The organism is Niastella vici, from assembly GCF_002077945.1.
GTDB lineage: Bacteria > Bacteroidota > Bacteroidia > Chitinophagales > Chitinophagaceae > Niastella > Niastella vici.
The window spans coordinates 1-49,792 of sequence record NZ_LVYD01000081.1 but is presented as its reverse complement, the minus strand read 5'-3'; the positions used below and the strand labels follow the sequence as shown (position 1 = coordinate 49,792).

Here is a 49,792-nt window from a genome sequence, read left to right as displayed (position 1 = left end):
TGAACCGCGCAGAATGTTGGCGCATTTGGTGCGTTGGTATTTACAGTAACAGTTACATCATCTGTGTTGCTGCAACCCGATGACGTATTGGTCTTTGTTACCGTATAGGTTGTTGTTGATGATGGATTGGCAGTTGGGTTGCTGGCGCTGGCATCACTTAAGCCGGTGGTTGGTGACCATGAATAAGTGAATCCGGCTGCTGATGCTTCTCCAATTTGTTTACCGCTTGCATTGGAGGTACAGGTTTTGGTAAAGTCGGCACCTGCATTAGCCACCACAGCCGCATTGTTCACCGTTACTGTTACATCATCCGTGTTACTGCAACCCGATGACGTATTGGTTTTGGTTACTGTATAAGTAGTGGTTGATGATGGATTGGCTGTTGGGTTGCTGGCGCTGGCATCACTTAAACCTGTGGTTGGCGACCATGAATAGGTGAACCCGGCTGCTGATGCTTCTCCAATTTGTTTACCATTGGGATTGGTAGTACAGGTTTTGGTAAAGTCGGCTCCGGCATTAGCTACCACAGCTGTATTATTCACCGTTACCGTTACATCATCCGTGTTGCTGCAACCCGATGACGTATTGGTCTTGGTTACTGTATAGGTAGTAGTAGATGATGGGTTGGCCGTAGGGTTGCTGGCGCTGGCGTCGCTTAAACCTGTAGTGGGCGACCATGAATAGGTGAACCCGGCTGCTGATGCTTCACCAATTTGTTTACCATTGGGATTGGTAGTACAGGTTTTGGTAAAGTCGGCTCCGGCATTGGCTACCACAGCTGTATTATTCACCGTTACCGTTACATCATCCGTGTTGCTGCAACCCGATGACGTATTGGTCTTGGTTACTGTATAGGTAGTAGTAGATGATGGGTTGGCCGTAGGGTTGCTGGCGCTGGCGTCGCTTAAACCTGTAGTGGGCGACCATGAATAGGTGAACCCGGCTGCTGATGCTTCACCAATTTGTTTACCATTGGGATTGGTAGTACAGGTTTTGGTAAAGTCGGCTCCGGCATTGGCTACCACAGCTGTATTATTCACCGTTACCGTTACATCATCCGTGTTGCTGCAACCCGATGACGTATTGGTCTTGGTTACTGTATAGGTAGTAGTAGATGATGGGTTGGCCGTAGGGTTGCTGGCAGTGGCATCACTTAAACCGGTGGTTGGCGACCATGAATACGTGAACGCGGCTGCTGCTGCTTCACCAATTTGTGCGCCGTTTGTATTGGAAGTACAGGTTTTAGTGAAGTCGGCTCCGGCATTAGCCACTACAGCCGTATTATTCACTGTTACCGTTACCTGATCGGTATTGCTGCAACCACTCGAGGTAAAGGTTTTTGTTACGGTATAGGTAGTAGTTGACGATGGATTGGCGGTGGGGTTGCTGGCAGTGGCATCACTTAAACCTGTGGTGGGCGACCATGAATAGGTGAACCCGGTTGCTGATGCTTCTCCAATTTGTTTGCCGTTTGGATTTAAAACACAGGTTTTCGTAAAATCATCTCCGGCGTTGGCTGTAACCGGTGCAGAAGCTGCTACGGCCGTAAACCTGGTTGATTGACAATTTAACGCATCAGTAATTGTTACGGTATAGGTTCCTGCCACTAAACCGGTAAGGTCCTGGTGGGTTGCCTGACCCGAGGGAATAACGCCACCATTGCTGGCCACCCAGGAATAAGTATAGGGCGATTTTCCGCCCAGTGGGGTCATATCAATAGAACCTGCTACAGAGCAGGTAGCGTTGGTGACACTAAAGCTGGCATCGAGGCCGGTATTAATTTGTATTGAATCGAGGGTGCCGCATTTGGGATTAATGGTAGCAGAATTGATCGGACAGGTGCTGCCAGGTGAAGCATCCGTCCAGGCCAAATGAAGATCTTTTATGGTTAACGACTGACCGCATTTGTACCCAATTTGGTTGAACAGCAAAGTGGTGGTCGTATTACTGGCTACAGGACCACCGCAGCCTGAAATGGCCCGGGTAGAAGAAAGGGTGCCATTGCTGTTCCGGATAACCAGGGTGCCCCAAAATGCAAAAGCAGTTCTTGTTGAACCTGTTTTGTTGTTTATGGTCAGGTTCAATGTCCTGTATATAGAATCCCCGGTTGTACATGCATTACAAAGACCTGTGCCAGGTAAGGCCGCACCTACAAGCAAAAGGTCCTTGGATGTACAGGAAGTAGGAAACGTTTGGGCAAATGCCTGCGAAGAAAACATACACACTGGAAGAAAAAGAACGAACAGGTGTTTAATGATCAATGCATACCAGGCATTTTGACGGCTATCATGGGGAGATAGATCCTGGGTTCGAATGGTAGAGGGATGGTTCATACCAAAATATTTTTAGGTTCAGAAAATAGGGATTATAGCTTCAACGTCGTACAGGCGGAAGCGAAAGCAATTTTGCTTAAAGCAGTGTATTAACAACTATGATAACTCAATATTGAAAAAAGATGCTATGGCGGTGTTGACATGCGCAGGCATTTGGCTTTCCCCTGCAGGATCAACAACCTGATTGCGCAGATTCGGCATTTATATAAAGGGCGTCTCATGGCCGGCAAATATTTTTGTTTTCAATCGTATTGATAAAAAAGTTATCGCGTTCGGTTGTTCACATAACGATCCTGTTACGCCGGTGCAACTACATGCAGGCGCACATGGTTATGCCATTCTTTTTGTGGATATTGCTCTGCATGAGTATATGAAATACCCATACTGGTTTCAATTTCAGTAAGCGCGAAAGATGTTTTGTTGAACAGCAGTGCGGATAAAAGGTAGTTCAGGGGATAGTAAAAACGGTTGGATTGGAAAGGATATTTAAACTTATTTGATACCACTTGCAAGAGAAAGGAATACAAATGATAAATAAATATATAAATTTTTTGACATTAGAATTACATTAGAAATTTATTTCAAGCAGAACTTGATCTGGATCACTGATGGACATCACTATTTCAGCCGATGGCACTTCCAAATGGCTGTTTTCTAGTTGTTTATCGTTCAAATATCTACCATTTAATGTAAGTTTAACATTTATACCCATATTTTTGAACGGTAACACACCCCCTAAATGAAACGATGTACTGTTTGCCATGCACTTATCTTATGCCTGCTCTGTATTTCACCTGTTGCCCAATCACAATTACAAAAGATCTACCTCCATCCCAAAGCGGCTGGCAGCGATAAGCAGTCGAATTTTGTAGATTCCATCCGGTTTATTCCGCTGGAAGTAAAAGCGGGAATTGAATTGAGCACCTATAACTATGTTGAGATAACGAAAAACTACTTCTATATCCCGGATTATTATCGTAAAGCCGTTCACCTGTATTCCAAAAACGGAAGGTTCTTTAAAACGATAAATTTTAAACAGCTCGGGGATGCTTTTTACCCTGTTTACGATGAGTATACAAATCGGATCGTGTTTGTTGAAAATAATAAAAATTACAGTCTTACTCCCAAAGACCGCATAAAAATAATGCTGGACTGGGATAAGCCCCGTAATAAAAAGTATTTCAAAAAATACGCTATCGACTTAAATGATACAACGTTCACCATCAGAAAAGATGTTCCTCAGCAAAACGACATTCTGCATGCATCATTCTTTTACAGTGATATTTACTATCAGGGAGAAATTATAACAAGCGGGCTTTTTAAAGACAGCCTCGATTATGAGTTCAAGACCTACCAAAACAACCGGTTTATCAAAGGTTTCTTCCCGTACAACCATGTTAATGAACCCAGGTTTTTATACACAAGAGAAAACATTAGTGTAAATAACACTGATACGCCAGCTGTCAACTTTATTGCCCGTCCTTATTGCGATACCATATACAAAACAACCGGTGATAGCCTGTATGCTGCCTACCAGCTGGTGCTGCCCCTTGAAAATAGCCTGCCGGCATCCTTTTTTACCAGGCCCTTTAAAAACAAAACCGAACGGGAAAATTTCAACCGGAACAATGGCTGGATGCTTCACCAGGTTTATACTTTCTATGAAACGCCGCGGTTTGTCTATTTCCTGGTAGGCTATCTCTCCAATTACGAAACTTACATTTACCAGAAGCAGACAAATACTACCTGCAAGGTCAAAAATATAAAGCCGGATAGCAGCCAGTACAATTTGCAGATCCTGGTTGACTTTGGCATCACGAGAAAGGGCAACCGGTTCTATAAACTGCAAAAGGCAGAAGACCTCCTGACGTTTTTTGAGAAAAATAAAAATGTGCCGGTGCCCAAAGAACTGGAAAGCTTTTTAAAAAGTAATCCTCCTGCAGCAACACCGGTGATCATTGAGTTCAAATTTAAAAACTAACGCTTGAAACCCTTATTCCTGATCTGTTCTTTATTGGGCTGGCATACGCTGGCCTTTTGTCAAACCGGCAAGGTAACAGGTTCCGTTATGGACGCCGAGACCAAAACTCCATTGGAACTGGCAACAGTAGCCATTCATGCACCCGATTCATCTGTTATAGCGTATCAGCTGTCTGATAAATACGGGCTTTTCTCCATAGGGAAATTGCCATTGAAAAAAAAGCTGTTGGTAAGTGTTAGTTATGCCGGATATATCAGTTACAACACCTTTATACAGCTGGATTCAGCCAGAACAGATACCCTGGCTGTTTTCCTGGCGCTGCAGAATAAGGACACGGTAGTGGTAACGGCTGCCATTCCCGTCAGAATGAATGGCGATACACTGGAGATCAATCCTGCCGCCTTTAAAATGAAAAGTGATGCAGTGGTAGAAGAACTATTGAACCAGGTCGCCGGTATTACCATCTGGTCCGACGGTACTATAACGGTGAACGGTAAAAAAGTGAAAAGCCTGCTGGTTGACGGAAAGCCCTTTATGGGATCAACTGATTCGCGTATTGCCACGCAAAACCTTCCCAAATCAGCAATTGATAAAATTCAGCTTTACCAGGAATACGACAGAAGCAAGATAGGTAAGGAAAACGCCAGGACAGGCCGGCCGCAGGATTCCCTGCTTACAATGAACATAAAGTTGAAAGAAGGCAGTAAAAAAGGCTACTTCGGCAAAACAGGGGCCGGCTATGGTACCATGGACCGGTTTGAAGGGGACCTTTCCCTGCAGCTATACAATAAGAAAACGAGTGCCGGTATAGGCGCAGGCCTGAATAATACAAATAAGAATATCGGCAACATTGAGGAGATGTTCCAGAATAATACATACAGGAATTACAATCCCAATTTATATAATGTGGGCCGGTTCGGCACTAATGGCATCAACAGGAATCATTCTATAGGTGGTGTGCTGGTGCATAATTTTATTGAATCAGAAAATAGCCGGCAAAACGATCGCATTTCCATTAATTACAACAAATCAGGGACGAACGCTTATGTCACCGATTTGAATATGGAGAACAGAACGGCACTCGATAATCCACTGTTCATTCGCGATGATGGGGTGGCAACCAGCCGGCAAAATAAACACGATGTTGGCATCAATTATATAAAGACCAATAGTTATAACGACAACTTTATTATAAACGGTACCGTAAATACGAACAATAAACGCAGTAATACTAACCATACCGTTGAAGTAAGGGATTCCGCAAACCGGCTGCAAAGTACAAACGCCACAACTACTGCGGAAAGCAGGAATTCGGATTACGAATCGCTGGAATTAAATTTTACCACATCAAATGCCGACGAGCCTGTAAAAGGCTTCAACACCAGAATGTTTGCCAGTCGCGACAGGAATGCATCAACAAGGGATGTAATAAGTGAATTCGGGTCTTTTACCAATTCAAGTAAAAATACATACAATAACCGGCGGTATGCCACAAACAATGAATCGCTGAACATAACCGGAAACCTTGAGTATACGGGCTTTAAAAGAATGCTGTTGCGCCGGTATAACTTATTTGGAATAAATCTCAGTCTTATGCAATGGTTCAATTATACCCGGTCAACGGAAAACGTCATGGTTAGCGATTATGACAGCACGGCCAAACGGTACTTTGTAAATAGTAATCTATCCAACGGGAATAAAAAGGAAATAATTGAATTTACCCCTATACTTAGTATGTCAAAGTCATTTGACAAATTCACTGGCGTATTCTACCGCGGCCTCTCTCTGCAGGTTAAATTGATGGATGATCTGAAAACGGATAAAAACACTTCCTCCATTGCCCAAAGGAACCTGAACCGCTCTTTCGCTTTTTTCAGGTATGAGGGAAATCTGGACTATCGATATACCAAAAGGGAAAAATACAGTTATAACGCGTCGGTTTCCTATGCGAAGTATTTAGAATATCCTGCAATTGACCGGCTCTATGCCCTTGTTGACGATATCAATGCCTATGATATCAGGATCGGTAATCCACACCTTAAAAACAGCATTAATCATTCAGTCAGTTTAAATGCAAACTTTAATACCGAAAACCCCAAATCCCTTTATACGATCAATGGCAATATCAACGGATCATATAAGCTTTTATTGGCCCCGGTAACAGACAGTATCATCAATGATTTTTCGGGCAAACGGATCTCCTGGTACATTAATTCAGATAGAACGAGTGCCCTGAACCTGAATTATTACTTCAATGTATCGAGAAAGCTCAACAGGAACAGCCTTCAATTGATGTACAATGGAGAACTCACCACCGGTAAAGTGCCTAACTATATTGATGGCATAAGTAACATCAGTGAAACCGGTAGGTTGCTGAACCAGTTTAACCTGCAATTCTTATTTAGCTCCAGGCTGGTGATCAGTGCAGGACAAACTTTAGAGTATAACAGAAGCAGGCCGTCGGCACCTGGGCTCAACGCGTTTAAAAACAGCAGTTATACTACAAGGCTGGGGATCGTTCTCAACTGGCCGGCTAATATAACCTTCAGCAGTACGGTTGACAAAATTACCAATTCAAACATAGATAAGCCGGTTGTTCTCTGGAATTCATTTGCGGCTTACAGGTTTATGAAAGGCCAGGGCGAGTTAAAAATATCGGCTATGGATCTATTAAAACAGTATCAAAATATCAGTAACAATGTAACGGAGTATGGCACCAGCACCAGGATCACAAATGGGCTGCAGCAATATTTCCTGGTAACGTTTTCTTATTATCCCCGCAAATTTGGCAAAAGAGAAATTAAAAGGCAATCAACGGAGCGCGAATGGTAGGCATACCGGCGAATCAGTAAATTTAAATGCCACCATTAAACGGATTTGTGTCTAAAATACAGTATTTTTCCTATTACAGCGGTTGATATTAAAAAATAATTAAAACAACGACCCTGCTATATGAACAATCACAAGAATCTCAGAAGGCAATTTTTAAAAGATTCAGTTAAAGCATCCGGCTTAATGATCATGGCTCCGTTGGCCGGTAAGGTTAAGTTCGCAGCATCAGCCCAAAAACAAAAGGAAATAGTTACAGCGCCCAATCGCATAAAATTTGCCGTGATCAATATTGATCATCCGCATATTTATGGAATGACGGACGCCATTAAAAGAGGAGGCGGTGAATTAGTGGCTCTGTATGCAGCACAACCAGATCTCACGGCTGCATTTTTGAAAGCCTATCCTGAGGCTAAACTGGCAAAAAGCGAAAATGAAATCCTGGAAGATCCTGCCATTCAGCTGGTATTAAGTTCAGGCATACCCGATGAACGGGCGCCCCTGGGTATTCGGGTAATGCAACACGGGAAAGATTATTTAACTGATAAGCCGGGCATTATCACTTTGGAACAACTGGCCGCGGTTAAAAAAGTGCAAAAGGAAACAAAACGGATCTACTCAATCATGTACAGTGAGCGTTTTGAAAATAAAGGCACAGAAAAAGCAAGCCAGTTAGTAAAAGCCGGCGCTATTGGCCAGGTAATTCAAACGGTAAACCTGGCGCCGCACAGGATCTTTAATAATATTGGAAAAACCGGGTTGGCAGTAAGGCCCGATTGGTTTTGGGATAAAAAAAGATACGGTGGCATTCTTACAGATATTGGTTCTCATCAATTCGATCAGTACTTACATTTTACCGGTTCCACCGAAGCGCAGGTATTAATGTCGCAGGTGGGAAATGTGCATCACACAGACAAACCCTTGTTCGAAGATTTTGGCGATGTGCTATTAAGTGGCAATGGCGGCGCCGGTTATATCAGGGTCGACTGGTTTACGCCCGATGGCCTCGATACCTGGGGTGATGGCAGGTTGACCGTATTGGGAACGGAAGGCTATATTGAGGTAAGAAAAAACACGGATATACTTTCAGGCAATAAAGGCGGTAACCATTTGTACATGGCCAATAAAAAGGAAATGATCCATCTTGACTGCAACAACGAAGTATTGCCATTCGGTCCTTTATTTGTTGATGATGTGCTGAACAGGACCGAAACGGCCATGACACAAACACATTGCTTTCTGGCAACCGAATTAGCATTGAAAGCACAAAAAAATGCCCGTACCATGGCATTGAAAAAATAAAAAATTCAGAACGATTGCTTTAAACCATATCTCAATGAAAAAAGGAAAAAGATCAACCATCAGTCGCAGAAAATTTTTAAGTAATACCGTTAAAGCTTCTGTGGGAACCGCTATTGCCACTAATTTACCAACCATCGTACCGGCGAGTGTATTGGGTAAGTATGCACCAAGCAACCTGATCAATGTAGCTTCTATTGGCTGCGGCAGGATCTCCATTACGCACGACATGACCTCAATAGCCAGATATGCCGGTGCAAGAATAAGAGCTGTTTGTGACATCGATAAGAACCGGGCGGCTGCCGGGCCTGCGGCCGTAAAAAGCAATTACGAAAGAGCCGCGCAGTTTAACGGTGGACTAAAAGGCGATTGGGAAATAAAAGTGTATCACGATTATAAAGAGTTGCTGGCAAATAAAGATATTGATGCCGTTCACATAAGCCTGCCCGACCATCAACATGCAGTAGTTGCAGTACATGCCGTTAATGCCCGTAAAGATGTGTATTTGCAAAAACCGGCCTCTCTCACCATTGAGGAAGGAAGAATTTTAAGTAATGCGGTGAAAAAGAGTGGAAGGATCTTTCAAATGGGGAGCCAGCAACGGTCCGTTGACCCCTGGCCACAGTTTAAAAAAGTATGTGAACTGGTGCGAAATGGAAGAATTGGAAAATTGATAACAGTTGAAGTTGGCCTGCCTGGCGACCCTGGCGGTGGCAATAAAGTTCAAATGCCCGTTCCTTCAAATTTAGATTACGATGCGTGGCTGGGAACAACCCCCGAAATTTATTATACGGAAGACAGAGTGCATACCCAGGATGCAGGCATAAAAGGAATTACAAGCCGGCCGGGCTGGTTGCGATGCGAACAGTTTGGCGCCGGTATGATCACGGGGTGGGGGGCGCATCATATTGACACGGCTCATTGGGGAATGGACACTGAATTGACCGGCCCCATTGAAATTTGGGGCAATGCACACTTCCCAACTGATGATCCTGATTATAAAGGGTTGTGGGATGTACATGGAATTTTCAGAACGGAAGCATTGTATGCAAACGGGGTGCATATGATCGTTTCGAACGAATTGCCTAACGGGGTGAAATTTATAGGAACCGAAGGCTGGCTTTGGGCCACCCGCGGAAATTACCGCGTAACCGATACCGATCCTGTTGCAGATAACACGGGCGTTAAACCTATTGATGCAAGCAATCCAAAAATATTACAATCGGTTATTGGTGCCAATGAAATTCATTTGTACGAAAGTGGGGAACAGCATGCCAATTGGTTAGATTGTATAAAAACAGGAAAAGAACCATCGGCTCCCGTTGAAGTAGGCCACCGGTCGTGCAGCGCCTGTTTGTTACATTATATTGCGATGAAATTGAAAAGAAAGATCTATTGGGACCCGGCAAAGGAAACTTTCACGAATAATGACAAAGCCGCCATTGCCATGCTATCGCGGCCCCGAAGAAAGAAATATGATTTTTAGGTTTTAGTTGTTGATATATATACAAACAGCCTCATACAACCTTCAGGATCAACCACCTGAAGGTTCTTTAATTTAATTTATAAAAATGTTGCAACAGTCGTTTTATTTAGGTTTATTTGTTGAAGCCATATAGCCAAAACATATCCTCAAAAGAAAGTACAATAATTCAGCGCACCCTTTACCTTAAGCTCAATGCACATTTTTGGTATGAAAAAGTTATTACTTTTTATTCTGTTGCCATATTCCTATGCGTTTGCCCAACCTGCCGTTTACACTACAGCCAACGCTCATTCACACAACGATTACCAGCAGGCATTTCCTTTTTATGCAGCCTATAACCTGAAGTACGGTTCCATTGAAGCAGATGTTTATTTGAATGTAAGTGACAATGAGCTGCTCGTAGCGCACAATGCGACCGATGCGCAACAACATCGCACACTGGAAGAGCTGTATATTAAACCATTGGCTGAAAATATTCAAAACAATAAAGGAAGTGTGTACGCCGATACTTCGCTCAAACTGATATTGATGCTGGATGTTAAAACGGAAGCTGTGCCGGCCATCAATAAATTGATCGATATTTTAATAAAATACCCGGCGCTTACCAGTTGCCCTTCACTGACCATAATGGTAACAGGCAGCAAGCCCAATTCAGCCACTTATGATGCTTATCCATCTTACATCTGGTTCGATGGCTTGCTAAGCGAAAACTATAATAAAGAGGTTCTTTCCCGCATAGCAGTGATGGGTGATAATTTTATCAATTATACAAAATGGGGGGGTAACGGCGAACTGCCGGCAAACGATTGGGAAAAATTAAAGAAAAGCGTTGCCAAGGGGCATTCATTAGGAAAAAAAGTAAGATTGTGGAATGTCCCGGATAACTTTGAGGGGTGGCAAAGGCTTATAGCACTCGGCGTCGATTATTTGAACACCGATAGCATCAAGGCGCTGGCTGAGTTCTTAAAAAAGAATGGCGCCAGAAATTTATAAAGTGTTGCCTTTGGCGAGCTGGCTCACCGGCTTGTTTGATTGTACTATATTTTTTACCCTGGCCACAATGGCTGCTGCGTCAATCCCGGCGTCCTTCAATAATTCATCCTGTTTACCTGATTGAGAGATCTTTGTGACAGCCATCTTTACTACATAATCTCCTTCAGTGGCAATAGCTGCAGCAATAAAATCACCCATGCCCCCATGTTCAAAATGATCTTCTACCGTAATAATGCATTTGAGCCGGGTAGCCTGTAAACAGTTCAGTAATGTTTGCTTATCAACAGGCTTTATGGAATAACAATCAACTATCCGGATGTTTATATTTTCCTGTTTCAATAGCTCAGCAGCCTGCAGGGCTTCAAATACCGTAATGCCGGTAGCCGCTACAGTAAGCACATCATCGGGGGATTGCCTGACTATTGTAGAACCGCCAATGGTAAACGCTTCTCCGGGCTTATACAATAATTTTGTTTTGGGGCGAAGGGTGCGCATATATACAATACCGCTGTGTTCAATCATCCGCGACACGAGGTTAACGGTGGAAACCGCATCGCAGGGTTGCAGTATAACGGTGTCGGGCAGGGCCCCGAAAAAGGCAATATCTTCCAATGCCATTTGCGACGGGCCATCTTCACCTATAGAAACACCTACGTGTGATCCCACAAATTTTATATTGGCTTCAGAAACCCTGGCCATTCGTATCTGGTCGGCAGCCCGCATAAAAAAAGCTCCGAAAGTAGCCATAACCGGTATTTTTCCGATCCTTGATAAGCCAACGCCAACTGATACCATATTTTGTTCTGCTATAAAACATTCTACAAATCGTTCAGGAGTGGTTTTTAAAGCGTCTTCAGTAAAGGTGGAGTTCTTTACATCGGCATCGAGCACATATATGCCAGGGGTATTTTGAGTGAGCTGCGATAATGCCTGTCCAAATATTTCGCGCGTTGCATATGTTTTGGAATTATCAAACTCAAGGCGTACGGCCGTATTGATTGGTGATGAAGCGGCAGGCGTTTGTGTTGGTTTCCGCAGATTAAAACGTATACTGTCATTTATATTCCCCAATTCATCCAGCGCCTTTTTCAGCTCTTCTTCTTTTAAGGCCTTACCATGCCAGCCATCTTTATTTTCAACAAAAGAAACGCCTTTTCCTTTAATGGTTTCAGCAATAATAGCTACCGGTTGCTGGCCTGCATGGTTATGTGCCTGTTCAAGAGCCTGGACTATTTGTTCATAGTTATGGCCATCAATGGTAAATACCCTGAAATTAAAAGCGCGGAACCGTTGTTCATATTCGTTCATGTGATGGCCGAACATGGTTTCACCACTTTGCGCCAGCCGGTTGATATCTAAAATGACAATTAGATTATTCAACCGGTGATAAGAGGCAAAGTTGGCGGCTTCCCATACCTGGCCTTCAGCCAGCTCGCCATCGCCACACAACACGTAGGTAGTATAAGGAAGTTTTTCTCTTTTGGCCACCAATGCCAGGCCTGCCCCTACAGAAAGCCCCTGTCCAAGAGAACCGGTAGCAGCTTCCGCAAATTTATATTTGGGTACAGGGTGCCCTTCAAAACGGCTGTTCAGTTGCCTTAAGGTTTTTAATTCGTTCAGATCATAGGCATTACACATGCCAAACAAGGTATACAGCAAGGGAGCCGCATGGCCTTTGGAGAGTACAAACCGGTCGTTGTTTATATTCAGCGGATTTGAAATATCGTAGGTGAAATATTTATCGAACAGAACGGCAGTAATATCTGCAGCCGATAAACAGGATGTTGGGTGTCCGGAACCCGCCGCAGTTGTTGAAACAAGACACCATTTGCGAATCAGTTTCGCTTCTTCTTGCCAGGTATTCAGCTCTTTCATTTTAAGGTATTCAGTGGTAAATATTGTAGAACGCGCAATTCAGGTGCCATTGCCTGTGAAAAGAAAATGGGGTAATGCCCGGGATGAACTGTAGAAAATATTAGCCAGGTGTTGTATTATAACCCCTTAACCGGTGCATAACAGGAAAAAGTTCTAAATTACCTTCCTCATCATATTTTAACCACCTGGAATTTTATGTCAAAATTGTTCACTCCGCTCCAGATCAAAACGGTGCAGTTGAAGAACCGTATTACGGTATCACCCATGTGTCAGTATTCGTCGGTAGATGGTTTTGCCAATGATTGGCATCTGGTGCATTTGGGAAGCAGGGCTGTAGGCGGAGCGGGCCTTATTATTACGGAAGCTACGGCAGTGTCACCGGAAGGCCGTATATCACCACAGGATCTTGGTATCTGGAAAGATGAACATTTGGAAAAACTAAAACAGATCACCTCATTTATGACTGCCCAGGGAACGGTGCCCGGCATACAATTAGCGCATGCCGGCCGTAAAGCCAGTACCAATGTACCCTGGGCGGGGCGGGGGAAAATTGCCATTGAAAATGGCGGTTGGGAGGTAGTGGCGCCTTCGGCCATTGCTTTTGCCGACAATTATCCTATGCCTGTAGCCCTGGACCAAAAAGGTATTCAAAAAATAATCAACGACTTTACAATGGCTGCCGGCCGTGCTTTACAGGCAGGGTTTAAAGTGATTGAAATACATGCGGCCCATGGCTACCTGATACATGAGTTTCTGTCACCGCTGAGTAACCAGCGAACCGATGCGTATGCAGGCTCCTTCAATAACCGGATCAGGTTATTACTGGAGATTATTGCCGGCGTTCAAACGGTTTGGCCAAATAACCTGCCGTTACTGGTGCGCATTTCGGCCACTGATTGGGCTGAAGGCGGGTGGGACCCTGAACAGTCGGTGGAACTTGCCCGCATCCTGCAACAAAAAGGAGTTGATTTGATCGATGTGTCATCGGGCGGACTGGTAAATTATCAGCAGATTGCTGTGGGGCCGGCCTATCAGTTACCCTTTGCCTCGCGCATCAGGAAAGAAACCGGTATACTCACCGGCACCGTGGGGATGATCACTACTGCAACCCAGGCAGAAACCATTCTGGTTAATGGCGATGCCGACCTCATCATTATGGCCCGGAAGGTCCTTCGTGAGCCTTATTTCCCCTTGCGCGCTGCACACGAGTTGCATGCCAATACCGACTGGCCCGTGCAATATGAAAGAGCTAAATGGTAGGCGGGTGGCGGTAGGCCCGCGGCATGAAGGCGCTTTTAAATTTCGTATCTTTGAGCGTTAAAAAAACGGATATGTCAATAACAAAAGAGGCTGAACTCACGGGGATGAAAAAGGCAAGTGAAGCCGTTGCGCTCACCCTGAAAGAAATGAGCAATTATGCACAACCCGGTATGACGACAAAGGAATTAGACGAATATGGGGCAAAGCTCCTCGCTGGCTTCGGGGCAAGATCGGCGCCCTACCTCACTTATGGTTTTCCGGGTTTTACCTGTATAAGCGTAAACAATGAATTTTGTCACGGTATTCCGTCTAACAAAACAGTACTGCAGGAAGGCGATTTGATCAATATCGACGTATCAGCCGAATTGAACGGCTTTTACTCAGACAATGGCAACTCGTTTGTGCTTGGGGAAGACATTAACCACCATCAAAAATTGGTAGACGCTTCAAAACAGATCCTGCATAAAGCGATCTATAATATAAAAGGGGGCGTTCGCATTTCAGATATAGGAAGTCTCATTGAAACGGAGGCTAAGAAACTTGGGTTCAAAGTAATTAAAAACTTAACGGGACATGGAGTAGGCAGAAGCCTGCACGAAGAACCCAGTGAAATAGCGAATTTCAGAGACCCATACAATCAAATGAGATTTAAAAAGAATTCTGTCGTTGCCATTGAAACTTTTATTTCAACAATCTCAACGTATGCTGAAACCGCGAGTGACGGTTGGACAATGGTTGGAGATAAAGGCGGCTTTATGGCACAGCACGAACATACTATAGTTGTTACGGGTGGCGAACCCATTATTTTGACAGAAATGAATGGGGTTTGGAATTGATATAAAACGAACTGAGCCTTCAATTGAAAGAGCCGCCACCGGCTCTTTTTTCATTTATCCGGAACGTATATATATACCGGCCGTAGCTAAAATATACAGTGGTTTACCGTTCATACAAAAAATCAACCAGCATATAACTTTTTTATCACTTTTGACTCTAATCTCTAAGGGCAATAGTTTTTTAATGCCCATGCTTGTTCCTCTTCTCCAGGTTGATCTTATTGTAATATTATTATTGTAAACTTCTGCTAAAAGCAGTAATAAAACTCATATGTACTTAATAAAAAAAGTAGTTGCATTTTTATGCGTATATGTTTTGATAACAAATTGTTTTGCTCAAGACACTTTATACCAGCTTCCGAAGATCTCCGCCGCCGCATTGAAGGCAGATTTCCTGTTGCTGCGAGATACCTTGCAAAAAATTCATCCGGGTATATACAGGTATAAAAGCAGCGCATTCATCAGCCATAGGTTCGATAGCTGCTACAACTCCATACAGGACAGTATGACCGTACCGGAATTTTTTATGCTTACCAACTTTGCCATTGCCGCTATGGAGGATGGGCATAGCAACTGCAGAATGGCCCGGCAATTCATGAAAGATTATATAAACAATACCAAAATTTTTCCTGCTATGGTTATGTTTATCCATAACCGTGCTTTTATCTATTGCTGCAATCAAAATAGTTCCCTGGCCGGGGCAGAGTTGACATCGATCAACGGCCACCCGATACAACAGATCGTACAGCGCACATTTGCATACATTCCGTCAGACGCGGACATACAATCACGTAAAAATTGGGAAGTAAACGAAAATTTTCCTTTTTTCTATACCCTTTTATATAATGAAGTTGATAAATTCAACATTACCTGCAAAAATGAAAAAGGAGCGATTATAAAAGCAGTATTGCAACCCGACATATTTAAAAATATAAATTGTCCGGCGCCTTTTAAGCGCCCTGAAAAATACCTGCAGTTAACTTATATGCCAGGTAATATTGCAGTACTTGGGATTAAAACTTTTTTGGACGATTTTTTACGGCAAACAGGTGAAAATTTCAACCACTTTTTAGACTCTGCTTTTACAGATATCCGCAATAAAAATGTTACAAAATTGTTGATCGATATACGGGGAAACCAGGGAGGCAATGATGGCAATGGAGCATTGCTGTACGCATACCTTACTCAACAACCGTTTATGTACTATGCAAGCCAGGAAACCGTCAGCGGTAAATTTGCAGCTGATGATAACCATCCTAATTTAAAATGGCAACAACCCAAACAAAACAGTTTTGCTGGCAAAGTTTATATCCTGGCAAACGGCCGAAGCTTTTCGGCCAGTGCAGAATTTTCAGCGATAGCCAGGAGCAACAAAAGGGCGTTGTTTATGGGGGAGGAAGTTGGTGGGGGATACTATGGCAATACATCCGGCGACGAAGTATTCCTTACCTTGCCCAATAGCCAGCTTAGTTGCAGGATACCGTTGGTAAAATATACAATGGCTGTTAAGAAAGATGCAAACGAAGGCAGGAGTATTTTGCCGGAATACCCTATTTATCCAACGATAAGTGATTTTATTAACCATACCGATAGCCAGTTAGACCGTGCGCTTGAAATTGTTCGGGAAAATTAGGAGCAGTTAAACTAAAGGATCTCCTGGATCTTTGCATTCACATAAGCAAATTTTCTTTCCCTGAGGATGTTTTTGTATGGAGGTGCACATTCATATTCTTTTCCAAAAATTACCTGGTCCTGAATGTGGTCGAGTGTATAACAAAAGTTAAATGCCGGAAAGGCACCTGTTACCTTCATGCGCGTTCCGGAGTTTAAATAGATCGCTGATTCATGACCAACGATGGCATTTCCACCATTCTTTGAAGTCATAACAAAAGAAACGATGCAATCTTCTTTACCATCCCCATTAATATCTCCCACTATGGCGATGGGGTTATCGACAACTGCATTGTTCTTTTTTTCAATAACAGGTTTATATTTATTGAAAAGCTTTAGCGCTTCAGTTTTGGCAGAGAAGTGATGTTGTGCCTGAACCACAGCGGGGATTGTGATAACTACAAGGAGAGCGGGTAATTTGAAAAATTTTGACATATAACTTAGGTTTAATGCACCAGCCATACGAGTAGTTCAAAAAAAATAATTAACAATAATTGTTTCCTGCTAAAAATGGTGTAATATAACGGAAATATAAAGATGCCAGGCATGAACCATAATGAAATTACATTGCGAAAGACAGAAATTACTGATTTAGACTCCTTCTTTATTTTTCAGCTTGATGATGAAGCCAACTATTTAGCTGCTTTCACCGTAAAAGACCCGGCAGATAAAGCTGCCTACCTTCAGAAATATTCAAAATTTTTGAACGAGCCCACTATTAATATGCAAACCATAATTGTGGACAACAGTATTGCCGGAAGTATCGCCGGGTTTGAAATAGAAGGCGAAGCAGAGATCACTTATTGGATCGACAAAAAACATTGGGGTAAAGGTATTGCGACAAAAGCGCTTACGGCGTTTCTAAAAACAGAAAACAGAAGACCCATTTTCGCCCGGACTGCATTTGATAATTTTGGTTCACAGAAAGTATTAGAAAAATGCAATTTTGTAAGGATCGGTTCCGACAAAGGTTTTGCAAATGCACGGCAGGCGGAGATAGAAGAGTTTATTTATAAACTGACTTAATCATTTCTTGTTGGGCGTATAGATCAGTTGCACCACTCCCGATTTGAATACTTTTGTGTCGGCCAGTACGAGGTTCAGTCTGCCAGATATATCAAACAAGGGTTTGCCGGCGCCTAATGCAGTTGGATGAACAGAGATCATATATTCATCCACCAGGCCGTTTTCAATAAACGTGGTGATCAGTTTGGCGCCTCCATAGAGCCAGATATCTTTTCCTGGTTGATTCCTGATCTTTTCTACCTGGGCTACTACATCGGTGCTAATGAAGGTGGCTTTACTATCTATTCTTGGCTGGCTGGAGAATACGAATTTTTCCTTTGACTGTATGGCTGAATAGAGCTGCTTTTCCATGTCAGATGCAGATACGTCAGGCTGGTAATTGCCCCATTGATCATAACTCACGCGACCGTAGAAGATGGTGTCAATAGATTCCAGAAAGCTGTCGAAATGCATATCTTCCTCCAGTATGCACCAATCTATCTCGCCATTGGTTCCTTCGATCAGGCCATCCAATGTTGTGGCTAAATTCAGTATTATCTTTCTCATAGGGCAAAGATAATAAAGCGGGGAAGGGCTGGTGTAAAAAATATTTTGTAAAAATTGTTTCCTGCTAAAAATAGCGTATAATAGCAGAAATACAAATTTGTAGCTATAGTATGACAACCCTTAAATTCATTCCCGTATTATTATTATTGATCGTTCTTTATTCCTGCGAACAAAGATCTGCCCCCAAAAAAGCTGATCCCGTTGCTTTTGAACTTCTTAAAAAAGCGCTGACATTAGAAGCATTTATTGATAATGCAGACAGCGCTAAAGAAGCAATTTCACTTCTTGACAAAGCCACCTCCATTGACAGCAATTATTATTGGGGACACTATAATAAATTAATGTTCTTTTATCAACTTAAGCAGTTTGATAGAGCTATTTTGACCGTTAAGAAATTAATTCAACTTCGGCCTGAGGCACACGACCTTTATTTGACAGAGGGGATTTTATATGAACGAATTGACGACAGCATATCTTCAAGACCATATTTCGAAAAATCATTGGCAATTTGCAATGCTGTTTTAGACACTATGAGCAAAACAAATAAAGAGTATGAATTAATTTTTGGTAATAAAGCCGTAAATCTTATTATGCTGGGGGAGGAAGCAAAGGCAAATGAACTTCTGAAAAAGTTATACGACAGCGCGCCTGACCAGGTACATAAGCTAAAAGTGTCATACCTGATGAATAAAAGCAAAAAAGAAGTAATTGCGAGAATGAAAGAAGAACACAGTCACTGACAATACCAATGAAAGCCATAGACCAATGAACTTAAATTTAAACCAGATCACCATATCAGTAAAAGACGTCGAAAAGTCAATTGAATTTTATCAAAAACTTGGGTTAAACCTCATTGTAAGATCACTTCCGAAATATGCAAGGTTTGAATGCCTGGCTGGTGAAGCAACTTTTTCGTTACATCAGTCAAACGAAAAAATAAACGGCTCAACCTGGATCTATTTTGAAACTGCCACTTTAGACGATGACGTTAAAAAATTGACAGACCTGGGAATTGAATTTGAAACCTTGCCAACCGACCAAACCTGGTTGTGGCGGGAAGCAAGACTAAAAGACCCCGACGGAAATCAACTTATACTCTATTACGCAGGTAAAAACAGAAAAGACCCGCCCTGGAAGGTCAAATAATAAAGCGGGTCAATTGGGGCTAACTTCGCCCTTTAATTGAGCGGTAAAGCCTGGGGCGCTTCATCGCCAAACTTTACTTTTACCGTCAGGTTAAAAGGAGCGTAATATTGTGCAATGATCTTGCAGATCCTGTCCTGGCTTTGCTTGCGGTAGGCATTGTTTTGTTCAACCTCCTGGCGGGAAGTAGTGTACAGCTTTTTTTGCACGTCGGTATACGTTTCATCGTCAGAGAACATGAACCAGCCTTTCTTGTTGGCAGTTTCCATTTGGTCGAGCCGCAGTTCGTAGCTCAGGAGTTGCGTTGCCGGTAAGGACACCAGCACGTCTTTTTTGCCCACCACCACATTAAAATTCTTATCATTAACATTCACCCCAAACTTGGCTGTGTACGGTACCGTTACCCATATAGTATTTTCAGCAAATACTTTGCGCAGGTTATCGGCCCAGCCGCCGTCGTTCGTGAGGTTGCTCCTTTTAATGGTGGCCGTTCCCTGTACTTCCAGACTGGCGAGCTCGGCAATTTCGCGTACAATAAGGCTGTTAGAGAGGGTTTGCTCATTTACGATCCGGGCGCCGGAGCGTTGGCCCAGCCAAAACACCAGCACCAGGGTCAATACCAATACGAGCCAGACGATCAGTTTTTTCATAGAATAATATTTTCGTTCTTTCAGGGCTTTTGTTCCCGTAGGCAAAAAATCGGCAATTTATGATCAAATTATGGTACCACAAAGCCTATAGATTAGATTGGAGAAATATGGAACTATTTAGTAAGGAATTGTTGGAATATCAACGGCTTACGTATATATTAGCAGGTTGTCATTTGGGCTTCATACTAATTAAACTAACTGACAATATTAAGAATGAAGAATATACTCCTGGTAATTTTCTCAGCAATTTCTATTAATTCTTTTGGACAGGCATGGACCGACTATAAGGTAGATTCAAATCTAACCTTAATGATACCCGGTAACTACAAGGCCCAGGATACATCGGGACAAAGAGTTATTAAAGCAGAAATTGACAATGGACTGATCTTGATTTCCATACTTGCAAACTCAGGAGAATTATCCATGAATGTCGAAAGCGAGGAGGAACTCCTGAAAGTGTACAAAGGATTTGAAAAAGGGTACGTTAACTCACAACATGGGCAGTTAATTAAAGATGAAATAATTGAAAACAGCGGACTGAAAATGATCAGATTTTCGTTCAGGGCAGCAATGAGCGGAGAAAAACAAATCAGGCACTGCACAGCAGTGTTTGTAAATGATAAAATGTATTCAATTAATTTTTTGGAAGTTGAATCCCTGACAAATGAAATGGCAGAACAGCGGGAAAAACTATTTTCCTCATTGAAATTTTCCCCAAATCTTGGACGAAAAAATCAAATGAGTTACAAACAGGAAAATGATAAGGCATACAATCAGGGCCTGCTGCTAGGTAAAATAACGATCGCACTAATTATTGGATTAGGTGTTTGGGTTTCAAGTAGAAGAAAGAAAAAAAAGGTATTTGCCAAACCTATAAGTAAACGAGATATTTAATTCAATTTTACAATGAGATACCTGACTACTGTAGCAATATTTTCTATCACTCTTTTTGCTTCCTGTAACAACGGAGCCGATAAATCATTAAATTATTCTTTAAGAGATAGTATAACAAAAAAACATTTGGAATCGTTTGGCTCTTCAATCTATTCAGATACTTCAGATATTAACTATAAAGTGCTGAAAGCATATGTAGTGAATGACACTTCTTTTTTCAAAAAGCTTAATGCCGAAATGGAAAAAGGACAAAAGGTTAAGCAGCAACTGGAAAATAATGACAGCTGCATTCATCAGCTATCTTTGCAAAACTTAGGCGCTGACGAAGCTTACAGGTTTGTTTTCAGTGAGGCATTTTGTCAATACAAATTGAATGTGACGATCAGCAGAACTGCTGATAATTCAAATATTCACTTTATTATACTACAAGACGTTTGGCTTCACGATACCTGTAAGGTGATAAATGAATATAACAGGAAAATTACAGCACAGGATTGGGACAATTTTTCACGGCTAATGGATGAGGCGGACTTTTGGGGGCTAAAGAGTAATAATGGCGTGATGGGGCTTGACGGAAGCGATTTAGTCACGACAGGTTTTAAACGCCATAGGACTTATGACAGGAAGCCAAAATTCAATTGTGTGTATCGTTGGGGCCCCTCAACATTGAGCATACCATTTCACTTTGTATTGAAACTATCCGGCAACACACAAGGGTGTGTTGTAGTCAGGTGACAGATGGATATCGATGCAAAACCCTGACTGTTTTTGTTTTTAAATTAGATAAGTTCATCAGCGAAACGTAACATATGAAATTAATCCTCCTTGTTGCCCTGATTATTTTTATTTCGGTAAAGAGTTATTGTCAAAAAAGCCTTGCATCGGTAGTAAACGCTAAGGAGACTTTTATCCCGAATAATATTTGAAAAGTAAAAAATAAAACGATTAATATATTGTTTTTAAATTAGATAAATTTCTCAGCGGTTTTTTTAAAAGCTGCGCTGCTTCTTTTTCTGCGGCTGCTTTTTGTTGGGCATTCAGCGCAATTTCAACTTTTTCAACAATTTCAATTGCTTTATCGCGCTCCCACATACCAGTCTGATCTTTAAATTCTTCATTGAACAATAAAAGCCATACATAGCTTTTGAAGAGATCCTGTTTGATGTTATCATCTTTATAGTACAAGGTTGCAAGCTTTAGCCTGGCGCTGGCAATGGTAGCACCGTGATCGCGATCGAACGATACTCGTGGTGATAATGCCTGTCGTTCGGTCCATATTAGCATGGAGTCGGGATTTTTTTCAACGCCCACACCGTCCATATAATAGACTGCCAGCGTTTGCATACACGGCGGGAAACCGGTTTCAGCACATTTTTTGGTCCACTCGAATGATTCTTTATGGTTGTCTGGCTTGTAAGCAGTCAGCATAGACATTTCCTCTTGTGCTTCCGGATATTGTTGACGGGCGGCCAGCAGGCACCAATGATATCGCAGGGAATCATTGGCGGCCACCCCAACCCCATTTTTATATAATTGCGACAAAATAAATTCAGCTTCAGGATCACCCTGGGTGGCGGCCTTTTCATATAAAACGAATGCCTCTTTATATTTAGCCTGTGAAATAAGGCGTTTAGCCTGGTCTTTATATTGTTTTATAGTTTGTTCGAAGGAATAAAGCCCGGCAGTTAAGCAAAAAATAAAAGGGATAATTTTTTTCATGAGATCGAAATGAGGCGAAAGATAGAAAAAAATGAGGAGGTATGGAAATGACTGCTATGCGTCCAGATTAGCCAGGAGACCAGATAATATAATTTTCAATGCCATCGTCGGTATGTTCATCTTCCAGTTTCCAATTGACAAAAGCTGCTATTTTAATAAAAATGCGTTTGAGTCGTTCAAAGTTTTCCAGATTATCTTTCGTACAAACTATGGCTATAAGGTTCGTCTTTGATTGGTCTGTATCGTTATCATTCCAACTATTTAAGTGGCGTGTATATAGAAGAATAAGATCAATAGCGATCGAAAATTGGGAACTGTTGGAAAATGTAAAGTTGCCGGTTTGTTTCAGCTCCGGGATTGTTTTTAAAAAATCAATAAGTTCCGTTGTGTTGTGATGAACGCTTAATTCTTCATCATGGAAGATGTTTAAATAATATAGACTATCAGACCACATAAGTTATGTTTAAGGGTATGTTATGTCGGGAAATTTTTCAATAAGTCTCTTTAAGAAATCCTGGAAGTTATTAAAATTTTCTATTTGTTCGTTCTGGTAGTTGCTTTCATCAAACACATCGTTTCCTGCAAAGTGATAGCTGTGTAGGGAAAAAACTCCATTCTTGAATGTTAAGTGAATGGTATAATTAAGGGAGTCAGATTGCTGTAATAATTCTATCAGATTTCCATTTTTGAGTTGTTTAAAAAGTTTTTTTGTATTCATTACGTTTTTCACATTTACATTCTTAAACGCATAGCCCTGATAACGGTTGTGGGAAATGGAAGATATCAAAAATCTTGCTGCTATTCATTTTTTTAAATCTTTTGCCTTCGCCAGGGAATGTAAAAGACGTTTAATAACAGTAACCACTAATTCCGGGTCTTGCGTGTGAATGCTGTGGGAGTAGTGGGGAAGGAGCATGACAAAGCTATTATGATTGTTCCTGATCAGCTCCGTGAAATTCTCCATATAAAAATGCTCCCCTGCACGAAGTCTTGCTACCACACCTGCATTAGTTGAAGAAGAATCTACAGGCTTATGATAGGCTGCCAAAACACCTACTGGGATATCGGGAAGTGGCGGGAGGGAGCAATACAGTTTCCAAAAATCGCCATTGCGAAAAAAGTTAGCCAGGCGGTCAGAGCGGTGACGAATTCGAGGGGAAAGCGTGGTGTCGCGAGCCTGGGCATCCATAGCGGGTACCACCCACGCTTTCGACCCCTGACCAGTTTTTGACAAAATTTTTATTTGTTCATCCTGCTGGTCTGTCAGCATAAAATCGGCTGCATCGATAAACAGCAGGCCAGCCACTTCGTTAGGATACATAGATGTGAACAATCGTATATACGCCCCACCCATTGAATGACCAACAAGCAGGTAAGGGGGAGGAACATGAACTTTTTTCAGCAAAAGATGAAGCCGTAGTACGATGTCGTTATCGGTTACAATGGTTGAGTCTTCGTCGGATTCGCCTTCTCCGTTACGATCATATCCTATGCCGGCCGCTGAATTCGACAATCCTGGATAGAGGCGGGTAAAATCCAGCGCTCCGGTCACGCCAAACCCGGCTTCAAAAACAACAACTGGTTCGCCAGAACGTCGATTGGCGAGGCCAAAGCTTGTAAATGACATCTTTTTTCCGGCTACTGAAATATACTGCCGCGTATAATGGGATTGTGCTTTATGCTTTAGGGGTAAGCCAAGGATCAATGCAGATACTGCCAGAAAAGGGTTTAGTGAACGAAAAACCGGAATGAAAAAGCGCATGCGTTGAAGTGTTATGTTAAAAATTCGAAGATGCGGAACTAAAAGTATTCCATAAATAACTGGTGACAGATTTATAGTGCTCCATTACCTTGCAGCCATTTCTTTAATGACTTTCTCCCGGTGCTGTTTACCCCAGGTGCCCATTTCATCCATAAGCGGTTTAAGTGACCGGGCATACTCGGTAAGTTCATACTCAACCGTAACCGGCCTCGTTTGCAGCACCGACCTGGTGATCAGGCCGTTTAATTCCAGCCTGTTCAGTTCTTTCGAAAGCATTTTGGGTCCTATACCTTCCACTATGCGCTGCAATTCAAGATATCGTTTTTTACCTGATGCCAGACAAGCTATGATCAATACGCTCCATTTACCATTCAAAATGTACAGCGTGTCGTTTATCGCTTTAAAGTGGCGCTTACAGTCATCAGATAGCTTTCCATTTTCCAGTTTGTCACCCATTTCCCAAATTTAAATATTTTCTTCCAGGGAAGTACTTCCCTGCAGGGAAGTCACTTCTATTACAAAGCGGTGCTCAATAGCTTTGTGCCAGTACTAGTAACTACAAACAAAGTTAATTCAATGAACAACAGTAAACAAAGCGGCATCGTCCTTATAGAACAACCGGGACCGCCGAACGTATTAAAGTTTCATAATAGAACGCTTCCGCAGCCAGGCCCCAATGAAGTGCTGATTGTCCAAAAAGCCATTGGCGTAAATTTTTTGGATATCTTTTTCAGAAATGGAACTTTTCCGGTGAACCAATATCCTGCGCCCATTGGCCTGGAAGCTTCAGGTATCATTGAAGCCGTTGGAACCGGCGTCAACAATTTCACAATAGGCGACCGCGTAGCCTATTACGCATCGGCAGGGGCCTATGCCGAAAAAAGGATCATCAATGCCAATGAAATATTTAAACTGCCGGCGGATATCTCCTTTGATCAGGCTGCCGCTGTTATGATAAAAGGGCTTACCGCTCACATGTTGATAAAGCAAAGCCATGCCGTTAAACCCGGCGAGGTTGTTTTGATCCATGCCATGACAGGCGGGGTGGGAACTTTGCTGAGCCAATGGGTGAGGGCGTTGGGAGCTACAGTCATCGGAACTGTAGGACGTGCAGCGAAAAAGAATGTAGCCTTAAACCGCGGTTTCAATCAGGTTATTGATCTGGGGTCTGAGGATCTTATTAGTGCCGTTAACCAGTTCACCGGTGGCAATGGTGTTGATGTCGTGTACGATGGCACCGGCAAGGCCACTTTTGAGCCATCGTTAACAGTAGTTAAAGATGGCGGAAGCGCCGTATTATATGGATGGCCTTCAGGTATGCCTGAGATAAACAAAGACCTGCTGGCGCAACGAAAGATCAAATTTGCATTTGATGCGCTCAATGACTACCCGCTGTATCAGGACAAAAGCGGAAAGGGGATGCCCGAGCTATTCAACTTGTTAAGGAATGGCATAGTTGAACCAGAACAGTCATCTGTTTATTCATTAACACAGGCGGCTGCAGCTCATACGGATCTGGAATCACGGAAAACAACAGGCAGTATCATTCTGAAACCTGAACTCCCGGTTTTTTCATAAGACTGCTCTAATGCATTAACAGGGGCAGCGTTGAGCTGCCTTCTTCAATACTTTGCAATTAAAAAAAAAAGTCAATTTTTTTTTGGAAGAAATATTTTCCCTGCATTAAATTAGCCTGCCTTTTTTTGAGGCGCTTTTATTCTATTAATAAATCTAATCTATTTGTTAATCTTATGTTAGCGCAACATCGTCAACCCCAGCGAATTGATGGCCGTGGACTTTTTACCCCTCTTTTTGTTCTTTTTTCTTTATCAATCACTTTATTACCTTTTCAATCGGTTATCGCACGACCAGGACCAATAAAAACGTCCAGCTTTTCAGCCCGTCTTATGAATCTGGAAGCTACTGCGAAGGAGACTTTCCGCTACAATGCTTCGCTTTTCAATGGTCAGAACCGGTCGGTCATTTATGAATTACAAACCACCGTACCACCAGGGTGGAGTAACAGCTTTCGAATAGATGGGATGCAGGTTACCTCTTTTAAATTGGACTCAAACAAAACACAGGACATTTCTATTGAGCTAACACCATCACCTGTTGTAAAACCCGGTAAATACGCGATTCCCGTTAAGGCAATCTCTGATCAGGGTACGCTGGAACTGAACCTGGAAGCGGTAGTGAAAGGTTCTTACTCTCTCGAACTAACAACGCCCTCCGGCCTGTTAAGTGATGAGGTAACAGAAGGCAGGCGGAAACCTATTTATCTTTCTTTAAAAAACCAGGGAACATTGCCGCTCGACAACCTGGATTTATCTGCACAAACGCCTTCAAAATGGAATGTTACTTTCGAACCTTCCAAAATTGATCATTTAGAACCCGGTAGTGCTGTTGCTGTAACTGCAAATTTAAATGTGCCTGACAAAACCATTGCAGGCGACTACCTTACAACCTTCACGGCCAACAATGCCAACACTACTTCAAGCGTCTCTTATAGATTGACCGTAACAACTTCCTGGCTGGCAGGCTGGCTCGGTGTGCTGATTATTTTAACAGCCATTGGAATAGTGTATATGCTCATTCGAAAATATGGTAGAAGATAACATACTGTCATTATGAAAAATCCTGTCATTGAATTAATAGGGTTGACTAAACTTTATGGTTCTTTGAAGGCGGTAGATAATCTGAACCTGGAAATTACCAAAGGAGAGATTTATGGCCTTCTTGGACCAAACGGAGCCGGCAAAACAACTACCATTCTTATGATGTTGGGGCTTACTGAGCCTACTGCAGGAACGGTTTCCGTTTGTGGCTATAATGCAACCAGCAATCCCGTTGCAGTGAAACAAAAGGTTGGTTACATGCCAGATAACATGGGGTTTTATGACGGCATGAATGCTCTTGACAATCTGATTTACATGGGCAGGTTGAATGGCATTCCCGAATCCATGGTTAAAGAAAGGGCTGTTGAACTGATGGAACTGGTAGGTTTATCAAAAGCTATGGATAAAAAGGCCGGAACCTATTCCAGGGGAATGAAGCAACGTTTGGGGCTTGCCGAGGTACTTATTAAACAACCAGATGTTATCATCCTTGACGAACCTACCCTGGGAATTGATCCTGCCGGAGTAAAAGAGTTTTTAACGCTTATAAAGGAACTCAGCAAACAGCAGAATATCACGGTTTTATTATCTAGTCACCACCTTAACCAGGTTCAGCAGGTATGTGACCGGGTAGGTATTTTTGTGGAAGGCCGGTTGCTGGCCAGTGACCATATTGATAAACTGTCGACTCATTTATTTTCCCGCGAGGCACACGTGGTTATAATCACGTTAGCTCATCCATTGCATAATATAGAGGAGTATAACCAGCAACTACTAAAGGTTGAAGGAGTAAATGCGATAGAAGTGCATGGCAATACCATTGAAATATCCTGTACAAGAAATGCCACCCCGGAATTTGTACGTTTTTTTGTTGAGAAAGACCAGGATATAATGGGTGTTCAGCGGAAAGAATATGGCCTTGAAGAAATTTATCAACGATATTTTGAAAATACGCTAACTGAAAATCAAACTAATGGAAAATCCGGTAGTATATTTCAAAGGTCTTTTTTCAAAAAAATTAAAAAGTAATGCGCTAACTGTTGCAGGTGCCGGTAATACAATGACACACAGGCAGCAAATTTCACCCTTTGCAGTTATCGTTAGAAAAGAAATTGGCGATCACGTAAGGAGCTGGCGTTTTATAGTTTTGTTGGTGTTGATAGTACTCACATTTTTGGGTTCTATGTATGTGTCGTTGACGAATCTCACAAACCCCGCTGCCAGTCCCGCGGTACCAGACAATGGCCTGTTGTATTTAAAAATATTGACCACTACTGATGGTTCCCTTCCTTCGTTCCACATCTTTATGAGTTTCCTGGGTGCCATATTGGGAATTGGTCTTGGGTTTGATGCCGTAAATTCGGAACAACAAAACGGTACATTGATCAGGCTGCTGGCCCAGCCGATATACCGTGATAATTTTTTGTTGGCCAAATTTATAAGCCCGCTTATAGTTATTTCTGCATTATTCCTGTCACTGGGTTTGTTGATGATTGGTGGTGGAATGGTCATTACTGGGGTTTCAATCGAAATGGTGGAAGTGCTACGCATACTGACATTTATTATCCTTACGGTACTTTACGTTGGTTTCTGGCTAAGTTTATCCATTTTACTTTCTGTAAAATTTAAGCAAGCCACTACTTCGGCACTAACAGCAATAGGCATTTGGCTGTTTTTTACGATCTTTTATAAGATTGTGGTCAATATGGTGGTAAAGGCTTTTTTACCAGACCCGGCTTTTCTTTCACAAACAGACATTCTTGATTACAATAATTTAATCCTGGGTTTTCTTCGTTTTTCACCAGGTCAGCTTTACACTGATGCTACAACCGTACTATTAATGCCCGCTATCAGAAGCCTGGGACCGCTTACAATGGAACAAATGGCAGGCGCTATTCCGGCTCCCTTATCATTCAGGGAAAGTGTATTGATTGTTTGGCCACAAATGACCGGTTTAATTGCGGCAACTGTAATGTGTTTTGCCATTTCATATTACTGGTTTATGCGAAGAGAGGTCAGATCATAAACGCTTTTAAAGATCTGGGTGATACGCAAAAAGCGGCGGCCGCTACCTGGAACAATTACCTGTCGGCCATTTTGGTGTCGGGGAAGTAGGGGCAGTGGGCAATCTTATTGAGTATTTTGATGTGCAGGTGATTGTTGAAATATCTCTGTCATCAGATTATACAATTCGGGATGTATTTGTTTGAACTTTTCAGGCTCTTCGAAAAAGTATTCAGATGCAACCGCAAAAAACTCAGCTTCATTTTTTGAGCCATAAATATTAATATCTGAATTGCCGGCTTTGATTGCTGAAATATTTTTTGCAATCAATTGAAGCCAGGGTATAGTGAATTGCCTTTTCAGCAATGCTTCCGGTAATCCATCAACAGCGCCGTCTTCTTTATCGAGTAAATGAACAAATTCATGAATGCCGGTGTTTCCTTGTCCCGGTACATTTGCAAAACCATTCCGTAATGCGGGTTTAGACAAGATCATGATCCGTTGCATTGCTCCATCTCCAACCATTCCTAATACATGACGATCGGTATCTCCCGATAAAAAACTAATTTCATTAAAAGGACCAGGATAAAGAAGCACTTCACGCAGGTTATAATACCGCCATTCGGGAAAGCCAAATATTGGAATTACTCCACTGGATGCAACTAATAACTTATCAACGTCTTCTACATTTGTATTAACCCCTGTAATACGGATATATCCAAGGAATTCTTTTATTTTTTCTTCAAAACGAATTTTTCCTTTATCATCGAGTGCACGGTAAAAAGCAACATGCTCAGATAATATATTTTTATAGTTGGCTGGCAGGTCAGCCTTTTTTATAGGACGTTTATACCACGCAAAAACAACCACAACCAGGGCAATTATTATTAATACGAAGATCGGTGTCATAATTCATCTGTTCATTACAGCATATAAATTTAGAACAATTACATCTATCCCTGGCACCAAAATAAAAATCACGTCACGCATCCCGCCGGAGTTCAAAAGATTATTATTTCGACCTGCAACGACCATCACTCCAACATGACAGATCAATGGCTGCATTCAAAAACGAAATAAATTATCATTGAATTTCAATATTATACAAAAAAGAAATACATTCGAACAATATGCAAATACAAACAATCATTTCTAAGATTAAATGAATATACTATTCGTATGCAGTAGAAATAATTGGCGAAGCCCAACGGCCGAGTCAATTTATAAAGGGCGGCAAGATCACCAGTTTAAATCAGCAGGGACAGAGCCTTCTGCAAAGATCAGAGTGTCGGCCAAGGACATTTTATGGGCTGATCTGATATTTGCAATGGAGAAAAAACATAAGCAAAGGCTGTTAGATAAATTCCCTGCCGAAACTGAGCAGAAGGAAATAATAATTCTTGACATTGAGGACGAGTATACCTATATGGACAAAGAACTTATTGAAATGATTAAACTTTCGGTTGATGCATATTTATAAATTCTCAACTTCTTTAATTTTTTGTTTGACGTTTGTTGGGAGCTTTAATGACCCGAATTCTACAAATTAGACTTGCGCGCCTGAAGGTGATCTGGAGTGGGATAGTGCCAACAAAGAATACATTGTATCTGGCTTATGACCAAACAAAGGTTACATCGGATCAGGTGAAGTTAATGAAGCAATGCCCAGGGCGGCGAACCTGCTGGTTGATGATCTTATTCATCCTGACAACTGTTAAGTAAATAACCTGTTATTGAGCATTTTTAATATAGTTTGGTGATTCGCATTCCTGCCAATACTCTACAATCTTTACAATAATCTTTTTTAGTTTATCATAATTATTTGGTTTAATAAAAAAACCTTGAATAGATCTCGAATAGGCGTCGATCACATGTCTTTGTTCGCCACTCGTGGAAAAGAAGAGATAAGGAATGGATTTTAATCTCAAATCTTCATTATTGTGAATTTTTTCTCTTAATTCCATTCCATTTAATTTGGGCATATTGATGTCAGAAAGGACAAGAAAGGGTTCAATATCCGTGTCGGTCAGATATGCCAATGCCTTTACGCTGTCGGAAAAGAAAATAAGTTCATTGTTATAATTGAGTTCTTTAAAGATTTCAGACAAAATATCCTGATCATCGATATCATCTTCAATAATGATAATTGGCCCTTTTTTATTCATTGTGCCATATTTAGATTTGTAAGTTACACATGTTTCACAAGTAATCGGTACTTTTTGATGGCATTGCAAATATCTTAAAGCCCAGCGTAATTGCAGGAACAAGAATGGGGAGGGGTAATACATCAAAATCTGATTGGCGATGCTGTGCTATTCTACATTTTTATTTCACTGATTTGTCCTTTTCTTCAAATCAATTTTCACTTCAATTCGCTTAATATTTGCAATGAGTTTTTCAGGTGGGTACTAATATCCAGTTTTGAAATGGCGGCATCTGCCCCTTTTATATGGTAAGCTTTTCGGGATTCAAAGTCCAATGAAAATACAATGATTTTAATGGTTGGCCAGGTCCTTTTCAATATATCTATAGTTTCATGCCCATTTAAAAGAGGCATGTTAATGTCTGTAATACAAATAGCTGGCATGTTCTCCTGTGAAATTTGGTTTAAGAAGTCATATATACTGGCCGCTAGAATGATTACATCATACCCCCAAACAGACAGGCAATTAAAAAGACAATCCCGCATTAAGGGATGATCATCTATAATTGCCACTTTAACTTTCGTGGTATTGATATTCATATTTTTCGATTTTAGGATTTAGCTTATTGGTTAATCAAATGATAGTCGGTGATGATAAAGCCATGGTTGTAAATGGGATTAAGCAAAATCAGTGCAACAGCAACTTTTTTTTGAAGACAATTGTAGTTGCAGAATTAAGTTTCTTACATGCTGAAATAAGAAAGCCGGAATTTGCTCTATTGGTATTTTAATACTCGGAAATTTCAATAGCAATCCTATTCATTTTAAGTTTAAAATGAAACACAATTATTGTCTGATTACTTCATTTCGTAGAAGCATTTCAATTGGAAAGCAAAGTGATATGCGAATCCCCTAAAAGCACAAAGGCTGTGATTTGTCAGTTGGCTTTTCAAGTATACAAATTCAGGAAATATGCAAATGACCCGGATATGAATTTATCTTATAAAACAAAATGAAAGCAAAACCGCAACTAACCAGGCATTAAAGATATTGTTTAAATTATATATTTAAGGCAAGCCCTCAAAAAACTGTGTTTTAATTTATAAGCAGTTAAATATTTTCCATTATGTTGTCTGTTATAATAAGCGCCCGGTTTCATTATATCATACCGGGATGGCATTTGTTTGGTCCTATTAGCGCTAGTTATGACAGCAATCATTGTGTGTATATTACTAATCTCCGTACTTTGCAAAATTTCCGGCCAGTTACATCTGTCCACAACCCGTGATAAAAACGTTTCTGTTTCCCACCAATGCTGTAATAATATCTTTTTTGGACTGTTCATAATTTTCTCACCTTAAAAGTCTTAGTTATGAAAAGTAATTCTTACTTCCTGGTAACTCTTGTCGACAGGATTTATTTCAGGATTTTATGCGCATGTCTGTTTATTTCAGCGACGGGTATTATTCAGCAAAGCCATGCGCAAAATTTTGTTATCGGAGGGGTTAGCTATGTTCCCTGTTCGCCTTCCGAGACCGTGGTGGCGCCCTTCACTACAACAGCAGGTGGTGTGACTACCAAACCTTATTCGGGGTTGGTTTTGATAAAGGTGTCAGGAATGGGCCAGTCGGCCGGTGCATCTCTAAATGATGCATTTTATTTTAACATTCCGCAAAATCCGACCCACGAACCAAATTTCTTTCAACTGGCCACAACCACAGGAGCATCTGTTTTTGAATTCCCCGTTAACCCAAACACTGCATACCGCCACATTGTATATGATGTGGATGCCGGCCTCGCTGTAATGCCGCCCTATGTACCGCCGTTCAGATCAGACAGTACCTACACCTTCATTATAAACATGAATACGCTGGCGCCCGCACCCTCTGGTCCTGCGATCCTTCGGCTTGGTGTCAGCGATGGTTTTACTATTGATAACAGCGGAGCTTATACCGTTAAGGTTACCCAGCTATGCGAAGGATGTGGCAAAAATGGTGACAAAGTCCTTATCTGTCATAATGGAAAAGAAATTTGTATTAGCCAAAGTGCTGTAAAGAACCATATCGATCATGGGGATGTTTTTGGTCACTGCCCGGTAGCGTCCAAAGAAAGTGATATTGAAGCAAGAAGGGAGACTTTAATAAGTGGGAGTGTGTTGCCAGGGAAATTGCAGGTGTCCGTATCTCCAAATCCCGCAACAACTTCAACCAAAATTTTTTATGAACTCCCATTTGAATGCCATGTTGTTATAAAGGTTTATGATCTTTTGGGTAAAGAAATTGCAACGCTTGTAAATGCAGACAGCAAGGCGGGGCATTACAGTAAGGAGTTCAATGTATCTGCGTTTCAGAAAGGCCTGTATTTTTTTCGCACTACTGTGAAAACAAAAGGCGGCGTATGGGAAAAAACCGGAAAGATCAATGTCGTAAAATAATTCCCGGTTAGCATTATGTTCTTTGTGTAAGGAAAAGAACCACCAAGCGGTAATAATTTTTGAACACCCGGGCTTTTTATCGGATCATGCCCCGGCCCGGGTGTTCTTATTGGTTATTAATCCCTGCTCATATACATCAATCGCATTGAGGTCCAGATCATCAAAAATTCTTTGATAAGCTGTTGAAGCCAGCTATTGCCGGAATAAAGAGGGAATTGTATCCGGCATTAAGGACTTCGAAACAAATAAGGGCTATAAGATAGGGGGGATTTGGGGTATTGGGTACGGGGAAAACACCTGAACTTTGGATCTTTCGATTTTAGAAATTATTCTTTTTCGGTGTATATTGCTTTTTGTCTTTCAAACTCAATCGCAATGTTGCCTTATCAATTCAATGAAATTATAGAAGAGTGTCCGGTATACTACAATCAATCGCTGGTAAATATTGAGTCGGCTGATGAAGTAACACCAGCTGATTTAAGGTTTACTTTGCCGGCCTCTGGATAAGTCGATAACTAACTTTAAAGTTATATAATGAAAAAAACAAGATTTGAAGCTTTTAGCGATGGGGTACTGGCCATCATTATTACTATTATGGTGCTGGAAATAAAAGTGCCCCATGGTGAACGGTTTTCCGATCTGAAAGGGCTTATCCCCATTTTTCTCAGCTATGCATTAAGCTTCATTTACATTGGCATTTACTGGAACAATCATCATCATATGGTGTCTACTGTTAACAAGGTTACCGGTGGCATACTCTGGGCAAATCTGCATCTCTTGTTTTGGTTGTCATTGATCCCCTTTGCAACCGGATGGATAGGGGAGAACCATTTTGCTGCAGCTCCTATGGCCCTGTATGGTGCTGTTCTCTTAATGGCGGGCGTGGCCTATTACATTTTACAAAGCCTCATTATTAAGAATGAGGGCAGGGATTCTCTGCTGGCAAAAGCTATTGGTAAAGATCTAAAAGGTAAGATCTCACCTTTCCTGTATGCCACCGCCATTGCCGTATCCTGGTTGAATTCTATAGTTTCAGGTATAATTTACGTCATTGCTGCTTTAATATGGCTAATACCCGATAAACGCATTGAAAGTGCCACCCGGCAAAATAAGGAAGCCGGCGATGATTAGCAGGATAATTATATTGCGCCTGGAGTGGCTGCCCGCACGGGTCTGTGAAGGAGCGGGGAGAGGCTACGAACCGCTCTAAGAAATTCAGCTACTTATACATATATTAAATGCCAATCTTCATCACTACAATCATAAAAATAAATAACCTTATGTTTGCAGGATCAGCATATTTGTTATCGTTAGCAAAGCTACAAACCTAAAAAAAACCTTTTCTATTATGAGCCTTCAGGATAAAAACAAAGAAACGCTTTACGACCACGCAGGTGGTTGGGATGCAATATATAAACACGTTGAAATATTTTATCGATCATGTCTGGCAGATCCCATCCTGCAACCATTATTCGGGCATGAGGAGCAACCGGGGCATGTAGAAAAATTTACCGCTTTCACTGCTGAAACATTCGGTGGGCCGAACAGATTTACAAAAGAAATGGGGGGATTCATGCATTTGATAGCTGTACACAGGGGATTCAAAATTACAGAGGAGCAGCGACAGCGTTTTGTAGATCTATATATGGAGGCCGCTGATAAAGCAGGACTACCTGCAGACAAACCTTTTCGTGACGCACTTAGGTCCCATGTTGACTTTGGCTCACATGTCGCAAAACAAAACTCAAATGCGAACGCTGACTCAGAATTGCACCCATTAAGAGAAGTTCCAAAATGGGATTGGTATCCTGATGACAAACAATAGATAACCTGACTTCATTCTTCATTATTATTTTTTGTTCTTTTGCGCATATACCGTATATTTATATACGCACTTATACCTTCTTTCCCCTCTGCAAACCGTACCTCCTTTTCGATGGATTTAGCATAGTTCTCCACCTTAAAGACTGCGAACCGACCATCCGCATCCTATCACTGTGTGGAACCTATTCCATCATATAAAACCAAATTCACATGAGAACAAACAAACAGGTATCTTTCTATGCAGTTGCATGCATAGGTCTGCTCATTTTCGCCGCCGGCTGCCGTAAAAATGGTGCTGCCCCTGCCGAAGCAACTCCCGCTGATGACGCCGCTGCTTTGCCCGATGGCAGTGTATTAACCCCGGTTGGTTATATGGACAAATCGAAAGTGCATTACATAGCGCCGGGTTTTCAACTTAGTATGAACCACGGGCATTTACAGAAAGTGGAAGCAGCAACCGGCAAACTAATAGAAGATTTTGGCGAGGTAAAACCACTGGAGCCAAAGTATAACCTTGCCTTACGTACCACGACAGGTACCTCACCCCTTGCCCGCGGTGGCGCTGTAGTGCCTTATGTTCAGGGATGGATCGCTTATTCGTACTGGACGAACCCCAATACCAGTAATCCAATCACCAATTTTACTACCGACTGGGTGGTGCCTTCTGTTCCCGCTACCAAAGGCAGCCAAACCGTTTTTCTTTTTAATGGTATGCAGAATGGAACAACATCTGCTTCCTACATCATTCAACCTGTGCTGCAATGGGGTCCATCAGCCGCCGGCGGTGGCAAATACTGGTCTATTACCAACTGGTATGTATCGGCCAGCTCGGCCTTTTATGGCACACTGTCAAATGTCAGCGCCGGAACATCACTGCATGGCATTCTGAAGCAAACGGCCGTATTGGGTAGTAATTACAGTTACAATTCATCTTTCTCTGGTTATCCTGCTTCCAATGCTCTTCAGATCAATAATGTACCACAGGCTTACTGGGCTTCAGAAACCCTGGAATCATATGGTGTTTCAAACCCGTCTGGCATGTATCCGCCAAACAGCTTTGTGGCCATGAAATCAATTGTAATGCAGCAGGGGAGTGCTTATGCTTCGTTGAGCTGGAGCACAGTGCAGGCCACACCAGGCTCAGCACAAAAAGCGGTGGTAATAAGTAACAGCGCATCGAACGGAGAGGTAGATATTTATTTCCGTTAGTACAGTTCTTTAATAATTTATAGCCTTGCTCCTTTAAATCAGGAGTGGGGCTTTTTATTATTAGTCTATTATACCATTTTCTTTTAAGTGATCAAAAATTAGTATATCTACTGCCGAAATTTTGTCTTTATCGGCAGATGTAAGCCATATAATTTCTTCAATTTCTGATTGCGCTTTAAGTTGTCCCACATATGCTGCCGTGTAACAGGTCATTTTAACCATAGTCCCTTCAGGATGGCCATGGGCCTGCGCCACAAAAACGCCTACTTTTTTCAGCGTGCCTTTGTCAAGATCTACATCTAATTCTTCTTTTATTTCACGAAGCAATGCCTGCTCGTCAGTTTCACCGGCTTCTCTTTTACCACCAGGAATATAGTATTTGTCTTTCCCGTACGATCTGGTTGAAAGAATGGATTTATCTTTCACTTCTATCCAGGCAAGTTTGTCAATGGTTTTCATTTGTATATAATTTATTCCCAAAGGTTGGCAACTGCCTCATTTTTGTATCAATCCTGCAATAATGTTTATGATGAGGGCAACAAAAGTGGTATTAAATATGAAGGCAATTAGAGAATGCAATAGCGTTAGACGTCTTATGATGCCCGACGTTACCTGAACATCCGATACCTGAAAGGTCATGCCTAACCCAAAGGAAAAATAGGCAAAATCAAGATAATCGGGCGTTTTATCATTAGGGAATTCCAGCCCGCCTCTGCATTCTTTATCAATGGCTTCCTCCTCTTTACAGGTATAATAAAGATGTGCATAGCGGAATGCAAAAATGGTATGGATCAAAAACCAGGAGCAGGTAACCGAGGCAATGGAAAGTACTATATGATAATAATATCCCCATTGACCTGGGTTGGGCAATTCCCGTAACAATAATACAATAGCTACCAAACTTACAAAGGATGCCAGCAGTATTACAAAAAAGATAAGTATTTTGCTGGAGTCCTGTTTCCGTGCAATGCGGACTATTTCCCTGGGGTGGGCTGTAAACATGATGACCCAAAAAAAGATCAGATTCACCAACGAAAAGCCGATCCAGGACGACATAAATTGCACCGGAATAGTTCTTCCTCGCAGAATAAAAAGGATAATAATAGCCGAGGCCAATGCCGTAAAAAATCTAATGAGCGCAGGCAATTTATGAAAACGGGTTATGGGTTTGATCTTCTTCATGTAACAAAAATACAGATTCGAGCATGACAAGCAATTCATGAGCAACTAATATACAATAGCATCAATTTGATCACAACAATATTTGCCGATAACCTGGCTTTGAAGTATATACAAAATATGACATAAAAAAAGCAGCTCTGAAAAGAGCTGCTTAAATTAAGTCCCGGCCAATGGCATTAAGGGAACTTATACCCCCTACTGCACCAATATTGTTTGAATAAATTGTTGCGTTCCTTTGATCCATACAATTTTATACAAACCCGGCGCTACATCACTTATGTTCACTGTAGCCTGAGTGGTATTCCTATTCAGCTTTATTACTTTTACAGTTTGTCCCACCATGTTAATCCATTTGAGGATTGTGTTTTTGGGCTCTGATGGATATTCAACGATCACCTTTTCCCTTGCAGGGTTTGGATATACAACCAACCCGCCCGAACTACTGCTGGGATCAATTACTGCAGTTACAACCCTGTAAACAAAACCACTGAGCGTAGCAGTTCCACCCGGAGTTACCACCTGCACATCGCCCGATGCGCCGCCAGCCACCACGGCCGTAATTTGAGTACCTGAATTAACAGTAAAAGAAGCAGCCGGCACCTGTCCGAAAGTAACGGCGGTAGCGCCTGTGAGGCCAGTGCCTGTAATAATTATTGTATCGCCCTGTTTACCACTGCCCGGTGTAAATGAAGTAATGGTGGGCGCAGGAATAAAAGTAAAGCCGGCCAATGCAGCGCTGCCCCCATTGGTAGTAACTTTCACATCGCCCGAAGCGCATGCTCCTACAACGACGACAATGGTGGTATCGGTGCTGCTTTGCACCGATTGCACGGGCACGCCGCCTATAGTAACAGCCGTATATTTTTTAAGGTTAGTGCCTTTAATGGTAACCGTTGTACCGGCCACACCGCTGGTGGGTGAAAAAGAAGTAATAGTGGGCGGATACAGCACGGTAAATTGTACGGGTCCGTAAGCTATGCCGTATGGCGTTATTACCTGTACAGTACCACTGGCGCCGGTGCCAACCACAGCAGTAATTTGTTGTGCTGAATTTACCGTGTACGACGCAGCATTTACGCCGTTGAAGGTCACAGCCGTAGCGCCTGCTAAGTGATAACCGGTTATTGTTACTGTGGTGCCCGGCAAGCCGGAGTAAGGGGTGAATGATAATATAGTGGGTGCGCTATGAATGAATGTAAACCCGTCTTTAACTGCTGTTCCACCGGGTGTTGTTACACTCACCTTACCGGTAGCGCCGGTATCTACGATAGCGTCTATACTGGTAGATGAGTTTACCTGGAACCATTGGGCATTTATTCCGCCAAAGCTTACGTTTTTTACCCCAACAAAGTTGGTTCCGGTAATATTTACAAAGGAACCTTCCGATTGACTGGTTGGGTTAAAGGCCGTAATGGTAGGAGGGGCGGCAAATTCAAATCCATTCATAGCAGCTGTACCATATGGGGTCGTAACCTGAACCGTACCCGAAGCGCCATTGGCAACTACAGCCGTTATGGTGGTAGGGGATTGTACCGTGAAAGAAGTAGCCGCCACGCCACCAAAATTAACTGCCGTGGCGCCTGTAAAATGATAACCGGTTATTGTTATGGTATCGCCTGCGGCGCCAATACGAGGATTAAAGGTTGTGATACCGGGCTCGCTCATCTGGTTCCTGTATACGGCCACCATGTACTGGTTGGGCAGCGCTGTTGCCACATCTGGTTTGCCATCGAGGTCAAAGTCGTTCATCGAAACAGACCATGCGGAACCGGATGAATAGCTCGCTTCAGCAGCCAAAGCAATAGCGCCTGCAGAACTTGTATTTTTAAAGATCCCCAGCGATCCATAATTTACAAACTCCTTACCAATCAAAAGATCCGGCAACCCATCTCCATCTGCATCACCTATGTTAATATCATGTAATAATAAACCTGAAACCGGGTAGTCGGCTCTTGCTGCCAGTGAAATACTTCCGGCAGCGCTTATGTTTTTAAATATTCCTATTGAAGTGCCATAAACAGCTATTACATCGGCTTTATCATCTCCATCCAGATCGGCAATACGTACATTACTACTATTTTGTCCGGTTGTATATTCCACTTTCGGGGCAAATGAAATAGCTCCTTTGGTACAGGTGTTTTTTAAAATGGCTATTGTACTATAGTTGAAACCATTTGCTACCGCCAGGTCGGGTTTACCATCGCCATCGAGGTCGCCTACCGCTATATCGCCCGCTGTGCCTCCGGTTGCATATTCTGTTTTAGCAGCAAAAGAGATCGTACCCGGCACAGAGGTGTTTCGGTAAACCGAAACAGACAGGTTGCCGTAATTGGGAGCTATCAGTTCGGGTTTGCCGTCGCCATCCAGATCGGCAATAACAGTACCGGTGCCGGTACCCGTTGTAATGGTAGCAAAGGAAAGATTTCCCGGGGTGCTTGTATTTCTCAATATAGTGGCGGCGCCCGCTATATCGGGTTTTCCATCGCCATCGAGGTCGCCTACACAAACACTATTGGTGTTATACCCGGTAAGTTCATAGGGCGCAGCAAATGAAATGCTTCGAGGTGAACTGGTATTCCTTAAGATCGCCACATTGGCCGATGTTTTAGCCGCAACAATATCGGGCTTTCCGTCGCCGTCGATATCTATAACTTCTGTTTGACCTGGATACGTATAAGCACCTGTATACAATGCAATACCGGCTGAATAAGCATGTTCATCCAGAATGCCGCCTGTAAATGTTACGGTAAATGGTTTTGCCGAATAACCGGTAAGATGCGTTGTGCTGTTCAGCACACTAATAGGTGCGTAGGATACACCAGCAGGAACTGTTACAGTTAAAGATGTAACAGCTGCTGCTGTTACCGTTGCCCGCACAGCGCCAAAATACACCACATTACCATCGGGGGTGGTATTGAAACCAGTACCTGTAATAGTAACCGTAGTACCGGCAGCGCCCGAAGCAGGCGCAAAGGTGGTGATCACCGGCGCTGCAGGTGATAAAAATATAAACCCTGCAAGCGTGCCGCTGCCATTTGGGGTAACAACCTGCACCGTACCACTTGATCCGCCCGGCACCAACGCTTTTATAACAGATGAAGAGGGAATCGCAAATGAAATGGCGGGCGTACCCCCGAACGAAACAGTGGTTGCACCGGTAAAGTTAGTACCTGAAATGGTGACCGTATCTCCACTCCCCGCTGCAAGCGGTGTAAACGAAGTGATCGCCGGAGCGAGGTGTGTAAACCCGGCCAATGCTCCGGTTCCGTAAGCTGTTGTTACACTTACATTGCCCGAGGCGCCATCACCAACTATCGCAGTGATGCTGGTGTCGTTTACAACAGTAAATGAAGTGACCGGTATACCGCCAAAAGAAACAGCAGTTGTTTTACCAAGCTGCGTACCGGTAATGGTAACGGTTGTTCCCGCTTTACCACTTGTTGGGGTAAACGAAGTAATTACGGGCGGCCCCGCCAGTTTAAAACCACTCAGGGAGCCTGTACCATAAATACCGGTTACCAAAATATCACCTGATGCGCCGGCGCCCACCACGGCGGTGATCGTATTGGCATTTACTACCGTAAATGAAGTGGCCGCAACCCCGCCAAAGCTAACAGCAGTGGCATTGGTAAAATTATAACCTGTAATGGTAACGGTTTCACCGGGGCCGGCTGTTGCAGGCAAAAAGCCGGTAATAGTGGGTTCATTTACCCTGTTTCTTAAAACAACTGCCTGGTCGGTAGTTAAACTCGTGGCTACAACATCTGTTTTACCATCGAGATCAAAATCACAGCCCGCAATATGAAACGGGTTCATTTTCGATCCCTGTACACCTGTTGCAAAAGAAATGGTACCTGAAGAGCTGTTGTTTTTAAATATAGAATAGTACCCTAAAAACAACGAAACGGCCACATCGGCTTTACCATCACCATCCAGGTCACTGATGGCAAGGTGTTGCGGGCCGCTGGTTGTTGAATAATCAATATGGCTGGCAAATGAAATAGCACCACCGGAACTTGTATTTCGCAACACGGAAAAAGTATAACTAATGGTGGTGGGACTGGATAAACTGTTCGACACGGCAAGGTCAGGTTTTCCATCACCATCCAGATCGCCGATAGCAACCCCGGTTGGCTCGGTGCCGGTTGTTTCGGTATACCCTAAAGAAAAAGCCAGCGATCCTGTGCTGCTTTCATTTTTCAATACCCGAATGCCATTGGAATATTGACAAGCCACTGCTATATCGGGTTTACCATCCTGGTTAAGATCTCCAACAGCGAGGTAAGCCGGCGCAAGATTCACCATCACATCTGTTTTCGCCGCAAAGGAAATGTTACCTGCTGTTGACGTATTTCTTAATAACGACACCGTGTTGTTTAACCGGTTGGCTGTTGCCAGGTCGGCCCGGCCATCACCGTCGAGATCATAGATCGCCACCTGCTCTGGCGTACGGCCCGTACTTACAATGAGCGCCGGTGCAAATGAAATTACGCCGCCGCTGCTGGTATTTTTATATACGGATACGCTGCTGTCTAAATAATTGGTAATTGCAATATCGGGTTTGCCGTCTCCGTCTACATCACCGGCAGCAATACCAAAAGGCGCATTGCCCGAAGCAAAATCAAGTTTACTTTCAAATGAAACCTGCCCGGGCGTACCTGTATTTTTCAGTATCGAAAATGTTTTATCGAGGTAATTGACAGTGGCAATATCAGGTTTGCCATCATCATTCAAGTCGGCAACTGCCATACCATAAGGCGCATCACCAGTAAGCGAATCGGCGCCGCCGCCAAAAGAAGCAGCCGTAAAACCATTGCCTCCTCCCGTAAAGGTTACCATAAATGGTTTATTCGACCATGCCGTGAGGTTGTTTACTGTAACTGTAATGGGCTCATAAGTAGCCCCGGCAGGCACCGTAACGGTAAGGGAGCCCGAAGCAGCAGATGAAACGGCGGCCTTCACCGCACCAAAATAAACGATATTATTAGCCGGTACCGGACTGAAATTGGTACCGCTAATTGTTACCGTTGTTCCAACGGTACCCGACGAAGGCGAAAAGGAACTAATAGTGGGTTGAGCCAGCAATTTGCCGGTAAATAAAAAAAATACAAAAAGGGGAAGGTAACTGTTCTTCAAAAAGCTATACAAACAGGTACGTACGGCCCGGGAACCAGGGGAATCATTTTTCATCGAAAGCAGGTTGCCAAAAGTTTTAAATATTGCGTTTATACTAAAACGCTGTTTCAGCCTGAAAGATAGTGCAAGATTTGCGGTTTTTATAGGCTGCTGCTATCACATTAGTTATCAATTGTATATATTCAGCTGAGAGCAAAACTGGCGAAATAGTAAGGAGATAAACATATAGAATATTGTTATAGGGATAAGCTGTTTACCTAAACTATTAGTTAGTACATTTATAAAAAGCCGGAGCGAACCTGTGTCCAGTATCGACCTTATTGTATGTTGCTTCGGATATATGTTCGTTCCTGATAAGCCAAAAGCATTTGCTGAAGCGTATCGCGTTTTAAAGCCGGGAGGCGTGAAAAGAACAATCATTTGATACGCCCCGCTTCAAAGAACCTGCATTTGACCGTCTCCGTACTTGTTATCATACCCATCGCGCTGGCTTATGGTTTATGCCCGCAAATGATTCTGCCGTTGCTGTTTGATTTTAAAGTAGACACTATCAACCTGGCAAATATTTTCAGGGCTATGATGGGTTTATACCTGGGCATGTCCGTGATTTGGATCATGGGCATTATTAAACCCAGATTATGGGTCACCGCAACTATTACCAATATTACTTTTATGGGCGGGTTGACGCTTGGCAGATTAGTAAGTCTGACTTTAGACGGGGTTCCGGGTATTTATTTTTTAATTGGATTGGTGTTAGAGTCGGTTCTTGCTATATGGGGGGTAAAAAACTTAAAGAAATATGGAAGCGGGTGGAATATTTACCTGTAACAATCCTGGATAATAAAGAGAGAGCGCTTGCTCTGTATTATATCCTAAGCCCTGTTGACCCAATAGACTGTTTGGATGTAAAAGCTTCAAATGTAAAACCAAGCCCCGTAGATAAAGACTATGTACATAATATTGATTCTATTGTTTTATTTGCCTTAGGAAGGCAACACAAGACTACAAATAAAGTATATTTTACTTAACACAAATATTAAACGCAAACAAAGGTGTACCATTCATGCAATGTTTGAGAATAGTTTAATGTAGACTTGAAAAATAAAAATGAATATTGTTGAATACGATGTCTGACCTGGTTTGGGAGTCAATACTACATAGTTTGATGCCACATTCTTGATATGTAATATGAAGAAAATCAATCCACGGGATGACGGCAATCATAACTGCACATTGCATAAATGTATACATTCATGCAATTAAGACCTTTACGTTTCAGAATTAAAATAACGTTGGCAGATAAATAATTAAGGATAAATCACTTTTAAAACTATCCATATGAGCCAAACACACTTACATTTAATAGTTACTCACCTTCCTGTTTTTGGGTCCATATTAGGAGTACTTGTGTTGGGCTATGGCCTTTGGGTTAAAAGTAATCAAACTAAAAGTGCAGCATACTTCCTTTTTATTATTTCCGCCATTGGTGCATCAATCTCTTACCTGACAGGAGAAGGTGCAGAAGATACTGTTGAAAAGCTACAGGGAGTTTCGAAGACTATGATTGAGCGTCATGAAGACTCTGCTATATATGTGTTGATAAGCTTTATTGTTTTAGGGGTAATATCAATGACAGCACTTGTTGCAAATCGGTATAAACCTTCATTGATACGGCCTACGTCGATAATCATACTTGTTCTTTCGCTTCTCAGTTTTGGACTGGCCACCAGAACAGGCTACCTGGGTGGTCGGATAAGACATACTGAAATTTCTACTGGTGCGGTACAGAACAACACTGGAGGTGAAGGAAAACAAACAGATGATTAATACAGGGGTGCCATAATATTCAACCATTTTTTCAATTTAAAATACCAGTTAAATAATGGCCATTCCTTCAAATAAAAACCTTCAAATTGAAGTAGACGCCTGCTATTTATATAACAAGTTGGCAGAAGCCGAATCTGACGCTACGGTTGCCAACGTATTCAGGCAAATGAGTGATATAGAAAAAGGCCATGCAGAAGCTTTATTGAGAAAAATGAATTTGGATTCTTCTAATGCATTTCCGCCAGCATCTTTCAGGGCGAAAACACTTAATACAATTGGTAAAGTTTTCGGGTACGACTATGTGCTGGGTGTATTGATGGACACAGAAAAAGGTATTTCCACTGCGGTTATTAATGCCAAAAATAAAAATAAGCTACCTATTACGGGAAGCGAAACTAACCATGTCAGGATACTAAGGTCGCTTTTAGAAAATGAACCTAAAGTGACAGGAAGTAATGTCGCGAAATTTGAAAGCAGGCACCGCTCTGTTGGGGGTAATGCTTTAAGAGCAGCAGTACTTGGAGGTAATGATGGGTTAGTTTCTAATTTTAGTTTAGTGATGGGGATCGCAGGGGCAACTGCAGGCGGTTCAGAAGTTTTGTTAGCTGGGATAGCAGGGTTATTAGCAGGCGCATTATCAATGGCCCTGGGCGAATGGATTTCGGTTAAGAGTTCACAGGAATTGCATGAGAATCAAATGCAGTTGGAAATGGAAGAACTGGAAACTAATCCTGAGGGTGAGAAAAAAGAGCTGGCATTAATTTATATGGCCAAAGGCATCCCGGAAGATCAGGCACATGACATGGCAGCTGAAATTATGATGGATAAAAATAAAGCGCATGAAGTATTGGTGAAAGAAGAATTGGGTATAAATATAGAAGAACTGAAAGGCTCAGCCAGGGAAGCCGCCGTTTATTCATTTATACTTTTTGCAGTTGGGGCAGTAATACCTGTTATTCCATTTATGTTTACCCATGGCTTAACGGCAATTGCTATTAGTGTTATTGGGAGTGCCGCAGGTTTATTTTTAATTGGTTCTGCCATTACATTATTCACAGGTAAAAGTATTTGGTTCTCAGGTTTCAGGCAGGTAATATTTGGTTTAATTGCAGCAGCTATCACTTTTGGGATTGGGAAATTGATTGGTGTTTCTTTGGCAGGATAATCCCAGTCTAATAAGAATGTCTGACGAGTACTTTAATAGGCCTGCAATAAAGTCGGACATTCGAGGGGAAACATCTTCTATCTTGCTAATAAAGATGATAAAATAAACAAAGCAGCATTTCTGCCGCCTTGTTTATTTTCGTTGGGACAACTGGACAAATTTCTATCGCGTTGATTCACGATTTAAAGGCATTAGAGGAATTTTAAACCTCATTGGAGGATTGAGGTGGGCGTAAACTGTTAAGCGGAATTTACCCGACTACTGTGGCCTCTAATTCAATTTTTAACGTTTCGAAAAGGCATTTCCTTCAATCAGGGTAGTAACCTGCTTTGTACCATACTTAGCTACCATATGCTATCCTTTTACTGTATAAGTTTGACCCGTTTGTGCACCTAACGCACTTCTTACATAAGCCTGGGCAACCTGGTGCATAGTGGCTGGGATATGACCTGGAAAATAAGGGAAATAAGCGGGTGACGCTTCCACAACACCTGGTGCTACGGAATTAATGCGTATACCATTTTCTAATTCTATAGCTGCGCCACGAACAAAACCATCTATAGCAGCATTAACCGCACTTAAAGACGTTGCAAATGGTACAGGATCATTGGCTAAGCTTCCAGATGTAAGGGTGAAAGAGCCTTTTGGTGTGATATATTTCTGACCAGCCAAAACCAGGTTTACCTGTGACATCAGTTTCCCGTCAATACTAACCCTGAAATTGGCGTCCGTCATACTTGAAAGTGGGCCAAAGTATCCATCGCCGGCAGCACATATTAATGCATCAAAGGCGCTGATTTTTTTATACATTTCTTCTATAGACGCCGGGTCATTGATATTGGTTTGAATATCGCCACTTTTATAGCCAACTTTAATGATCTGGTGATCTTTTTCCAGTGCACTAACAATGGAAGAACCAATGGTGCCGCTGGCACCGATAACAATAATTTTCATGCAATGATTAATTTTAAAATGCAAACCTATATCAATACTGTACCTTTGTCAAGTAGTTACCTTTTTGTTCAGTAGTTACCTGGAGGTTGTAATTGAAGCCAGATATACATTATGGAAAAGAAAAAAAATGAAATAATAAAACATGGAGCCAATGAATGCCCCATAACCGCAACTATTGATGTTATTGGAGGAAAATGGAAACCGCCGATTATATGGCTGTTGTTAAAAGGGCCCATGCGCTTTGGTGCTTTGAGTAAAACAATGCCTGATATAGCATTAAAAGTACTTTCCAAACAATTAAAGGAATTAGAATCGGATGGTATTATTACAAGGAAAGCGTACCCGGAAGTGCCACCACGGGTAGAGTATTCCCTAACGGAAAAGGGCGCCTCCTTACGCTCAGCACTAACCTTGTTGTCGGAATGGAGTGAAACCCATCTTTTGGCTAACAAATAAAAATTAAAATTTACCTGACTACTGTGGCTCTAATTCAATTTTTAACGTTTCGAAAAGGCTTTTTACCTTTTTATAAAAAACAGCGCAATAGCTCCCACTACAATAAACGCTGCGGTAAAAAAAGCCCATACGTTTGCTTTTTTAGATGACGCTTCTATCGTATAATCTCCATCCAGCAGCCGGTAAGTATCTATTTTCCAGTTCAACGCGTCATGAGACAGTATGCCATTCGATTCAATAATATCACCTGGCATCACCAGTTTGTAATCAAAATAAACATCAAAATAAGTTGACAGGTGCTCAAAAGCTTCCGGTTTATTTATTTGCTCCAGCAGGCTATCGTTACCGGCTTTGGCAAAGTCACCAAACACTTGTGTTTTAAATGACTTATCCAATATTGGCATCAAATCTAATTTAGTTTGCTCTTTTACATACTCGGCATAATACAAGGCAAAGACACTATCCTTTTTTGTATTCATGATGGCTTTGGAAGGATGATTGGTAATTAATTCCAGATGCCTGAGTAATTCGCTGTATTGCATTTCAAATAAATTACGTAGTAACCATTTCCCCGCCTTTTCCTCTATGTTGTTCAATATTTCTTTAGCCTCCACTCCATTCATTCCTTTCAAAATATCAGGCTTGCCAACCAGCCAATAGCCCGCCTCCTCAGCACTTAGATACTTACCCACCGGCACGGCCAGTGTTATTGGTAGTTTGGAAAATGACTCTTTATAGTTGTAATAAGTATAAAAGAAACGAAATCTTTTTTCCAATACTGGTTTTATCGTTATGCCGCTCCAGGCATGCGATGACTTTATTCTGAAAGCGTGTGCCATTTGCTGTACAGAGTTAAAATGTCTATGGGCTATTACTGATATCACTTCAGCGCTATCCTCCTTTTCCTTCTTAAAGTTTTTTACCGGCCAGTCGGTTCTTATTCTACTGTCTTTATATTTCCATTGTATATCCCAGCCGGTAAGGTTCATCAAAAACGGATGCTGGGCTGTATCACCTTGTATAAATTTTTCGTCTACATTGGCCACCAGCACTCTGTCGCAACTGCCGTTACTGTTCAGTACAGTAGTGACATCAATTTTATCATTGCAGGCTGCCAGCAATGCACAGGTCCCTATTACTACCAGCTTAATTGTTGTATTCATTGCATTGTTATTTTTTAGCCATAGGATTGTATTGCTCTCTTAAAAGGGTTAAAGCGTTTTTTCCCTTTTTATACTGTCTGTAATAATCCAGCAGCACGCTTATGGAGTTCGTTTGGGGTAAACAGCCGTAATTCCGTATTGTTTCTTTATAATAAGAATTATATACGATACCCGATTGATGATTACCGGGATGATCAACCGCATTCTGGTATAAAAACATAGATACCAGTAAGACTGCAGCTGCTGCCATAAGGCTTTTGGCAATACTTAGCAGACTACCGTTGGCGTTGGTTAACTGCTTTTTATTTGTAATGCCAGCTAAAATGGAGCTGGTTAGTTTAGCCGCAGCTTCTTCTTTCAAAGCAGGCTGGCTCTCCTGTAATGCTGCCAGTATTTGCTCCAATATTCTATCGTTTTTCATGGATCTTCATTTTGAGTAATACTTCCTTCATGTTTTTCTTAGCCAGGTAAAGGTTACTTTTCACTTTTTCAGCACTCAGTTTTGTGATCATTGTTATTTCTTCTGTCTCGAGACCTTCAAGGTATTTTAGCGTAAATACCAGTTTCTGTTTGGGTGTAAGGGTATGCGTAAGCCGGCCAATGATGGTTGCTATATTTTTATTCGATAGTTCCTGCTCCAGGTTGGAATTGGTTAGCTGGTCGCAAAGTAATATCATATTTTCTTCTGCATATATGGTTATTTTTTTATTTGTATGTAGGTAGTCGTGGCTACAGTTAGTAGCGATAGTATACAACCAGGTGCTAAACCGAAACCTGGATTGATAGGTTTTACAATAAGTCCAGGCCCTTAAAAAGGTTTCCTGCACCACATCCTTTGCATCATGCTCGTTGCCAATTAGCCTGAATACGTAGGCAAATATTTGCGACTGATAGAAAGCAACGATCTGCCCAAATGCAACCGCATCGCCTTGTTGGCTTTTTGCTATCCATTCGCTAAGGCTATGCTCGTGCATGAAGTACTTGTTTGTATTAATTATACTGCAGAATAAAGAGAAAGTCGAAAAAAATAAGAAATAATTGTAGTCCTTTTAAACCCAAAGAAATTGTTAGATACATACATATTTTCTTATATATCTATTTTCTGTTTATCTATTGCCAGATGTTTCGTATCATTTGTCGGGCTGAACAATTGTCGATCGCACTGTGCAAAGCCCGTGAGGTGGGGATTTAGAAAGGAAAGCCCTCTTAAACCAGCGTTACAACGAGCTGGAAAGATTCGGCCGGGGTCTGAGAATATATCACAGGCAGACTGGGGTAGTACGGGAACACAGGAGAGCCTACCGCCTCCAAACGAACTTCGGTTAACAAGGACTGACCGAAACTTAACAGTCCGGGCTTACAGGGTATGTATCG

The 49,792-nt window shown here is 42.0% G+C and carries 46 protein-coding genes; 27 read left to right on the top strand and 19 right to left on the bottom strand.

The genetic code is table 11. From position 1 onward, the window contains the following. Positions 1 to 2,333: hypothetical protein (locus tag A3860_RS33055; protein ID WP_216823565.1), on the bottom strand; the 2,333-nt coding region annotated here is incomplete at its 3' end. Between the two features lie 739 nt (positions 2,334 to 3,072). Here A3860_RS33055 and A3860_RS33045 point away from each other — a divergent pair. The 5 genes from A3860_RS33045 to A3860_RS33025 all read left to right on the top strand — a co-directional run bounded on the left by A3860_RS33045 (position 3,073) and on the right by A3860_RS33025 (position 10,921). After that, positions 3,073 to 4,314: a 6-bladed beta-propeller gene (locus A3860_RS33045; protein WP_081154798.1), complete on the top strand. Its 1,242-nt coding sequence runs from the start codon at positions 3,073 to 3,075 to the stop codon at positions 4,312 to 4,314. A 3-nt stretch (positions 4,315 to 4,317) separates the two neighbouring features. Then, entirely contained in the window at positions 4,318 to 7,146 is a 2,829-nt protein-coding gene (locus A3860_RS33040; RefSeq protein ID WP_081154797.1) for a porin family protein, read from the top strand. Between the two features lie 120 nt (positions 7,147 to 7,266). After that, the gene (locus A3860_RS33035) at positions 7,267 to 8,445 is read left to right on the top strand and encodes a Gfo/Idh/MocA family protein (RefSeq protein ID WP_081154796.1); all 1,179 of its coding nucleotides are present in this window, start codon (positions 7,267 to 7,269) and stop codon (positions 8,443 to 8,445) included. Positions 8,446 to 8,479: 34 nt separating this feature from the next. Then, entirely contained in the window at positions 8,480 to 9,928 is a 1,449-nt protein-coding gene (locus A3860_RS33030) for a Gfo/Idh/MocA family protein (protein ID WP_081154795.1), read from the top strand. A 207-nt stretch (positions 9,929 to 10,135) separates the two neighbouring features. Next, positions 10,136 to 10,921: a PI-PLC domain-containing protein gene (locus A3860_RS33025; protein WP_081154804.1), complete on the top strand. Its 786-nt coding sequence runs from the start codon at positions 10,136 to 10,138 to the stop codon at positions 10,919 to 10,921. On the opposite strand, the gene A3860_RS33020 is transcribed toward A3860_RS33025, so the two are convergent. Continuing rightward, entirely contained in the window at positions 10,916 to 12,796 is a 1,881-nt protein-coding gene (locus tag A3860_RS33020; RefSeq protein ID WP_081154794.1) for a transketolase, read from the bottom strand. The genes A3860_RS33025 and A3860_RS33020 overlap by 6 nt on opposite strands. Before the next feature lie 195 nt (positions 12,797 to 12,991). Here A3860_RS33020 and A3860_RS33015 point away from each other — a divergent pair, with 195 nt between their 5' ends. The 3 genes from A3860_RS33015 to A3860_RS33000 all read left to right on the top strand — a co-directional run bounded on the left by A3860_RS33015 (position 12,992) and on the right by A3860_RS33000 (position 16,525). Further along, entirely contained in the window at positions 12,992 to 14,056 is a 1,065-nt protein-coding gene (locus A3860_RS33015; RefSeq protein WP_081154793.1) for an NADH:flavin oxidoreductase/NADH oxidase, read from the top strand. Positions 14,057 to 14,127: 71 nt separating this feature from the next. Beyond that, positions 14,128 to 14,892 carry a type I methionyl aminopeptidase gene (map, locus tag A3860_RS33010; protein ID WP_081154792.1) on the top strand — a complete coding sequence of 255 codons (765 nt, stop codon included), beginning with the start codon at positions 14,128 to 14,130 and terminating at the stop codon, positions 14,890 to 14,892. Between the two features lie 271 nt (positions 14,893 to 15,163). Then, complete coding sequence (locus A3860_RS33000; protein ID WP_081154790.1) at positions 15,164 to 16,525, top strand: S41 family peptidase; 1,362 nt, start codon at positions 15,164 to 15,166, stop codon at positions 16,523 to 16,525. 11 nt (positions 16,526 to 16,536) lie between these two features. On the opposite strand, the gene A3860_RS32995 is transcribed toward A3860_RS33000, so the two are convergent. Then, entirely contained in the window at positions 16,537 to 16,998 is a 462-nt protein-coding gene (locus tag A3860_RS32995; RefSeq protein WP_081154789.1) for a hypothetical protein, read from the bottom strand. 111 nt (positions 16,999 to 17,109) lie between these two features. Between A3860_RS32995 and A3860_RS32990 the strand changes: the two genes are divergently transcribed. Further along, entirely contained in the window at positions 17,110 to 17,589 is a 480-nt protein-coding gene (locus A3860_RS32990; protein ID WP_081154803.1) for a GNAT family N-acetyltransferase, read from the top strand. Here A3860_RS32990 and A3860_RS32985 read toward each other — a convergent pair whose 3' ends face one another. After that, positions 17,590 to 18,135, bottom strand: coding sequence for a dihydrofolate reductase family protein (locus tag A3860_RS32985; RefSeq protein WP_081154802.1), 546 nt, complete (start codon positions 18,133 to 18,135; stop codon positions 17,590 to 17,592). 110 nt (positions 18,136 to 18,245) lie between these two features. On the opposite strand from A3860_RS32985, the gene A3860_RS32980 reads away from it, so the two are divergent. Both A3860_RS32980 and A3860_RS32975 read left to right on the top strand, forming a co-directional pair. Further along, a complete protein-coding gene (locus tag A3860_RS32980; protein WP_081154788.1) occupies positions 18,246 to 18,875 on the top strand; it encodes a tetratricopeptide repeat protein in 630 nt (209 codons plus the stop codon). 25 nt (positions 18,876 to 18,900) lie between these two features. Further along, positions 18,901 to 19,281: a VOC family protein gene (locus A3860_RS32975; RefSeq protein ID WP_081154787.1), complete on the top strand. Its 381-nt coding sequence runs from the start codon at positions 18,901 to 18,903 to the stop codon at positions 19,279 to 19,281. A 32-nt stretch (positions 19,282 to 19,313) separates the two neighbouring features. Here A3860_RS32975 and A3860_RS32970 read toward each other — a convergent pair whose 3' ends face one another. After that, the gene (locus A3860_RS32970) at positions 19,314 to 19,928 is read right to left on the bottom strand and encodes a DUF4230 domain-containing protein (RefSeq protein ID WP_081154801.1); all 615 of its coding nucleotides are present in this window, start codon (positions 19,926 to 19,928) and stop codon (positions 19,314 to 19,316) included. 213 nt (positions 19,929 to 20,141) lie between these two features. Here A3860_RS32970 and A3860_RS32965 point away from each other — a divergent pair, with 213 nt between their 5' ends. Continuing rightward, entirely contained in the window at positions 20,142 to 20,822 is a 681-nt protein-coding gene (locus A3860_RS32965) for a hypothetical protein (protein ID WP_081154786.1), read from the top strand. 12 nt (positions 20,823 to 20,834) lie between these two features. Then, complete coding sequence (locus A3860_RS32960; RefSeq protein WP_081154785.1) at positions 20,835 to 21,557, top strand: hypothetical protein; 723 nt, start codon at positions 20,835 to 20,837, stop codon at positions 21,555 to 21,557. 210 nt (positions 21,558 to 21,767) lie between these two features. Here the strand turns inward: A3860_RS32960 and A3860_RS32955 are convergent, their stop codons facing one another. The 4 genes from A3860_RS32955 to A3860_RS32935 all read right to left on the bottom strand — a co-directional run bounded on the left by A3860_RS32955 (position 21,768) and on the right by A3860_RS32935 (position 24,759). Next, the gene (locus tag A3860_RS32955) at positions 21,768 to 22,541 is read right to left on the bottom strand and encodes a tetratricopeptide repeat protein (protein ID WP_081154784.1); all 774 of its coding nucleotides are present in this window, start codon (positions 22,539 to 22,541) and stop codon (positions 21,768 to 21,770) included. Between the two features lie 67 nt (positions 22,542 to 22,608). Further along, positions 22,609 to 22,995, bottom strand: a complete 387-nt coding sequence (locus A3860_RS32950) for a hypothetical protein (RefSeq protein WP_081154783.1) — start codon at positions 22,993 to 22,995, stop codon at positions 22,609 to 22,611. Positions 22,996 to 23,343: 348 nt separating this feature from the next. Further along, positions 23,344 to 24,303 (bottom strand): alpha/beta fold hydrolase, encoded by a 960-nt coding sequence (locus A3860_RS32940; protein WP_081154781.1) that lies wholly within the window; start codon positions 24,301 to 24,303, stop codon positions 23,344 to 23,346. A gap of 84 nt (positions 24,304 to 24,387) precedes the next feature. Further along, positions 24,388 to 24,759 carry a winged helix-turn-helix transcriptional regulator gene (locus A3860_RS32935; protein WP_081154780.1) on the bottom strand — a complete coding sequence of 124 codons (372 nt, stop codon included), beginning with the start codon at positions 24,757 to 24,759 and terminating at the stop codon, positions 24,388 to 24,390. Positions 24,760 to 24,879: 120 nt separating this feature from the next. Between A3860_RS32935 and A3860_RS32930 the strand changes: the two genes are divergently transcribed. The 4 genes from A3860_RS32930 to A3860_RS32915 all read left to right on the top strand — a co-directional run bounded on the left by A3860_RS32930 (position 24,880) and on the right by A3860_RS32915 (position 28,947). Next, positions 24,880 to 25,881, top strand: a complete 1,002-nt coding sequence (locus A3860_RS32930; RefSeq protein ID WP_081154779.1) for a quinone oxidoreductase family protein — start codon at positions 24,880 to 24,882, stop codon at positions 25,879 to 25,881. A 329-nt stretch (positions 25,882 to 26,210) separates the two neighbouring features. Then, complete coding sequence (locus A3860_RS32925; RefSeq protein ID WP_245843685.1) at positions 26,211 to 26,921, top strand: COG1470 family protein; 711 nt, start codon at positions 26,211 to 26,213, stop codon at positions 26,919 to 26,921. Positions 26,922 to 26,933: 12 nt separating this feature from the next. Beyond that, a complete protein-coding gene (locus A3860_RS32920) occupies positions 26,934 to 27,950 on the top strand; it encodes an ABC transporter ATP-binding protein (RefSeq protein WP_081154777.1) in 1,017 nt (338 codons plus the stop codon). Continuing rightward, the gene (locus A3860_RS32915) at positions 27,895 to 28,947 is read left to right on the top strand and encodes an ABC transporter permease (protein ID WP_081154776.1); all 1,053 of its coding nucleotides are present in this window, start codon (positions 27,895 to 27,897) and stop codon (positions 28,945 to 28,947) included. Before A3860_RS32920 ends, A3860_RS32915 begins: the two co-directional genes overlap by 56 nt. Before the next feature lie 104 nt (positions 28,948 to 29,051). Here the strand turns inward: A3860_RS32915 and A3860_RS32910 are convergent, their stop codons facing one another. Continuing rightward, entirely contained in the window at positions 29,052 to 29,834 is a 783-nt protein-coding gene (locus A3860_RS32910; protein ID WP_081154775.1) for a M90 family metallopeptidase, read from the bottom strand. A gap of 253 nt (positions 29,835 to 30,087) precedes the next feature. Between A3860_RS32910 and A3860_RS32905 the strand changes: the two genes are divergently transcribed. After that, positions 30,088 to 30,405, top strand: a complete 318-nt coding sequence (locus A3860_RS32905; protein WP_081154774.1) for a low molecular weight protein tyrosine phosphatase family protein — start codon at positions 30,088 to 30,090, stop codon at positions 30,403 to 30,405. Between the two features lie 250 nt (positions 30,406 to 30,655). On the opposite strand, the gene A3860_RS32900 is transcribed toward A3860_RS32905, so the two are convergent. Then, entirely contained in the window at positions 30,656 to 31,213 is a 558-nt protein-coding gene (locus A3860_RS32900) for a response regulator (protein ID WP_245843684.1), read from the bottom strand. Positions 31,214 to 31,287: 74 nt separating this feature from the next. Next, the gene (locus A3860_RS32895) at positions 31,288 to 31,668 is read right to left on the bottom strand and encodes a response regulator (RefSeq protein ID WP_081154772.1); all 381 of its coding nucleotides are present in this window, start codon (positions 31,666 to 31,668) and stop codon (positions 31,288 to 31,290) included. 772 nt (positions 31,669 to 32,440) lie between these two features. Between A3860_RS32895 and A3860_RS32890 the strand changes: the two genes are divergently transcribed. From A3860_RS32890 to A3860_RS32875, 4 genes are all read left to right on the top strand, one after another. Beyond that, entirely contained in the window at positions 32,441 to 33,502 is a 1,062-nt protein-coding gene (locus tag A3860_RS32890) for a T9SS type A sorting domain-containing protein (protein ID WP_081154771.1), read from the top strand. A 534-nt stretch (positions 33,503 to 34,036) separates the two neighbouring features. Then, positions 34,037 to 34,633: a TMEM175 family protein gene (locus A3860_RS32885; protein ID WP_081154770.1), complete on the top strand. Its 597-nt coding sequence runs from the start codon at positions 34,037 to 34,039 to the stop codon at positions 34,631 to 34,633. A 217-nt stretch (positions 34,634 to 34,850) separates the two neighbouring features. Then, complete coding sequence (locus A3860_RS32880; RefSeq protein ID WP_081154769.1) at positions 34,851 to 35,327, top strand: group II truncated hemoglobin; 477 nt, start codon at positions 34,851 to 34,853, stop codon at positions 35,325 to 35,327. A 209-nt stretch (positions 35,328 to 35,536) separates the two neighbouring features. Continuing rightward, the gene (locus A3860_RS32875; RefSeq protein WP_081154768.1) at positions 35,537 to 36,535 is read left to right on the top strand and encodes a hypothetical protein; all 999 of its coding nucleotides are present in this window, start codon (positions 35,537 to 35,539) and stop codon (positions 36,533 to 36,535) included. A 60-nt stretch (positions 36,536 to 36,595) separates the two neighbouring features. Here A3860_RS32875 and A3860_RS32870 read toward each other — a convergent pair whose 3' ends face one another. The 3 genes from A3860_RS32870 to A3860_RS32860 all read right to left on the bottom strand — a co-directional run bounded on the left by A3860_RS32870 (position 36,596) and on the right by A3860_RS32860 (position 42,907). Continuing rightward, the gene (locus A3860_RS32870) at positions 36,596 to 36,994 is read right to left on the bottom strand and encodes an NUDIX hydrolase (RefSeq protein ID WP_081154767.1); all 399 of its coding nucleotides are present in this window, start codon (positions 36,992 to 36,994) and stop codon (positions 36,596 to 36,598) included. A gap of 36 nt (positions 36,995 to 37,030) precedes the next feature. After that, entirely contained in the window at positions 37,031 to 37,717 is a 687-nt protein-coding gene (locus tag A3860_RS32865; RefSeq protein ID WP_081154766.1) for a DUF1345 domain-containing protein, read from the bottom strand. Positions 37,718 to 37,912: 195 nt separating this feature from the next. Further along, on the bottom strand, positions 37,913 to 42,907 hold the full coding sequence (locus A3860_RS32860) for an IPT/TIG domain-containing protein (protein ID WP_081154765.1): 4,995 nt from the start codon (positions 42,905 to 42,907) through the stop codon (positions 37,913 to 37,915). Between the two features lie 247 nt (positions 42,908 to 43,154). Between A3860_RS32860 and A3860_RS42390 the strand changes: the two genes are divergently transcribed. From A3860_RS42390 to A3860_RS32840, 4 genes are all read left to right on the top strand, one after another. After that, complete coding sequence (locus A3860_RS42390; protein ID WP_216823564.1) at positions 43,155 to 43,277, top strand: class I SAM-dependent methyltransferase; 123 nt, start codon at positions 43,155 to 43,157, stop codon at positions 43,275 to 43,277. Next, positions 43,274 to 43,681, top strand: coding sequence for a DUF4345 domain-containing protein (locus A3860_RS42385; RefSeq protein ID WP_081154764.1), 408 nt, complete (start codon positions 43,274 to 43,276; stop codon positions 43,679 to 43,681). The genes A3860_RS42390 and A3860_RS42385 overlap by 4 nt, the downstream gene beginning before the upstream one ends. A 510-nt stretch (positions 43,682 to 44,191) precedes the next feature. Then, entirely contained in the window at positions 44,192 to 44,680 is a 489-nt protein-coding gene (locus A3860_RS32845) for a hypothetical protein (protein ID WP_081154763.1), read from the top strand. Between the two features lie 55 nt (positions 44,681 to 44,735). After that, positions 44,736 to 45,845 (top strand): VIT1/CCC1 transporter family protein, encoded by a 1,110-nt coding sequence (locus A3860_RS32840; RefSeq protein WP_081154762.1) that lies wholly within the window; start codon positions 44,736 to 44,738, stop codon positions 45,843 to 45,845. A 354-nt stretch (positions 45,846 to 46,199) separates the two neighbouring features. On the opposite strand, the gene A3860_RS32835 is transcribed toward A3860_RS32840, so the two are convergent. Beyond that, positions 46,200 to 46,799: a short chain dehydrogenase gene (locus A3860_RS32835; RefSeq protein WP_081154761.1), complete on the bottom strand. Its 600-nt coding sequence runs from the start codon at positions 46,797 to 46,799 to the stop codon at positions 46,200 to 46,202. 111 nt (positions 46,800 to 46,910) lie between these two features. Between A3860_RS32835 and A3860_RS32830 the strand changes: the two genes are divergently transcribed. Continuing rightward, positions 46,911 to 47,255 carry a winged helix-turn-helix transcriptional regulator gene (locus A3860_RS32830; protein ID WP_081154760.1) on the top strand — a complete coding sequence of 115 codons (345 nt, stop codon included), beginning with the start codon at positions 46,911 to 46,913 and terminating at the stop codon, positions 47,253 to 47,255. 62 nt (positions 47,256 to 47,317) lie between these two features. On the opposite strand, the gene A3860_RS32825 is transcribed toward A3860_RS32830, so the two are convergent. The 3 genes from A3860_RS32825 to A3860_RS32815 are packed head-to-tail and all read right to left on the bottom strand — an operon-like array spanning position 47,318 to position 49,392. Further along, positions 47,318 to 48,418, bottom strand: coding sequence for a hypothetical protein (locus tag A3860_RS32825; protein WP_081154759.1), 1,101 nt, complete (start codon positions 48,416 to 48,418; stop codon positions 47,318 to 47,320). A gap of 7 nt (positions 48,419 to 48,425) precedes the next feature. After that, a complete protein-coding gene (locus A3860_RS32820; RefSeq protein WP_081154758.1) occupies positions 48,426 to 48,839 on the bottom strand; it encodes a hypothetical protein in 414 nt (137 codons plus the stop codon). Then, positions 48,826 to 49,392 carry an RNA polymerase sigma factor gene (locus A3860_RS32815; protein WP_081154757.1) on the bottom strand — a complete coding sequence of 189 codons (567 nt, stop codon included), beginning with the start codon at positions 49,390 to 49,392 and terminating at the stop codon, positions 48,826 to 48,828. The genes A3860_RS32820 and A3860_RS32815 overlap by 14 nt, the downstream gene beginning before the upstream one ends. Positions 49,393 to 49,792: the final 400 nt, after the last annotated feature.

Excerpts from the sequence above, each read along its gene's own strand:
- A3860_RS33045 (WP_081154798.1), top strand. The coding sequence starts at position 3,073 with ATGAAACGATGTACTGTTTGCCATGCACTTATCTTATGCCTGCTCTGT.
- A3860_RS33035 (WP_081154796.1), top strand. The coding sequence starts at position 7,267 with ATGAACAATCACAAGAATCTCAGAAGGCAATTTTTAAAAGATTCAGTT.
- A3860_RS33030 (WP_081154795.1), top strand. The coding sequence starts at position 8,480 with ATGAAAAAAGGAAAAAGATCAACCATCAGTCGCAGAAAATTTTTAAGT.
- A3860_RS33025 (WP_081154804.1), top strand. The coding sequence starts at position 10,136 with ATGAAAAAGTTATTACTTTTTATTCTGTTGCCATATTCCTATGCGTTT.
- A3860_RS33020 (WP_081154794.1), bottom strand. The coding sequence starts at position 12,796 with ATGAAAGAGCTGAATACCTGGCAAGAAGAAGCGAAACTGATTCGCAAA.
- A3860_RS33015 (WP_081154793.1), top strand. The coding sequence starts at position 12,992 with ATGTCAAAATTGTTCACTCCGCTCCAGATCAAAACGGTGCAGTTGAAG.
- map (WP_081154792.1), top strand. The coding sequence starts at position 14,128 with ATGTCAATAACAAAAGAGGCTGAACTCACGGGGATGAAAAAGGCAAGT.
- A3860_RS33000 (WP_081154790.1), top strand. The coding sequence starts at position 15,164 with ATGTACTTAATAAAAAAAGTAGTTGCATTTTTATGCGTATATGTTTTG.
- A3860_RS32995 (WP_081154789.1), bottom strand. The coding sequence starts at position 16,998 with ATGTCAAAATTTTTCAAATTACCCGCTCTCCTTGTAGTTATCACAATC.
- A3860_RS32990 (WP_081154803.1), top strand. The coding sequence starts at position 17,110 with ATGAACCATAATGAAATTACATTGCGAAAGACAGAAATTACTGATTTA.
- A3860_RS32985 (WP_081154802.1), bottom strand. The coding sequence starts at position 18,135 with ATGAGAAAGATAATACTGAATTTAGCCACAACATTGGATGGCCTGATC.
- A3860_RS32980 (WP_081154788.1), top strand. The coding sequence starts at position 18,246 with ATGACAACCCTTAAATTCATTCCCGTATTATTATTATTGATCGTTCTT.
- A3860_RS32975 (WP_081154787.1), top strand. The coding sequence starts at position 18,901 with ATGAACTTAAATTTAAACCAGATCACCATATCAGTAAAAGACGTCGAA.
- A3860_RS32970 (WP_081154801.1), bottom strand. The coding sequence starts at position 19,928 with ATGAAAAAACTGATCGTCTGGCTCGTATTGGTATTGACCCTGGTGCTG.
- A3860_RS32965 (WP_081154786.1), top strand. The coding sequence starts at position 20,142 with ATGAAGAATATACTCCTGGTAATTTTCTCAGCAATTTCTATTAATTCT.
- A3860_RS32960 (WP_081154785.1), top strand. The coding sequence starts at position 20,835 with ATGAGATACCTGACTACTGTAGCAATATTTTCTATCACTCTTTTTGCT.
- A3860_RS32955 (WP_081154784.1), bottom strand. The coding sequence starts at position 22,541 with ATGAAAAAAATTATCCCTTTTATTTTTTGCTTAACTGCCGGGCTTTAT.
- A3860_RS32950 (WP_081154783.1), bottom strand. The coding sequence starts at position 22,995 with ATGTGGTCTGATAGTCTATATTATTTAAACATCTTCCATGATGAAGAA.
- A3860_RS32940 (WP_081154781.1), bottom strand. The coding sequence starts at position 24,303 with ATGCGCTTTTTCATTCCGGTTTTTCGTTCACTAAACCCTTTTCTGGCA.
- A3860_RS32935 (WP_081154780.1), bottom strand. The coding sequence starts at position 24,759 with ATGGGTGACAAACTGGAAAATGGAAAGCTATCTGATGACTGTAAGCGC.
- A3860_RS32930 (WP_081154779.1), top strand. The coding sequence starts at position 24,880 with ATGAACAACAGTAAACAAAGCGGCATCGTCCTTATAGAACAACCGGGA.
- A3860_RS32925 (WP_245843685.1), top strand. The coding sequence starts at position 26,211 with ATGAATCTGGAAGCTACTGCGAAGGAGACTTTCCGCTACAATGCTTCG.
- A3860_RS32920 (WP_081154777.1), top strand. The coding sequence starts at position 26,934 with ATGAAAAATCCTGTCATTGAATTAATAGGGTTGACTAAACTTTATGGT.
- A3860_RS32915 (WP_081154776.1), top strand. The coding sequence starts at position 27,895 with ATGGAAAATCCGGTAGTATATTTCAAAGGTCTTTTTTCAAAAAAATTA.
- A3860_RS32910 (WP_081154775.1), bottom strand. The coding sequence starts at position 29,834 with ATGACACCGATCTTCGTATTAATAATAATTGCCCTGGTTGTGGTTGTT.
- A3860_RS32905 (WP_081154774.1), top strand. The coding sequence starts at position 30,088 with ATGAATATACTATTCGTATGCAGTAGAAATAATTGGCGAAGCCCAACG.
- A3860_RS32900 (WP_245843684.1), bottom strand. The coding sequence starts at position 31,213 with ATGTATTACCCCTCCCCATTCTTGTTCCTGCAATTACGCTGGGCTTTA.
- A3860_RS32895 (WP_081154772.1), bottom strand. The coding sequence starts at position 31,668 with ATGAATATCAATACCACGAAAGTTAAAGTGGCAATTATAGATGATCAT.
- A3860_RS32890 (WP_081154771.1), top strand. The coding sequence starts at position 32,441 with ATGAAAAGTAATTCTTACTTCCTGGTAACTCTTGTCGACAGGATTTAT.
- A3860_RS32885 (WP_081154770.1), top strand. The coding sequence starts at position 34,037 with ATGAAAAAAACAAGATTTGAAGCTTTTAGCGATGGGGTACTGGCCATC.
- A3860_RS32880 (WP_081154769.1), top strand. The coding sequence starts at position 34,851 with ATGAGCCTTCAGGATAAAAACAAAGAAACGCTTTACGACCACGCAGGT.
- A3860_RS32875 (WP_081154768.1), top strand. The coding sequence starts at position 35,537 with ATGAGAACAAACAAACAGGTATCTTTCTATGCAGTTGCATGCATAGGT.
- A3860_RS32870 (WP_081154767.1), bottom strand. The coding sequence starts at position 36,994 with ATGAAAACCATTGACAAACTTGCCTGGATAGAAGTGAAAGATAAATCC.
- A3860_RS32865 (WP_081154766.1), bottom strand. The coding sequence starts at position 37,717 with ATGAAGAAGATCAAACCCATAACCCGTTTTCATAAATTGCCTGCGCTC.
- A3860_RS32860 (WP_081154765.1), bottom strand. The coding sequence starts at position 42,907 with ATGAAAAATGATTCCCCTGGTTCCCGGGCCGTACGTACCTGTTTGTAT.
- A3860_RS32845 (WP_081154763.1), top strand. The coding sequence starts at position 44,192 with ATGAGCCAAACACACTTACATTTAATAGTTACTCACCTTCCTGTTTTT.
- A3860_RS32840 (WP_081154762.1), top strand. The coding sequence starts at position 44,736 with ATGGCCATTCCTTCAAATAAAAACCTTCAAATTGAAGTAGACGCCTGC.
- A3860_RS32835 (WP_081154761.1), bottom strand. The coding sequence starts at position 46,799 with ATGAAAATTATTGTTATCGGTGCCAGCGGCACCATTGGTTCTTCCATT.
- A3860_RS32830 (WP_081154760.1), top strand. The coding sequence starts at position 46,911 with ATGGAAAAGAAAAAAAATGAAATAATAAAACATGGAGCCAATGAATGC.
- A3860_RS32825 (WP_081154759.1), bottom strand. The coding sequence starts at position 48,418 with ATGAATACAACAATTAAGCTGGTAGTAATAGGGACCTGTGCATTGCTG.
- A3860_RS32820 (WP_081154758.1), bottom strand. The coding sequence starts at position 48,839 with ATGAAAAACGATAGAATATTGGAGCAAATACTGGCAGCATTACAGGAG.
- A3860_RS32815 (WP_081154757.1), bottom strand. The coding sequence starts at position 49,392 with ATGCACGAGCATAGCCTTAGCGAATGGATAGCAAAAAGCCAACAAGGC.